This is a genomic window from Salmonella sp. SA14318 (assembly GCF_029866905.1).
Classification (GTDB): Bacteria; Pseudomonadota; Gammaproteobacteria; order Enterobacterales; family Enterobacteriaceae; genus Salmonella; species Salmonella enterica.
The window spans coordinates 1,668,898-1,726,568 of record NZ_CP123282.1 but is presented as its reverse complement, the minus strand read 5'-3'; the positions used below and the strand labels follow the sequence as shown (position 1 = coordinate 1,726,568).

At 50.1% G+C, this 57,671-nt stretch carries 55 protein-coding genes, 4 pseudogenes and 1 riboswitch (2 of these 60 only partly in view); of the genes and pseudogenes, 18 read left to right on the top strand and 41 right to left on the bottom strand.

Annotation, left to right across the window (positions count from 1 at the left end; genetic code table 11):
• The 10 genes and pseudogenes from QEN32_RS08080 to QEN32_RS08035 form a co-directional block, all read right to left on the bottom strand.
• A protein-coding gene (locus QEN32_RS08080) for a sel1 repeat family protein (RefSeq protein WP_197400292.1) crosses the window boundary here: on the bottom strand, positions 1–189 show its 5' portion. 246 nt of this gene lie to the left of the window's left edge; the window shows 189 of its 435 coding nt (coding positions 1–189); its start codon is at positions 187–189; its stop codon lies off the left edge, out of view.
• 204 nt (positions 190–393) lie between these two features.
• A complete protein-coding gene (locus QEN32_RS08075; protein WP_000864146.1) occupies positions 394–1,260 on the bottom strand; it encodes a HEAT repeat domain-containing protein in 867 nt (288 codons plus the stop codon).
• 211 nt (positions 1,261–1,471) lie between these two features.
• Positions 1,472–1,702, bottom strand: a pseudogene (locus QEN32_RS08070) (hypothetical protein); the annotation flags it as partial.
• 63 nt (positions 1,703–1,765) lie between these two features.
• Positions 1,766–1,981: a hypothetical protein gene (locus QEN32_RS08065; RefSeq protein ID WP_174565076.1), complete on the bottom strand. Its 216-nt coding sequence runs from the start codon at positions 1,979–1,981 to the stop codon at positions 1,766–1,768.
• Between the two features lie 132 nt (positions 1,982–2,113).
• Positions 2,114–2,494, bottom strand: a complete 381-nt coding sequence (locus QEN32_RS08060; RefSeq protein WP_023235690.1) for a hypothetical protein — start codon at positions 2,492–2,494, stop codon at positions 2,114–2,116.
• Between the two features lie 77 nt (positions 2,495–2,571).
• A pseudogene (locus tag QEN32_RS08055) lies at positions 2,572–3,312 on the bottom strand (RHS repeat-associated core domain-containing protein); the annotation flags it as partial.
• Positions 3,313–3,819: 507 nt separating this feature from the next.
• Positions 3,820–4,091, bottom strand: a pseudogene (locus QEN32_RS08050) (ISAs1 family transposase); the annotation flags it as partial.
• A gap of 390 nt (positions 4,092–4,481) precedes the next feature.
• The gene (locus QEN32_RS08045; RefSeq protein ID WP_000646714.1) at positions 4,482–4,925 is read right to left on the bottom strand and encodes a hypothetical protein; all 444 of its coding nucleotides are present in this window, start codon (positions 4,923–4,925) and stop codon (positions 4,482–4,484) included.
• A gap of 549 nt (positions 4,926–5,474) precedes the next feature.
• Positions 5,475–5,894 carry a hypothetical protein gene (locus QEN32_RS08040; protein WP_265322278.1) on the bottom strand — a complete coding sequence of 140 codons (420 nt, stop codon included), beginning with the start codon at positions 5,892–5,894 and terminating at the stop codon, positions 5,475–5,477.
• Positions 5,895–6,550: 656 nt separating this feature from the next.
• On the bottom strand, positions 6,551–7,168 hold the full coding sequence (locus QEN32_RS08035) for a hypothetical protein (RefSeq protein ID WP_000977169.1): 618 nt from the start codon (positions 7,166–7,168) through the stop codon (positions 6,551–6,553).
• 163 nt (positions 7,169–7,331) lie between these two features.
• Here QEN32_RS08035 and yegQ point away from each other — a divergent pair, with 163 nt between their 5' ends.
• Both yegQ and sseK2 read left to right on the top strand, forming a co-directional pair.
• Positions 7,332–8,693, top strand: a complete 1,362-nt coding sequence (gene yegQ, locus QEN32_RS08030; RefSeq protein WP_001517981.1) for a tRNA 5-hydroxyuridine modification protein YegQ — start codon at positions 7,332–7,334, stop codon at positions 8,691–8,693.
• Between the two features lie 449 nt (positions 8,694–9,142).
• Positions 9,143–10,189, top strand: coding sequence for a type III secretion system effector arginine glycosyltransferase SseK2 (gene sseK2, locus QEN32_RS08025; RefSeq protein ID WP_077908720.1), 1,047 nt, complete (start codon positions 9,143–9,145; stop codon positions 10,187–10,189).
• A 35-nt stretch (positions 10,190–10,224) separates the two neighbouring features.
• Here sseK2 and QEN32_RS08020 read toward each other — a convergent pair whose 3' ends face one another.
• On the bottom strand, positions 10,225–10,641 hold the full coding sequence (locus QEN32_RS08020) for a CesT family type III secretion system chaperone (RefSeq protein ID WP_001540404.1): 417 nt from the start codon (positions 10,639–10,641) through the stop codon (positions 10,225–10,227).
• Positions 10,642–10,762: 121 nt separating this feature from the next.
• Positions 10,763–11,098 carry a type III secretion system effector SteD gene (gene steD / locus QEN32_RS08015; RefSeq protein ID WP_001805517.1) on the bottom strand — a complete coding sequence of 112 codons (336 nt, stop codon included), beginning with the start codon at positions 11,096–11,098 and terminating at the stop codon, positions 10,763–10,765.
• 570 nt (positions 11,099–11,668) lie between these two features.
• On the opposite strand from steD, the gene yegS reads away from it, so the two are divergent.
• Entirely contained in the window at positions 11,669–12,568 is a 900-nt protein-coding gene (gene yegS / locus QEN32_RS08010; protein WP_001273393.1) for a lipid kinase YegS, read from the top strand.
• Between the two features lie 52 nt (positions 12,569–12,620).
• Here the strand turns inward: yegS and fbaB are convergent, their stop codons facing one another.
• Positions 12,621–13,673 carry a class I fructose-bisphosphate aldolase gene (fbaB, locus tag QEN32_RS08005; protein WP_000129590.1) on the bottom strand — a complete coding sequence of 351 codons (1,053 nt, stop codon included), beginning with the start codon at positions 13,671–13,673 and terminating at the stop codon, positions 12,621–12,623.
• A 253-nt stretch (positions 13,674–13,926) separates the two neighbouring features.
• Here fbaB and QEN32_RS08000 point away from each other — a divergent pair, with 253 nt between their 5' ends.
• Genes QEN32_RS08000 through QEN32_RS07990 form a run of 3 tightly spaced genes read left to right on the top strand, consistent with a single transcriptional unit; the run spans position 13,927 to position 17,161 of the window.
• Positions 13,927–15,198, top strand: a complete 1,272-nt coding sequence (locus QEN32_RS08000; protein WP_000858692.1) for a nucleoside permease — start codon at positions 13,927–13,929, stop codon at positions 15,196–15,198.
• The gene (locus QEN32_RS07995; protein ID WP_000642799.1) at positions 15,195–16,199 is read left to right on the top strand and encodes an ADP-ribosylglycohydrolase family protein; all 1,005 of its coding nucleotides are present in this window, start codon (positions 15,195–15,197) and stop codon (positions 16,197–16,199) included. The genes QEN32_RS08000 and QEN32_RS07995 overlap by 4 nt, the downstream gene beginning before the upstream one ends.
• Positions 16,196–17,161: a PfkB family carbohydrate kinase gene (locus tag QEN32_RS07990; RefSeq protein ID WP_080220291.1), complete on the top strand. Its 966-nt coding sequence runs from the start codon at positions 16,196–16,198 to the stop codon at positions 17,159–17,161. Before QEN32_RS07995 ends, QEN32_RS07990 begins: the two co-directional genes overlap by 4 nt.
• On the opposite strand, the gene QEN32_RS07985 is transcribed toward QEN32_RS07990, so the two are convergent.
• The 3 genes from QEN32_RS07985 to thiM are packed head-to-tail and all read right to left on the bottom strand — an operon-like array spanning position 17,135 to position 19,501.
• Positions 17,135–17,881 (bottom strand): GntR family transcriptional regulator, encoded by a 747-nt coding sequence (locus QEN32_RS07985; RefSeq protein WP_000434062.1) that lies wholly within the window; start codon positions 17,879–17,881, stop codon positions 17,135–17,137. The genes QEN32_RS07990 and QEN32_RS07985 overlap by 27 nt on opposite strands.
• Positions 17,882–17,916: 35 nt before the next feature.
• Positions 17,917–18,717, bottom strand: coding sequence for a bifunctional hydroxymethylpyrimidine kinase/phosphomethylpyrimidine kinase (thiD, locus tag QEN32_RS07980; RefSeq protein ID WP_024798393.1), 801 nt, complete (start codon positions 18,715–18,717; stop codon positions 17,917–17,919).
• Positions 18,704–19,501 carry a hydroxyethylthiazole kinase gene (gene thiM / locus QEN32_RS07975; RefSeq protein WP_265322277.1) on the bottom strand — a complete coding sequence of 266 codons (798 nt, stop codon included), beginning with the start codon at positions 19,499–19,501 and terminating at the stop codon, positions 18,704–18,706. Before thiM ends, thiD begins: the two co-directional genes overlap by 14 nt.
• A 31-nt stretch (positions 19,502–19,532) precedes the next feature.
• Positions 19,533–19,629, bottom strand: a riboswitch (TPP riboswitch).
• Between the two features lie 281 nt (positions 19,630–19,910).
• On the opposite strand from thiM, the gene rcnB reads away from it, so the two are divergent.
• Entirely contained in the window at positions 19,911–20,225 is a 315-nt protein-coding gene (gene rcnB / locus QEN32_RS07970; protein ID WP_000837534.1) for a Ni(II)/Co(II) efflux transporter accessory subunit RcnB, read from the top strand.
• Positions 20,226–20,486: 261 nt separating this feature from the next.
• On the opposite strand, the gene QEN32_RS07965 is transcribed toward rcnB, so the two are convergent.
• The 6 genes from QEN32_RS07965 to apbC all read right to left on the bottom strand — a co-directional run bounded on the left by QEN32_RS07965 (position 20,487) and on the right by apbC (position 27,229).
• On the bottom strand, positions 20,487–21,494 hold the full coding sequence (locus QEN32_RS07965) for a putative fimbrial-like adhesin protein (protein WP_000765280.1): 1,008 nt from the start codon (positions 21,492–21,494) through the stop codon (positions 20,487–20,489).
• A gap of 15 nt (positions 21,495–21,509) precedes the next feature.
• Positions 21,510–23,999, bottom strand: a complete 2,490-nt coding sequence (locus QEN32_RS07960; protein ID WP_001137794.1) for a fimbrial biogenesis outer membrane usher protein — start codon at positions 23,997–23,999, stop codon at positions 21,510–21,512.
• A gap of 13 nt (positions 24,000–24,012) precedes the next feature.
• Complete coding sequence (stcB, locus tag QEN32_RS07955) at positions 24,013–24,696, bottom strand: fimbrial biogenesis chaperone StcB (RefSeq protein WP_000698775.1); 684 nt, start codon at positions 24,694–24,696, stop codon at positions 24,013–24,015.
• Between the two features lie 55 nt (positions 24,697–24,751).
• On the bottom strand, positions 24,752–25,282 hold the full coding sequence (gene yehD / locus QEN32_RS07950) for a fimbrial protein YehD (RefSeq protein ID WP_256221432.1): 531 nt from the start codon (positions 25,280–25,282) through the stop codon (positions 24,752–24,754).
• Between the two features lie 278 nt (positions 25,283–25,560).
• Positions 25,561–25,842: a YehE family protein gene (locus QEN32_RS07945; RefSeq protein WP_000760404.1), complete on the bottom strand. Its 282-nt coding sequence runs from the start codon at positions 25,840–25,842 to the stop codon at positions 25,561–25,563.
• Between the two features lie 277 nt (positions 25,843–26,119).
• The gene (gene apbC / locus QEN32_RS07940; RefSeq protein ID WP_001005424.1) at positions 26,120–27,229 is read right to left on the bottom strand and encodes an iron-sulfur cluster carrier protein ApbC; all 1,110 of its coding nucleotides are present in this window, start codon (positions 27,227–27,229) and stop codon (positions 26,120–26,122) included.
• Between the two features lie 164 nt (positions 27,230–27,393).
• On the opposite strand from apbC, the gene metG reads away from it, so the two are divergent.
• From metG to QEN32_RS07925, 3 genes are all read left to right on the top strand, one after another.
• Entirely contained in the window at positions 27,394–29,427 is a 2,034-nt protein-coding gene (gene metG, locus QEN32_RS07935; RefSeq protein WP_265322276.1) for a methionine--tRNA ligase, read from the top strand.
• Positions 29,428–29,667: 240 nt separating this feature from the next.
• Positions 29,668–30,126: a YehR family lipoprotein gene (locus QEN32_RS07930; protein ID WP_000703137.1), complete on the top strand. Its 459-nt coding sequence runs from the start codon at positions 29,668–29,670 to the stop codon at positions 30,124–30,126.
• A gap of 171 nt (positions 30,127–30,297) precedes the next feature.
• Complete coding sequence (locus QEN32_RS07925) at positions 30,298–30,828, top strand: YehR family lipoprotein (RefSeq protein ID WP_079968134.1); 531 nt, start codon at positions 30,298–30,300, stop codon at positions 30,826–30,828.
• 56 nt (positions 30,829–30,884) lie between these two features.
• Here QEN32_RS07925 and QEN32_RS07920 read toward each other — a convergent pair whose 3' ends face one another.
• The 3 genes from QEN32_RS07920 to QEN32_RS07910 are packed head-to-tail and all read right to left on the bottom strand — an operon-like array spanning position 30,885 to position 33,800.
• On the bottom strand, positions 30,885–31,352 hold the full coding sequence (locus QEN32_RS07920; RefSeq protein WP_000950413.1) for a DUF1456 family protein: 468 nt from the start codon (positions 31,350–31,352) through the stop codon (positions 30,885–30,887).
• 46 nt (positions 31,353–31,398) lie between these two features.
• A complete protein-coding gene (btsR, locus tag QEN32_RS07915) occupies positions 31,399–32,118 on the bottom strand; it encodes a two-component system response regulator BtsR (protein WP_000598637.1) in 720 nt (239 codons plus the stop codon).
• Entirely contained in the window at positions 32,115–33,800 is a 1,686-nt protein-coding gene (locus QEN32_RS07910; RefSeq protein ID WP_000272850.1) for a sensor histidine kinase, read from the bottom strand. Before QEN32_RS07910 ends, btsR begins: the two co-directional genes overlap by 4 nt.
• 222 nt (positions 33,801–34,022) lie before the next feature.
• Here QEN32_RS07910 and mlrA point away from each other — a divergent pair, with 222 nt between their 5' ends.
• Positions 34,023–34,754 (top strand): HTH-type transcriptional regulator MlrA, encoded by a 732-nt coding sequence (gene mlrA / locus QEN32_RS07905; protein WP_001240418.1) that lies wholly within the window; start codon positions 34,023–34,025, stop codon positions 34,752–34,754.
• Positions 34,755–34,813: 59 nt separating this feature from the next.
• The gene (locus QEN32_RS07900; protein WP_001261696.1) at positions 34,814–34,921 is read left to right on the top strand and encodes a protein YohO; all 108 of its coding nucleotides are present in this window, start codon (positions 34,814–34,816) and stop codon (positions 34,919–34,921) included.
• Here QEN32_RS07900 and QEN32_RS07895 read toward each other — a convergent pair.
• The 5 genes from QEN32_RS07895 to bglX all read right to left on the bottom strand — a co-directional run bounded on the left by QEN32_RS07895 (position 34,902) and on the right by bglX (position 41,125).
• Positions 34,902–35,633 carry an ABC transporter permease gene (locus QEN32_RS07895; RefSeq protein WP_000824854.1) on the bottom strand — a complete coding sequence of 244 codons (732 nt, stop codon included), beginning with the start codon at positions 35,631–35,633 and terminating at the stop codon, positions 34,902–34,904. The two genes, QEN32_RS07900 and QEN32_RS07895, sit on opposite strands and share 20 nt — an antisense overlap.
• Positions 35,617–36,564, bottom strand: coding sequence for an ABC transporter ATP-binding protein (locus tag QEN32_RS07890; protein ID WP_000569166.1), 948 nt, complete (start codon positions 36,562–36,564; stop codon positions 35,617–35,619). The genes QEN32_RS07895 and QEN32_RS07890 overlap by 17 nt, the downstream gene beginning before the upstream one ends.
• Positions 36,557–37,726, bottom strand: coding sequence for an ABC transporter permease (locus tag QEN32_RS07885; RefSeq protein ID WP_094889184.1), 1,170 nt, complete (start codon positions 37,724–37,726; stop codon positions 36,557–36,559). Before QEN32_RS07885 ends, QEN32_RS07890 begins: the two co-directional genes overlap by 8 nt.
• 3 nt (positions 37,727–37,729) lie before the next feature.
• Positions 37,730–38,647, bottom strand: coding sequence for an ABC transporter substrate-binding protein (locus tag QEN32_RS07880; protein WP_000155869.1), 918 nt, complete (start codon positions 38,645–38,647; stop codon positions 37,730–37,732).
• A 180-nt stretch (positions 38,648–38,827) separates the two neighbouring features.
• A complete protein-coding gene (bglX, locus tag QEN32_RS07875) occupies positions 38,828–41,125 on the bottom strand; it encodes a beta-glucosidase BglX (RefSeq protein ID WP_045343382.1) in 2,298 nt (765 codons plus the stop codon).
• 266 nt (positions 41,126–41,391) lie between these two features.
• On the opposite strand from bglX, the gene dld reads away from it, so the two are divergent.
• On the top strand, positions 41,392–43,122 hold the full coding sequence (gene dld, locus QEN32_RS07870; RefSeq protein ID WP_000095234.1) for a D-lactate dehydrogenase: 1,731 nt from the start codon (positions 41,392–41,394) through the stop codon (positions 43,120–43,122).
• Positions 43,123–43,179: 57 nt separating this feature from the next.
• Here the strand turns inward: dld and pbpG are convergent, their stop codons facing one another.
• Together pbpG and QEN32_RS07860 are read right to left on the bottom strand one after the other, a co-directional pair.
• The gene (gene pbpG / locus QEN32_RS07865) at positions 43,180–44,127 is read right to left on the bottom strand and encodes a D-alanyl-D-alanine endopeptidase (RefSeq protein WP_000911555.1); all 948 of its coding nucleotides are present in this window, start codon (positions 44,125–44,127) and stop codon (positions 43,180–43,182) included.
• Between the two features lie 165 nt (positions 44,128–44,292).
• Complete coding sequence (locus QEN32_RS07860; protein ID WP_001017057.1) at positions 44,293–44,880, bottom strand: Yip1 family protein; 588 nt, start codon at positions 44,878–44,880, stop codon at positions 44,293–44,295.
• A gap of 158 nt (positions 44,881–45,038) precedes the next feature.
• Between QEN32_RS07860 and QEN32_RS07855 the strand changes: the two genes are divergently transcribed.
• Positions 45,039–45,608 (top strand): DedA family protein, encoded by a 570-nt coding sequence (locus QEN32_RS07855; protein WP_001523476.1) that lies wholly within the window; start codon positions 45,039–45,041, stop codon positions 45,606–45,608.
• A gap of 47 nt (positions 45,609–45,655) precedes the next feature.
• On the opposite strand, the gene QEN32_RS07850 is transcribed toward QEN32_RS07855, so the two are convergent.
• The gene (locus tag QEN32_RS07850; RefSeq protein WP_000169608.1) at positions 45,656–46,417 is read right to left on the bottom strand and encodes an SDR family oxidoreductase; all 762 of its coding nucleotides are present in this window, start codon (positions 46,415–46,417) and stop codon (positions 45,656–45,658) included.
• Between the two features lie 65 nt (positions 46,418–46,482).
• Entirely contained in the window at positions 46,483–47,919 is a 1,437-nt protein-coding gene (gene mdtQ / locus QEN32_RS07845) for a multidrug resistance outer membrane protein MdtQ (protein ID WP_001081457.1), read from the bottom strand.
• A 190-nt stretch (positions 47,920–48,109) separates the two neighbouring features.
• Between mdtQ and QEN32_RS07840 the strand changes: the two are divergent.
• Positions 48,110–48,253, top strand: a pseudogene (locus QEN32_RS07840) (hypothetical protein); the annotation flags it as partial.
• Between the two features lie 70 nt (positions 48,254–48,323).
• Here QEN32_RS07840 and QEN32_RS07835 read toward each other — a convergent pair.
• Positions 48,324–49,529: a transposase gene (locus QEN32_RS07835; RefSeq protein WP_345947282.1), complete on the bottom strand. Its 1,206-nt coding sequence runs from the start codon at positions 49,527–49,529 to the stop codon at positions 48,324–48,326.
• Between the two features lie 58 nt (positions 49,530–49,587).
• On the opposite strand from QEN32_RS07835, the gene tnpA reads away from it, so the two are divergent.
• Positions 49,588–49,992 carry an IS200/IS605 family transposase gene (gene tnpA, locus QEN32_RS07830; RefSeq protein WP_001169102.1) on the top strand — a complete coding sequence of 135 codons (405 nt, stop codon included), beginning with the start codon at positions 49,588–49,590 and terminating at the stop codon, positions 49,990–49,992.
• A 203-nt stretch (positions 49,993–50,195) separates the two neighbouring features.
• Here tnpA and dusC read toward each other — a convergent pair whose 3' ends face one another.
• The 6 genes from dusC to QEN32_RS07800 all read right to left on the bottom strand — a co-directional run bounded on the left by dusC (position 50,196) and on the right by QEN32_RS07800 (position 56,228).
• Positions 50,196–51,134 (bottom strand): tRNA dihydrouridine(16) synthase DusC, encoded by a 939-nt coding sequence (gene dusC, locus QEN32_RS07825; RefSeq protein WP_023202765.1) that lies wholly within the window; start codon positions 51,132–51,134, stop codon positions 50,196–50,198.
• A 108-nt stretch (positions 51,135–51,242) separates the two neighbouring features.
• Positions 51,243–52,436, bottom strand: a complete 1,194-nt coding sequence (locus QEN32_RS07820) for a 3-hydroxybenzoate 6-monooxygenase (RefSeq protein WP_000150103.1) — start codon at positions 52,434–52,436, stop codon at positions 51,243–51,245.
• A gap of 14 nt (positions 52,437–52,450) precedes the next feature.
• Positions 52,451–53,095 carry a maleylacetoacetate isomerase gene (maiA, locus tag QEN32_RS07815; protein ID WP_000781183.1) on the bottom strand — a complete coding sequence of 215 codons (645 nt, stop codon included), beginning with the start codon at positions 53,093–53,095 and terminating at the stop codon, positions 52,451–52,453.
• Between the two features lie 8 nt (positions 53,096–53,103).
• The gene (locus QEN32_RS07810) at positions 53,104–53,805 is read right to left on the bottom strand and encodes a fumarylacetoacetate hydrolase family protein (protein WP_000170621.1); all 702 of its coding nucleotides are present in this window, start codon (positions 53,803–53,805) and stop codon (positions 53,104–53,106) included.
• A gap of 15 nt (positions 53,806–53,820) precedes the next feature.
• A complete protein-coding gene (gene gtdA, locus QEN32_RS07805; RefSeq protein WP_001289857.1) occupies positions 53,821–54,858 on the bottom strand; it encodes a gentisate 1,2-dioxygenase in 1,038 nt (345 codons plus the stop codon).
• Between the two features lie 11 nt (positions 54,859–54,869).
• On the bottom strand, positions 54,870–56,228 hold the full coding sequence (locus QEN32_RS07800) for an aromatic acid/H+ symport family MFS transporter (protein ID WP_023201136.1): 1,359 nt from the start codon (positions 56,226–56,228) through the stop codon (positions 54,870–54,872).
• Positions 56,229–56,353: 125 nt separating this feature from the next.
• Between QEN32_RS07800 and QEN32_RS07795 the strand changes: the two genes are divergently transcribed.
• Both QEN32_RS07795 and QEN32_RS07790 read left to right on the top strand, forming a co-directional pair.
• On the top strand, positions 56,354–57,262 hold the full coding sequence (locus QEN32_RS07795; protein WP_000024658.1) for a LysR substrate-binding domain-containing protein: 909 nt from the start codon (positions 56,354–56,356) through the stop codon (positions 57,260–57,262).
• A 131-nt stretch (positions 57,263–57,393) separates the two neighbouring features.
• Positions 57,394–57,671: the 5' portion of a CidA/LrgA family protein gene (locus tag QEN32_RS07790; RefSeq protein WP_000045719.1), read on the top strand. It continues 121 nt past the right edge of the window; the window shows 278 of its 399 coding nt (coding positions 1–278); its start codon is at positions 57,394–57,396; its stop codon lies beyond the right edge, outside the window.

Sequence of the window (57,671 nt, the reverse complement as noted above, 5' to 3'; positions counted from 1 at the left end):
TCGAAATGATGCTTCCGAGTCTCCATCTTTCGATTTCTTTTCAAGCTCGAATTTTTGCTCATCCGTTAGATTATAGATGGTGGAAGTGGATTCCGACCTCCATTTATTACCGTCTTTAGACTTAGTCATTTTGCCACCAAATGTGTAAAATGATACTATTAACATTATAAATACAATAACAAATCGCATTTATTTCCTCATCATATAAATTTATTTTATATCTCCTGGTTTCTGAAGCGTTCCAGTGGTTGTTGATACGGGTTTAATCCCTCCATAAGCCCTATCGGATCCTGTATGATATTCCTCCTTTGCAGCAAATCATACCATCGACATCAGTTGTAATCTCGACACCAGATAATTTTATATCTCATTAGCAGTAGCACAGACAGACTATTATTCACAAACATTTTCTTTTATTTTTTTTATCGATTCATTAATTTTGTCTATAATACGTTCATCTCTAAATTCATTTAATAGTTCATTTAGAATAGGAAGTAATTCTTTACTCCCGGCATTCCCGGCTGCAATAATAATTTCATCAAAAATCACATCTTTCTTAAGTTCTTTAATTATGGTTTCCAGAACACGTTCATCCTTTCTCTCTGCCAGACCTGATATAACCTCAATTCTTATATCATCATTCGTATCCAATAACATCCCCACAAACTCCTCTCTGATATCCTCGGTGTCATATTGATTGAAATTTATAGAAAATGCAGCCCAATTCTTCACGGCGCTATTATTATCACGAAGTAAACATAGCAATAAAGGTATTGTCGAGTTATCATTAATATTTGATAGTGCTGCTGCAATTGCACATCGAACATTTGCCGATTTATCATGAATTACTTTAGTGCATAAATTAATAAATTCCTTTTCGAAGTGTTTGTCTTTTTTACAAAAATGCCCTAACGCATTGATAATAGAGGCTCTTATCAAGACTGATTTATTGAGCTGGAACATGTTTTCTAAAAAACAAAAAGATTTTCGCAGTTTCTCATATGACATGGTCATTTGACTTAAAATAGTAACTCCAATTTTCTTTTTATAGTTATCCCTGGAATGACAAAGATTCATGGATAAATTAAAAACATCGTCTCCACTTAATATTTGCAGGCAAAATATAGCAGCATTTCTTTTTAAGTGGTCATTATCATACAAAATAGGAGTGAGTTGTTCTATTGTGTAGTTTTTATACTTTTCATATAGAAAAATCTCTCTTCTTTCTTTTTTTTGTTTGTATTTTTCAATAACTTTCATAACGATTATCACTTGGTAATTTTATCTTTGGATTGCCGTGAATGTTTGCATCCCCATGCCTTCATGGTGTACTTGTCTCCAGTGCAGTAAATCTACATCTGCAATTAACTCTTCGAGCATCTCACATCGGCCAGGTTTCTTACCTGTACTTTGCCCTCGCTCACTTATTAATGAATCAACCAGCTTCTGTATTCCTGTGTTAGCTTGATTAGGCGCGGGTGAGTATGAACGGCAGCGGGCCGGGCGGCGTGAAGTCGATCTCACCCGGCAGCACCTTCGCCCCCGGCAGCGGGTTTATCGGCTCGCCGGACGTCATTCCACCCGGACATACCGAACACGCCACGCCTGTCGGCGCGCCTCTCAGCACTCCCGCTGAACCCTGGACTATCGGGCCGCCTTTTGCTGTCATATCATTCTGGCGCGCCGCTGGTTTTCCGCTCACATTCCACTCCTTTCATTATTTTTAATTATAAGCTCATATAACCATATCGATTGCAGAAAATAGTCACCTGTATTGCCAGTAGCTATTTTTACGTGTTAATTTTAACTTTTGCTTATTTCTTTCAAATTCACCAATCAACCAACCACCTTGTAATATTTCCCCATCGAACCTACCTCTGTCATAAGTATTCGTTGGCAGATTGAATGAGATATTATTTCCACTAACATTTAATGGAACAATTACTGGAATTGATGGCTCCCCCTCGCTATACTGAAACATAGCCCAGTAACCTTTATTTGAGTATCCAATTATAATTTCCGTACCTAATACATCTCCCGTTATCTTATGAAAGGAAAGATCAGTATATATACCCGTTATTGGCCATTCTCTCTCCCCACTCTCAACCCTCTGTTATTTTAGTTCTTCCAGTCTTAATAACTCAGTTTTAGCCTCAGTATGACCATGCGCTGCTGCCAATTTCATCCAATAAATTGCCTTGTTTAAATCATAATATTTTGAATATGGGCCATTTTTACATGATAGAAATATTCCATAAGCATATTCGGCCATAATATTATTATGGGATGCTGCTATTGCTAAGTAGCGCATTTGTTCATCAGCGTCATAATTAGAGAATGAATAATACTTATACAACCGAAAGGCTGCCTCAGCGTCTCCGTTTATAGATTTAGTTTCAAGTTTCGACCTCTCATCATCACTCAAATAATAAATCGAATGAGTAGACTCTCCACTATATTTACCTGCTTTTTTTTCATTATCAGAATTATACATTCCTCCTCCACATGCCTGACAAAAAAAGATATAGAGACTAAACAGTATAACTGCTTGTGTTTTTTTATAATTGTACATCATTTCTTTATCTCTGAGGGCTTCTCAACCTCACTTTTAACAGATGAGATCTCGTTACCATCGGGACCAAATGTCACCCAATTCCCCCTATCTTTCTCATCAAGTACAGTAGGATGTCCACGAGTCCATGGCTGAGAATCAGTTGGTGCTGTTAATACACTATCCATTTGAGGAATACCAGAATTATCATTTTCCCACCATACACTCCAAAGAGTATCCGGCCCAGTCACATTCACGTTAAGCTCTTTCGCCAAATGGCTAGCAAAAGATCCTTCTCCACCTTTAGCTGTATTGCAAGAAATCAACTTAATCGGTTTGCCTTTTCTATAATTCCGATCTTTCCTGATCATGTCCGCCAATTTTTTCACATCTACAGGGTTACCTGAAGCATCTTCAACATATAAAGGACTGCCATGTACTCCAACAGTGAAAACCCCGGGAATTGTAATATGATCGGCTATATCATGAATATATTGATTTTCAGGGAATAAATTTATATTGACTAACCCCAGAGGATCTATATTTACGACCGGATTGAGCGGGTAAGTATAAGGATTTAATCCCCCGGACAGCCCTATCGGATCCTGCGTAATATATCTTCCCTGTCCCGGATTATAGTAACGGTGCCGGTTATAATACAGCCCCGACTCCTTATCATATTGCTGCCCCGGCAGCCGTATCACCTGCTCCAGGTGCACCGGGTTTTCCTCACCCGACAGGTTTCCCCACTCACTATATTTCCGCACGTCGACAAATTTATCTTAAATATCAGATCAGTCATGCCTATAGATTGTGTACCATGCGAAACATCGAGCCAACCTATCTGGAATATATGGAACATGATCTTTTACCCATTTTTCTATATTTTTTTCCTCTGATATTTCAGCCGCACCACTCCATATTGTGATAAAATCATCCTTAAACTCATCTCCAGAATAAAAAACAAACGCCTCATCGGCACCATATGTTTCTATATAGACGATTGAACTATTTTGCTCTTTAAAAAATTCAAGTATATTTAATCGTTCTGTTTTTAGTTGCCTTTTGATATTATTTTGCAAAGAATCTCTTTGTGCAGCACTCAATTTATCAGACATATTAGTACATGGTGTTTTTGCAAATGAAAAACCACAAGCCAGGCAAAATACTAACGTACATTTAAGTATATTTATTCTTATCCATCTCATTATCTCACATCCCCAAATTTCATATTCACCCGATTTTATTATTTCAAAAAAGCTCTTGACATTTCCCCTTCTTATCCTGCAATCATCCTCGTTCATCGCCACATCCAAACGCCAATGCAATTTATTTTCCACATCCCAATGGCTTCTCATCGCATTAGCAATTTTTCTGATGTTAAATCCGATGAACTTATATAATATCTCACCCAACATTTCCGGTTCTTTCTTTCTGCTATGATTCTCTGAACGAAAAGATACCGCCACACATAGTTTTTTTAACCCTTCCATTCAAATGTAAAATCAATTAGCTCATCCGGAACATCACTGACAATATGAGTTATATGTTATTTAACATTAAATGAGAAATATATCTCTTTGTAATCTTTAAATAAGGGTAAATCCCCTACGCCCATAAAAATGAACATTATTTTTGTTGGTGGTAATGCCACCTCTGCCTGAATGCACTGTTCTATCAGGGAAAGATCATAACAACCATAACTCAAACATTAATTTATGAATTTAGTAATAACGCAACATTGATCTGTAAAATCCAGCACTGACTTGTATTTAAAAAGTTGTATTTAACGTGATAAATATGCGACCCTTGGTTATTTTATTCTTTATCCCGGTGTGTACAAAAATATACTTTCATACTCTCGTCATGATGCTGAAGGTTAAATTTAATTCATTTTAAAAGGCTAAAACCAGGATGAAGATCTACCTCGTCACCAAATCAATTTGCCACCACCACCTATATAACTCCGGCCTGGATATGGAAGTATAAACATGTCATCACATTTTTCCCTGGAACACCCCCAGTATATCGTTTCCTTACCATCGGACCATTCTGCCGTGGCAGCAGCATTAATAGAAAAATGCCACTTTTTCTTATTATAAATCAACTCACCCGTTATCTCACAGGGAAACCAGAGCCAAAATCCAGTCATGGTATCACTCATTTCCTTATATTTATCACTTAACAAAAATATTTTTTCTATCTGACTTGCATTTAAAACCCATTTATTGCATAAGTTTCTATCCCCAGGCTCTTTATTATAAGGACTCATATAATGGGACTGATTTATTTTTAATATCTTCATATCAGCAAAACAATAACTCACAGAGGATAAAAATAGAATCACAAAAATAATCACATTATTCGCTTTCATATTAACACTCTATCCAGAGTCGAACGCATACCTTTGTCGTTTAGTCGAGCGGCGGCGGGCATATAGTTTTCCTCATTATATATTGATGTGATTTTGTATCATTGCAATTATAATATTAAAGTTACCTTACTCAGTTTAGTAAAAAAAGGCAGAACATGTTTGACGTCAATATTATTCAACACTTCTATGAAGAAGTACAAATCCAAAATAACAGTTTGCACTTGCTTTTTGATTAAATAATGAGAAACTTTTACCTGACTTGTTCTTTGCCAAATTACTACAAATCCGTGAGTTTGTACTCGATTTTACATTATTGTCGATAGTCAGGAATTATTGATATATAATTCAGTAAATTTGACAAATTCGTTTCAGAATGACCTTGCTTTTATGTGAACTTCATTCATTTTTCAAACCGTCTCATATAATCTTTTCATGCAAATTTTCTTGTCATACACATTGAAAACATATAACAAAAATATGTTCACGACATATCCAATTAATATTTCATACCATCATTAACTTCATCATCATAATTTATCAAATATAGAATTATTTTAGTGTAATACGTTTGAGTGGCAACCATTCACCAGGCTGAGAATATGAAAACATTTTTCCTTTTATATAATATGCTTTTCCTTTATTGCTTATCTCAAATTGCGGTGATGGATATGGACATGCATTTTCCTCGTCGCCGTTATAGTATAATGCCAAAACACCAGAATTCATTTTTAAAGAGTAGTCACCAATGCATGTTATCCCCGCATGCCAGGTTGTCATGGATAAAGAAGCACGATTATTTTTACTATCTATCTTTAAATTATATTGTAAAAAAACCTGACTCCCATCATTTAACTCCTCGCCAAGTTCCTCGACTCTAAAGTTACCATCCCATTGTGTTTGAGTAATCGCAAAAGAATTTGCGCTCCATAAGCAAGAAAAAATAAATAGATACTTTATAAAATCGCCCATACCACTAACCCCTGATTTAATATGTAGAAGGTTTCAATTCAGTATTCAGCATTGTCACACTATACACAAAACCATTCAAGTTGCATCAAGGCGGCAAGGATTTGCTATTGCGCAATGCGTAAAAAACATCAAGAAAAATATATTTTTTATAATAAAATCTACTAATAAGTAGATTCAATGGATTCCATCTTATCAATACGTATTTATCATTTTCTTTTCAACCTCAAACTGATTTCCTCTTAGTACTGAGTATCGTCTGCGATCGTTAATTCTACCTCTGATGATATCTCGTTAAAAAATAACGCTACCGCCATACCCTGGTTTACAAACCTGCACACCCTAAGATTACTCTCTTATCTGCATTAAGAATATCATTGTGTTTTTTTTCGGAATATATAAAGATTCCCCATAGTGGATACATAACGTGAGCCAAATTAGTTAAAGACGTAATCACTGACGCTATAATAAGTCAAATGACCTTTAGTATTTTCTTTAATGCATGTTGCCGAGGTAATTTCAAGTTTATTTTTAGTGAGTTAGTTTAATATTCAAGAAATGCTTTATTTAAATCCTGAATATTGGGGGCAGTGTCATAACATCCTGATAGCAGAAAGATATAAATAAGCAGCTATTTACCCTGATTAAACATATATGCCTCACGCACTACAATCTTCCGTAACCAAATCCAGCAGTGTTAAACTCCACCCTTTGCCCAAGCCATGAAGCTCGCTCAGATGAAAAATCAAACCATCACCCCATTTTTTCGGCACTGCCACCACTCGCTCTGATTGCAGCTCAAGCCGCCTGGCGTTTGCTATACGGGTATCAGACGCCTGATCCCCATTATCCGCTCCATTCACCATGCTAAATGTCAGCAGCGCATTATCAGAACCGGTATAGCTGACAAAAAAACCGGCGTGATCCCATCCCTTTTCACAAACGTACTCAACCTCCGTGTGGTGATCAAATTCGTTATCCACTGGAATATGCTCTGAAAACCAACCTACCTGCCCCAACAGGTAGTTAAAACCGGGTATCGGCTTATTAATATCAAAACTTTTCATCCACTTATAATCAACCCCAGCCCCAATTCGGTACAGCACATACATCCCAACTTTTTTATCAATCAGGGCATTAATTTTCGCGTTGTCTCGCTGCTGAAAAGCGATAATCACCTGTCTTGCCGTCTCTTCAAACGACGGAGCGGCACAAACGGGATGCGCGACCATTCCCAGCAGACTCAACGCGATGGCCGTGCGGCTCATTTTCATCATTGGCTCTCCATTAACATCCGGTGTTCTATTAGCGCCAATATACTCTCGCAATATTTACTCGGCCTGTCCGTAAGCGTACAATGCCCGCCCTTAAAGTGAGGACTCTCCTCAAGCCGCCTCATCAGGTGAGGCGGATCTGACCTGTCATCAGAACGAGAAAATGATGTTTAAACCAGAACTTCTTTCGCCGGCGGGAACGCTGAAAAATATGCGTTACGCTTTCGCTTACGGTGCCGATGCCGTCTATGCGGGCCAACCGCGCTACTCTTTACGCGTGCGTAATAACGAATTCAATCACGAAAATTTGCAGCTTGGCATCAACGAAGCCCACGCGCTCGGAAAAAAATTCTACGTGGTGGTGAACATCGCCCCGCATAACGCCAAGCTCAAAACCTTTATCCGTGACCTGAAACCCGTCGTCGAGATGGGCCCGGATGCGCTGATCATGTCCGATCCAGGGTTGATTATGCTGGTACGCGAGCACTTCCCGGCAATGCCGATTCACCTGTCGGTACAGGCTAATGCCGTAAACTGGGCGACGGTAAAATTCTGGCAGCAGATGGGACTGACACGCGTGATTCTCTCCCGCGAGCTGTCACTGGAAGAGATTGAGGAAATTCGCCAGCAGGTGCCGGATATGGAAATAGAAATTTTCGTCCACGGCGCGCTATGCATGGCCTATTCCGGCCGCTGCCTGCTTTCCGGCTACATCAATAAACGCGATCCGAATCAGGGCACCTGCACCAATGCCTGCCGTTGGGAATATAACGTGCAGGAAGGAAAAGAAGACGTTGTCGGCAACATCGTGCATAAGCACGAACCGATTCCGGTACAGAACGTTGAGCCGACGCTCGGTATCGGCGCGCCGACGGATAAAGTGTTTATGATAGAAGAGGCCCAAAGACCGGGCGAATACATGACCGCGTTCGAAGACGAGCATGGCACCTATATCATGAACTCAAAAGATTTGCGCGCTATCGCCCACGTGGAGCGCCTGACGAAAATGGGCGTCCACTCGCTGAAAATCGAAGGCCGCACCAAATCCTTTTATTACTGCGCCCGTACCGCGCAGGTCTACCGTAAGGCCATCGACGACGCCGCCGCGGGTAAACCCTTCGACCCTACGCTGCTGGAAACGTTGGAAGGTCTGGCTCATCGCGGCTATACCGAAGGTTTCCTGCGTCGCCATACGCACGACGATTACCAGAATTACGAGTACGGGTACTCCGTTTCCGAACGCCAGCAATTTGTCGGCGAGTTCACCGGCGAGCGTAAAGGCCAACTGGCGGCCGTGGCGGTGAAAAATAAATTCTCCGTTGGCGATAGTCTGGAGCTGATGACACCGCAGGGAAATATCAATTTCACCCTGGAACAGATGGAGAATGCCAAAGGCGACGCTATGCCGGTGGCGCCTGGCGATGGCTATACCGTCTGGATGCCCGTCCCGCAGGACGTTACGCTGGATTACGCACTATTGATGCGTAATTTCTCAGGCGAATCAACGCGTAACCCCCATGCTAAGTAGTTAATTGCGGTTATTTTTTCATGACGGGAAGATTCTTAGAAATTGATCACATACCGCTTCGCTCAATGCGGGTATTATTCAACGCGCTGAAAAACATAACCCATAAATGCTAGCTGTACCAGGAACCACCTCCTTGGCCTGCGTAATCTCCCTTACGCAGGCTTATTTTTTGCGTTTAATCAATAAAAAAGTGGTACTTCCCGCCATATCCAAAATTGACCACACTAACCAAAGCGCAAATGGGCGCTTAGGTTTACAGACCTCCACTATTCATGGCCAGCCAGCAAGTCACAATCCTCCCGCATCCGGTCAGACTCAGGACTTAGCATTCTGACGTTTACGTTTAACATCAGTAAATTAAATCAATAACTGCTTTGTGAGAACTTACACAAAAAGTTTCCAGGTTATTAAATTAAGGTTAAAAACTGATAATTTAAGCGTGTAAAAATATGGCACGTTTTAATGCCGCTTTTACAAGGATTAAAATAATGTTTTCCCGGATTAGAGGTTTGATTTCATGTCAAAGTAATACTCAAACCATCGCACCTACGCTCAGTCCACCCTCATCAGGCCATGTAAGTTTTGCTGGGGTTGATTATCCTCTATTACCACTAGATCACCAAACGCCGCTCGTTTTTCAGTGGTTTGAACGCAATCCAGATAGATTTGGTCAAAACGAAATTCCCATTATCAATACGCAGAAAAACCCTTATCTTAATAATATTATCAATGCTGCTATAATAGAAAAAGAAAGAATTATTGGTATTTTCGTTGATGGAGATTTTAGCAAGGGACAAAGAAAAGCATTGGCAAAATTGGAACAAAATTATAGAAACATAAAGGTTATTTATAATTCTGACCTTAATTATAGCATGTATGATAAAAAGTTAACGACGATTTATTTAGAAAACATCACCAAACTGGAAGCTCAGTCAGCAAGTGAACGAGATGAGGTCTTGCTTAACGGGGTAAAAAAAAGCCTGGAAGATGTCTTGAAAAACAATCCGGAGGAAACGCTTATTTCATCTCATAATAAAGACAAAGGTCACTTATGGTTTGACTTCTACAGAAATCTTTTCCTGCTAAAAGGAAGCGATGCTTTTCTGGAAGCTGGTAAACCTGGTTGTCATCATCTGCAACCAGGCGGTGGGTGCATATATCTTGATGCAGATATGTTACTTACTGATAAACTCGGTACTTTGTATTTACCTGATGGTATCGCTATCCATGTAAGTCGTAAAGATAATCATGTTAGCCTTGAAAATGGGATTATTGCTGTTAACCGCAGCGAGCATCCAGCATTAATAAAAGGACTCGATATTATGCACAGTAAACCTTATGGCGATCCCTATAATGACTGGCTCAGTAAAGGGTTGAGGCATTATTTTGGCGGTTCTCATATACAAGATTATGACGCATTTTGCGATTTCATTGAATTTAAACACGAAAATATCATTATGAACACAAGCAGTTTAACTGCCAGTTCTTGGAGGTAATCATGATAGCCTTGTTTTACTCGCTCTTCCCACCGTCACGTATAATCGGTATCCAGAGTTATTCCTTTATCCTGTAAAATGTGATACAGATTCTCCATTGATCTAATAACCACCTCAATTTCACATTCAAGTTTCTCTACAGAACTTTCATTGAGTGAGAAGTTGAGAGCCAGTAATAATGATTGTGAGTTATTATCATAACACAAATGTGGTCCATTATTCTCTGCAAACCATAAATTAGCATTGAGAAATTCAAAAGCAAGATTATTATTATCCGGAGGTCTTCCGCAAAAACCGTATATCATTATATACTCACTGTTAGTGCTTGTTAGTAAGATACGGTAACGGTTATCTATAATAAATGAGCATAATCTGTTTTCGTCAAAGACAATTGAATCGGTATTTAATTTTAGTGAAAACTGTCTTAATAAGCGATCGGCTCTTGAATACATAACACCCCATACTCTATATAAAGCGTTTCTATATAAGTCATAAGCCTCTGGTCTGGACGCTTAACACCCCGTGTCATCTCCGGAATTCATCTTTTCCCTATGACTTGCTGTGTTTGCTCATTTATGGCCAGGCTGGCCGGGTTCTGACGCCATTTGCGCTAAGGTATAGTCCGGCGCATATTCCCATCATACCAATTCCCCCAATGCCAAACGATGCGCCTAAAACCGTCAGAGCGGTAGTATATGCAGCACCACTACTGACACTGGCGACAGCCCCTGAGCATACCCCACTGAAAATACCTGTAAACAATGCCGTGGTTCCCACGCATATTAAACATCTGGGTTTATTGCCGTGAGCGTTAAACTCAACGATTTCAGCTGCCGGAATTTCTTCATTACACCGTTCAGAAGGGGAGAGCAATGGCGTTTGCGCATTCACGCCTGAAGTAACATTCATATAAACCTCTTCATGCACATGCCTGTTTATGTTTATGTTTATGAGAAAAGTGATACCTCAGGCAACGGTACGACTATAAGACACCGCGCCAAGTCATCATCTAAATAGGTTTTATTTGATAACAAGAATAGTGTACTGCTAATAGTGCGCCTTGTTCCTGCCAAAGCAGTCTAAAGAACATTTCGATTTTATGCTATTAAAAAGTATGTTTGGTAATAAATATCAGGTTTTTATCTGATATTATGGTGTTTGAAATTAATACTGATAACTGACGTATGTTCGTCTTGTTAATTCTCCGTTTCGTTATTAAAGGCGCTATATCGGAAAGCGTCTGACTACCCCTTGTGGTTTCCTTGCACTCTTACAAGCGATACTCAATGCGCATACCGGCATCTCTCTTGTCGCCATTTGCCTTAAACCATGCTTCGCTTACCGCTGCGTACAGCAGGAAGAAAAACGGTAAAGCAATAAGTGCGCAACATTTCAATTTTCATCCTGTTCTGACCTCGCTTTTTCATTTCTGCTATACACTTTCTGGAGATTGTTGTTCAACCTATTAAGGCATAACGGATGGCTAACTTTCCCGCCAGCTTACTGATCCTCAATGGCAAAAGCGCTGATAACCAGCCGCTACGTGAGGCCATTACTCTACTTCGCGACGAAGGTATACAGATTCACGTTCGGGTAACCTGGGAAAAAGGCGACGCGCAGCGTTACGTTGATGAAGCCCGTAGACTGGGCGTTGAAACGGTGATTGCCGGCGGCGGAGACGGTACCATTAATGAAGTGTCGACCGCGCTCATCCAGATCCGCGACGGCGTAGCCCCTGCACTGGGCCTTTTGCCGCTCGGCACTGCCAACGATTTTGCCACCAGCGCCGGTATTCCTGAAGCGCTGGACAAAGCGCTGAAACTGGCGATTGCCGGAAACGCGATGGAAATTGATATGGCCAGGGTCAATGATAAAACCTGTTTTATCAATATGGCGACGGGCGGTTTTGGCACCCGCATTACCACCGAAACGCCGGAAAAACTTAAAGCCGCGTTGGGCGGCGTCTCCTATCTTATTCACGGTCTGATGAGAATGGATACGCTGACCCCTGACCGCTGCGAAATACGTGGCGAAAACTTTCACTGGCAGGGAGATGCGCTGGTGATCGGCATCGGCAACGGTCGTCAGGCCGGCGGCGGGCAGCAATTATGTCCCACCGCGCTGATTAACGACGGACTGTTACAGCTACGGATTTTTACCGGCGAAGAGCTGCTGCCGGCGCTGTTTTCCACGCTCACGCAGTCAGATGACAATCCGAATATTATTGACGGCGCCTCGGCGTGGTTTGATATTCATGCGCCGCATGAAATCACGTTTAATCTGGATGGCGAACCACTCAGCGGGCAAGAATTTCATATTGAGGTGCTGCCTGGCGCATTACGCTGTCGGCTGCCGCCAGACTGCCCGTTGCTACGTTAATAACACCAGTCGCTGGCCGGATGCGCTCACATCCGGCTTTTCTTCGTTGAACTCAGGCGATGGTGACTTTGCTATCCAGATAGACATCTTGTACGGCGTTAATCAACTTCACGCCATCAGCCATCGATTTCTTAAAGGCTTTACGTCCCAGAATTAGCCCCATTCCACCGGCTCGTTTGTTGATCACCGCGGTACGAACCGCGTCGCCGAGATCGGTGTCGCCGCCGTCCGCGCCGCCGGAGTTGATAAGCCCGGCGCGTCCCATATAGCAGTTCGCCAACTGGTAACGTACCAAATCAATCGGGTTATCGCTGGTCAGTTTGCTGTACACGCGATCGTCGGTATAGCCGAAGTTGACCGCTTTATAACCGCCATTATTCTCGGCCATTTTCTGTTTCACAATATCCGCGCCAATCGTAGCGGCCAGATGGTTGGCTTGCCCCGTCAGGTCAGCGGATACATGGTAATCGACGCCGTCTTTTTTAAAGGAAGAATTACGCAGGTAAGCCCACAATACGGTCACCATACCCAGCTCATGCGCACGCTCAAAAGCGGCGGAGATCTCTTCAATCTGGCGACGAGACTGTTCCGAACCGAAATAGATCGTCGCGCCTACCGCCACGGCGCCCATATTGAACGCCTGCTCAACGCTGGCGTACAGGGTCTGATCGTACTCTGTCGGATAGCTCAATGTTTCGTTGTGATTCAGTTTGACCAAAAACGGAATACGGTGCGCATAGCGCCGTGAAACCGAGGCCAGTACGCCGTAGGTAGAGGCCACGCAGTTACAGCCGGCCTCAATCGCCAATTCAACAATGTTTTTTGGGTCAAAGTAGCGCGGGTTGGCCGCAAAAGAGGCGCCGGCGGAGTGCTCCACTCCCTGATCGACGGGCAGTATCGAAAGGTATCCTGTTCCCGCCAGGCGTCCAGTATTATAGAGCGTCTGCATATTACGCAGAACGGCTGGTGGACGATTATTGTCAATCATCACCCGGTCAACGTAATCCTTGCCGGGTAGATAAAGCTGATCGGAAGGAATGGTCATACAACGATGCTGTAAAAGGCTGTCGGCGTCTTTGCCAAGCAACTGCGCAATATCAGTCATAGCTATGCTCCCGTAAGTTCCGATAGGGTATCGGAAGGTGAATAGTCCTGCCCCACAGATTGCGGGTCGCAATAAGCCTGGTACTGACCGACCATTTTTGCCAACTTTAGCGCATTTTTTCGGCGCTATCTGCTGACTCGATTCACGTCCGAAAAAGTGTTAGATCGGTCAAAATTAATGCTCAATGGTATTTAAAAGGTATTATTAAGTGGTATTGTCGTGGCGTACCTTACCTGTCATGAAGGATTCAAAAATGAAAACGACCTTTAAACTGTCGTTCATGATGTTCGTGGAGTGGTTTATCTGGGGCGCCTGGTTCGTCCCCCTGTGGCTATGGCTAAATAAAAGCGGGTTTTCCGCCGGTGAAATAGGCTGGTCTTATGCCTGTACCGCCATTGCGGCGATCCTGTCGCCGATTCTGGTCGGCTCCGTTACCGACCGTTTTTTCTCAGCGCAAAAAGTCCTGGCGGTACTGATGTTTGCAGGCGCCGTGCTGATGTATTTCGCGGCGCAGCAAACCACCTTCGCCGGATTCTTTCCGCTGCTTCTGGCCTATTCATTGACCTATATGCCGACCATCGCGCTGACAAACAGCATTGCCTTCGCTAACGTACCGGACGTTGAACGCGATTTTCCACGCATTCGCGTTATGGGAACCATTGGGTGGATAGCCTCCGGCCTCGCCTGTGGATTCCTGCCGCAAATGTTAGGCTATAACGATATTTCCCCCACCAACATTCCACTGCTCATAACCGCCGCAAGTTCAGCGTTGCTGGGCGTATTTGCGTTCTGTCTGCCAGACACGCCGCCAAAAAGCACCGGCAAGATGGATATTAAAGTGATGCTGGGGCTGGATGCGCTGGTCCTGCTGCGCGATAAAAACTTTCTCGTTTTCTTCTTCTGTTCCTTCCTGTTTGCGATGCCGCTGGCCTTCTACTACATCTTCGCTAACGGCTATCTGACGGAAGTGGGAATGAAGAACGCCACCGGCTGGATGACGCTCGGCCAGTTCTCTGAAATCTTCTTTATGCTGGCGCTGCCCTTTTTCACTAAGCGCTTTGGTATTAAAAAGGTATTATTGCTTGGTCTTATTACCGCCGCGATCCGCTACGGCTTTTTTGTCTATGGCGGCGCGGAAACGTACTTCACTTACGCCCTGCTGTTCCTCGGTATTTTGCTGCACGGCGTAAGTTACGATTTCTACTACGTCACCGCCTACATTTATGTCGATAAAAAAGCGCCGGTTCATATGCGTACCGCTGCGCAAGGGCTTATCACCCTCTGCTGTCAGGGATTCGGCAGCCTGCTGGGCTATCGTCTCGGCGGCGTGATGATGGAAAAAATGTTTGCTTATCCGCAACCGGTTAACGGTCTGACATTCAACTGGGCGGGCATGTGGACGTTTGGCGCAGTGATGATTGCCGTCATCGCGCTACTGTTTATGATTTTCTTTCGCGAATCGGACAAAGAGATCACTGCTATTGACGATCGCGATATTGCGTTGACACAAGGGGAAGTAAAATGAAAGCAGAACGTATTCTCGGTGCTCTTTACGGGCAAGCGTTAGGGGATGCGATGGGAATGCCCTCTGAGCTGTGGCCGAGAACGCGCGTCAAAGCGCATTTCGGCTGGATTGACCGCTTTCTGCCCGGCCCAAAAGAGAATAATGCCGCCTGCTATTTTAACCGCGCGGAGTTTACGGACGATACCGCAATGGCGCTCTGCCTGGCCGACGCGCTACTCGAATGCGAAGGCAGTATTGATCCCGAGATTATTGGGCGTAACATCCTCGCCTGGGCAGAGCGCTTTGATGCGTTCAATAAAAATGTACTCGGCCCGACGTCAAAAATTGCGCTGAATGCGATTCGCGACGGCAAACCCATCGCGGCGCTGGAAAATAACGGCGTGACTAACGGCGCGGCCATGCGCGTTTCGCCGTTGGGCTGTCTGTTGCCGCCAACTAACCTGACAGCCTTTATAGCAGAAGTAGCGTTAGCCTCCAGCCCGACGCATAAATCCGATCTGGCGGTGGCTGGCGCCGTGGTTGTCGCCTGGGCCGTCTCGCGAGCGGTTAACGGCGACACGTGGCAAAGTATTGCCGACTCGCTCCCCGCCGTCGCCCATCAGGCGCAGACAGCGCGTATTACCACGTTTAGCGCCTCGCTATCGGCACGTCTGGAACTGGCGCTAAACATTGTCCGCCACGCCGACGGCGTCGAATCTGCCAGCGAACAGCTCTATCAGATCATCGGCGCGGGAACCAGCACCATTGAATCGGTTCCCTGCGCTATCGCCATGGTGGAACTGGCGAATACCGATCCTAACCGCTGTGCCGTGCTGTGCGCTAACCTCGGCGGCGATACCGACACTATCGGCGCGATGGCTACCGCCATTTGCGGCGCGTTGCACGGGGTAAGCGCCATTAACCCCCAGTTAAAGCAAACGCTGGACGAGGTTAATCAGCTGGATTTTGCGCGCTATGCCGTTGCGCTGGCGAGTTATCGTCAACGGCGGGAGGCGCTATGAACGGCGCACGGTTGCTGACATTATTACCGACCCTGCATACCCGGCGTCCGCTCACCGTTATCGGCGCGGCAGTGGTCGATATCATTGCTGATGCCTGGACGTTGCCGCGTCGCGGAGGCGATATTGAACTGCAACAACAGAGCGTCAATGTCGGCGGCTGTGCGCTGAATATTGCCGTGGCGTTGAAACGACTGGGGATTGACGCCAGCAATGCGCTGCCGCTGGGCCAGGGCGTGTGGGCGGAGAGGATTCGCCGCCGTCTGGCAAAAGAGGAATTATCCAGCGTGATTGACGCGGTTGAAGGGGATAACGGCTGGTGTTTGGCGTTAGTCGAACCGGATGGCGAACGCACGTTTATGTCTTTTAGCGGCGTGGAAAACCAGTGGAATGCGGACTGGCTGTCGCAGCTCAGGACACCGCGGGGCAGTCTTGTCTACCTGTCCGGTTATCAACTGGCCTCGTCCTGTGGCGAACCACTGATCCAGTGGCTGGAAACCGTCGACGATGTCACGCCTTTTATCGATTTTGGCCCACGAATCGGTGATATTACAGACGATACAATGGCGCGCATTATGGCCTGCCGGCCCATCGTCTCCCTCAACCGCCAGGAAGCCATCATCGCTGCGGAACGCGCCGGGCTTGCGACCGATACGCGCACTTTCGGCGAGGCATGGGTAAAACGCTTTTCCGCGCCGCTGGTGGTACGCCACGATAAAGACGGAGCGTGGTATTTTAGCGCGCAATCTTCCGGCGTTGTGCCAGCGTTTCCGGCAACCGTGGTGGATACCATCGGCGCGGGCGACAGCCATGCTGGCGGCGTGCTGGCAGGACTGGCGTCAGGCTGGCCGCTCGCGGATGCCGTACTGCTGGGAAATGCGGTGGCAAGCTGGGTGGTCGGGCATCGCGGCGGCGACTGCGCGCCCACGCGCGAGGCGCTACTCCTCGCACACAAAAACGTATAGGTCGCTACGACAATAACTGATGCTGTATTCAATAGGCCGCTGCTGCTGATCGAGCGCCACCTGCTTAATCACCAGCACCGGCACTTTACCATCCATTTGAATATGCGACTGAAACTCATCATCCGGCATCCGGGCGCTGACGCGGGATCGGGTACGCTGAGGGTAAATGTGCTGGCGACGAAAATAGTCATACAACGAAATGCCAATCGCGTCGACATCATGAATCAGATGCGCGGGCACCCAGGACTCTTCAATCGATACCGCGTCCTCATCAACATAACGAATGCGTTTGAGTAAAAAGACGTCGCTGCCTGCGGGGATCGCCAGGTGCTGCGCGACCTCATCCGGACAACTTACCACGCGTTTGTTAACCCATAGCGTATCCGGTTTTTTGCCGCGCAAGACAACCTGCTGAGAAAATCCCCGCGCCTCTTTCAGGGAATATTCAAAGATATTATTGATTTGCGTACCGTAGCCGCGGGCGCGCGTGACGACCCCCTCTTCTTCCAGCGCCTGCATCGCTTTCCGTACCGTGATGCGCGAGACGCCGGTAAGCTGGCTGAGATCGCGTTCGCCAGGCAAAATATTACCGTGCTCAAGAATACCGCTGCGCACGGCATCCTTTACCGTCTGGGCGAATTTCATGTATAGCGGCGTATTATCCGCCGCTGAAATTCGTTCATTCAGTTGCGCGATGAGCCGGGTATGCGCTTGTTCCATTTATCTTTCCTGACGACGGGTCTGTAGGCAGTATACTACCACCACGCGTGGAAATGATGTACCGGACCAATGCCCTTCCCCACTTCCAGCGTGTCCGCCTGCGCCAGCGCCGCCGAAAGCCATGCCTTCGCCTCGTTTACCGTCTCTCCCCAACAGCGATGCCGGGGCCGTAACGCCGCCAGCGCTGCCGACAGCGTACAGCCCGTCCCATGCGTATTTTTGGTGTTCACACGCGGCGCGCTAAAACGTTGCTCGCCCTCACGGGTAAAGAGCCAGTCCGGGCTTTGCGCATCCTCTAAATGCCCGCCTTTCATCAATACCGCTTCACACCCCATCGCCAGTAACGCCCGCCCCTGCGCCAGCATCTCCTGTTCCGTATGCGCATGGGGCGCATCCAGCAATGCTGCGGCTTCCGGCAAATTAGGCGTAATCAGCGATACCTGCGGCAACAGCCGGACGCGTAATGTTTCTATCGCAGAGGGCGAGAGCAACGGATCGCCGCTTTTCGCCAGCATCACCGTATCCAGCACCACATTACGTACATGATGGCGCTGTAGTCGTTCCGCCACGGCCTCGACAATATCGGTTTCCGCCAGCATCCCGATTTTTGTGGTATCAATGCGCACATCGCTGAACACGGAATCAAGTTGAGCGGCGACAAAGTCCGGCTCTATCCGGTACACCGACTGTACGCCACAGGTATTTTGCGCCACCAGCGCGGTGATGACCGAACAGCCATATGCGCCCAGCGCGGAAAAGGTCTTGAGATCCGCCTGGATACCGGCCCCGCCGCTGGGATCGGTACCGGCAATCGTCAGCGCGTTAATTCGTTGCATTGGCCGCCTCCACATCCAGATGATAGAGCGCATCAAGAAAAGCCGGGATGAAGCTGCCCGGTCCTTCGCTACGCTCTGCCGCGGCCTGTCCAGCCAGTTTCATCCAGCAGCAGGCCGAAGCGACATTGTCCAGCGCGGCGCCCGGTAACGCGCAACTGGCGGCGACGACCGCCGACAACGCGCAGCCGGTGCCTACAATGCGAGTCATTAACGGATCGCCGCCGGGAATGCTCAGCGTGCGCTGACCGTTAGTGACGTAATCTACCTCTCCGGTAACCACAACGATGCAGTCTATCTGACGCGCCAGCGCCTGCGCCGCAGGCAGTGCGGCCAACGCCGCCTCGGTGGTATCTACGCCGCGTCCGCCCAGCGCCATGCCGGATAACGCCAGGATTTCCGAGGCGTTGCCGCGTATTGCCGCCGGGCGCAGGGACAAGAGATCCAGGCAAAATCGCCGACGAAATTCCAGCGCGCCCACCGCGACAGGATCAAGCGTCCACGGCGTTTTGGCATCATAAGCGCTTTCTACCGCCCCACGCATCGCGTCAGCGCGTGAGGCGGTTAATGTTCCGACATTAACCAGCAAGGCGTTGGCGATGGCGGCAAACGGTCTGGCCTCGACGGGATCAATCACCATGGCGGGTGAAGCGCCCAGCGCCAGCAGCGTATTGGCGGTAAACGTTTGTACGACGTCATTCGTCATACAGTGCGTAAGCGGGAAGAGCGCGCGAAAGTGTTTTAACGTATGCGCCGCAAGCGTGCGGCAGTGCAGGTCAGGCTGCATAGTTCAGCTCCTGCCCGCGTGAAGAAGGGACACGAGCAGTGTCAGACTTCCCTACGCTGGCATTATCCAGATCAGGTGGTACGGGTATTTCTCAGCCTTCACAACGAAGGGCACCCCGAGTCGTCAAGCCCCACCGTGTTAAGCGGGGTTTCGCTATTAAGCATACTGTCTGCGCCAGACAATGTAAATTTACAGCCAGCGGCGGACGATAATTTCAGCGTTATCAGATAGTTCTCAAAACCTATTCGGTTCTGGCAAACTTGCTGGCGGATATGTTGCTGCACGACGCTTTCGTTTACACTTTTTACGAAAAGGGGCGTGAGATAACAAAATAGCGCTTGTCAGATACGCCACCAGCAGAAATGATACACACGATGTTAACTGACCCGCATATGTGGAGGGTAAAAGTATGAAAAGTAAGTTGCTGCCTTGCGCGCTGTTGCTTGCAACCAGTTTTGCATGGGCCGCCCCCGCGACAACGGGCATTGATCAATATGAGTTAAAAAGCTTTATCGCCGACTTCACCCACTTCAAGCCCGGCGATACCGTTCCGCAAATGTACCGCACCGATGAGTATAATATTAAACAGTGGAAATTACGTAATCTGCCCGCGCCAGATGCCGGTACTCACTGGACCTATATGGGCGGCGCGTATGTACTGATTAACGATACCGATGGAAAAATCATCAAAGCCTATGATGGCGAGATTTTTTATCATCGATAAAAAAAGCCCCCTCATCCAGAGGGGGAAATACAGCCCCATGTTACTTTTTTATTAGCCCTTAATCACTCTATCCCCTTCAAACTGCCTTTTTGTTGACTGCCTTCACTACCCGATTCGCTCTGGATCCCGCCCTTTTGAAACTACCGCATACCACATTAAAATTTATTGCAGAAAGATTGTCATCCCGGTCACTTATTATTGTAAGTGACCGGGAGTTCATTCACCTATCGCGCCATATATCTTAAATATTTTTCATATATATTAATCGTATTTCACATAGATCAGTGCAGTCGCTTTTAGATCGCCCGGCTTTATATTGTCTCGGTCATAAACATAATAACTGGCGATAATAGGGATTGTTATCATATCACTGTTGAGCGGCGTGCCTACTTGATCCACTTTCCATAACGTTGAAGCATTACCCTGCTCTGCTGTATTTGAAATATTCACCGTTTTTCCACCGCTCTCCAGTATAAATCCGACGCCATTATTCACAGCACCACGCAACACAGAATAGCTATCTGGTATTAAATCACTGCTGGAGAGATAAACCGTCATTTTACGCGATGTTTGTTTAGCATTACCAAAAAGATTATCACACTGGAGTCGAATATTATCCGCGGCATTTTTGTTGCTGACCTTGCCTGTGTTATATAATTCAGAAAGCGCAATATTCGGTAGCGTGATCGTCAGATCTTCAGGTTTGCAGGTTGTCTGCTTGCGATCGTAGGACACAAACAGATCAAATGAATATAACCCTGCACCTCTAAGATAACTATTATAATCTGCGGCACAGGCATTCCAGCCTCTTCCTGCTAGCAGGCACCCTAAAAACCGCAAACTGGCCGTAAACTGAGTTGCAGAAGAAGCGCTTGTTATTGATACCACCCCGTTGATTAGGACACTGTTCCCACTACCGGCAGAAATATTTACATTCGCCCCAGAGGAAGCGGGTTCAACCGTTACCGTATAGCCCGTTGTAAACGGCATTGTGAGAGTATTATTATCTGCCCAGGCGATTTTTAACTTCAGTTTTACTGTATCATTGTATAATCCCACGATGATATCGGAAGGATCCATACGCGTTATCTTATAAGTCCCTGAACAAGTTGTATCGTTAAAATTATGGCTATAAGTTGCGGACTGATTAGGGTTAATCGTAAAATCCTCACGAATAATTAAATTATCCTGATAAGTAATTTCTCCCGTACAGGCTGCGTATGTTTCAGGTAAAATCAATAACATCACGATAAAAAGAAAGAGTTTCATTTCACCACCTCACCACTACCGACAAATATAAACTTTACTTTCATCAACCGTTTTACCAAAGGTGATTGAACATGAAAGCCCCTGCTCTTTATCTACTGGTACACTGACTTCGGGCGGAATATCATTCGTTCGAATAAATAGCTGACTACCTTGTCCAACAATGCCCACATTATGACCATGATGATCTACTACATCATAACCAAAAATAAGAGGCGAGCCATCAGGACGCTGCGCTTTAATAAACCATGGTTTACGCTGGTCGGTATCAAAATTCACTAGCACGACGGCCCCTCGGTACGGGGCGGCAACTTTACGGTTACCGCGTAATTCCGTTTCACTGCTACTTTGCGACACATCAAGCATAAGATGGTTTTCGCGATATGGCGTAAGGTTGTCATAAACCACCGTTCCTTTTTTATTGGTGGTCCGATATTTTTGGCCGTTAACGTAGGCTCCTTCAAGTCCCGGAGCCTGCATAATCGCAAAGGTATCTGAAAGCCGGCTGGATAAATTCAACCCGCCACTCCAGGCTACAACCCCACCGGAAATACTTCCGCCGGTCTGAGTATAATTGGACGACTGGCTGTAACTACCATTAAGCGTTGCAACGGGCGTATTCCAGGTTAAATTCGTCCCCGCTGTGGTCTCACTATCCTGTCGCTGATGACTAACATTCACGCCGTAATTAAATTGATCGCGACTGCCTGCCGTACCGGTTAAACCAATATTGTTTGAGGTAAATCCATCATCATCAAAGGTCGTCGAGTTCGACACATTCAGATGACGGCGCGGGGTAGTAATACCGTCCCCCCAGTCAAAGGGAATTGAAATAAACAGGTTAAAACGTTTATCTTCATTATGATCCTCGTCGTAAGTCTGACTGGCGGATAACGTATAATTAATTTTCTGGAACGTATTGGAATAGCTTATTTGATAATCTTTACTGGTGCCGCTACGTCCCCAGTAATCACGCCATAATGCACTCAGTGATACTGCGCCCCATCCTTCTGGCAAGGATTGGCCCACATTAGCTGAAAACGTATTTTTACGCCCAAAATCGTTTTGATAATAATCAGCAATATCGTATACATCATTCTTATCGCGACGATAGTTATTTTTATTATTGGCCCAGACATGATCGTTAAATGTGCGGTAATCCTGTGATGAATACCGATACGCAGCCAGACCAAACCGAGTTAATGTTTGGGTCAGGTATTTATTATAAGCAATCTGATAACTCTGACCATCAAATACATCGCCATTATCCTGTTTACTGTGCGATCGCGTAGCGTCAAGCGAAATGGCGCCAATCCGGGTATTCCACCCCGTGCCGAGGGTAAACGCATTATAATGGTTCGATAGCATCGTACCGCCATAAAGCGTCAACAGGTTATTAAGGCCATACTGATAACTGATTTGTGTAAAATCGGCCTGATTATCGGCGCCTTCAATATGACTACGGCCGGCGGAAAAATCATACTTAGAGACGCCAGGCTGCAACATGTTCGGTACGGAAGCGTAAGGCACCAGCCAGGTATTTATCGAACCATCCGCCTCACGCACGGTGACATCAAGATCCGCGCCACCGCCCGCGAGTTGCAGATCCGCAATGGAAAAGGGGCCAGGAGGAACCTCTTTCTGATAAACAACGAATCCGTTCTGTTCGATGGTTACCAAAGCGTTAGTCTGTGCAATCCCCTGCACCAACGGCGTAAAATTCTGTCTCGAGTTTGGCAACATTTGCATATCGCGGAACAGGCGAACGCCGGTAAATCTCACAGAATCAAAAATCTCTGACGAGGTATACTGATCCCCGGCGCGTAATGTGCCGAGGAGCTCAGCGATACCGCGCTCCAGATACAATGTGTTGCTTTTCCACTCACCGCTGCTGCCATCGGTTTTATTAAATGTGGTATCCGCATGCGCTTGCCAGCCCAACAGATTGAAACCGCTATTGAACCGAGCGTAAGTACTTTCACTACTGCCAGAATTCTTATAGTCACTGTAATACTGGCTGGCATAGTAAGAAGTATAAAATGCATTGATGCCGCGATCCCAGTTTTCAGGCAATACATAACCCGCCTCGACCTCATTTACATAGGCCTGGGGGACGCTCAAATCCAGCCGAAAAACGCCAATATTAAAAGTATAGCCACCGCTTCTCACGACATCTTTTAACGCAATACAATCCGTTGCTCCCTGCGGTTGCAGACCATCGCTTATCACACCAATATTTTTCAACAACTCAGTTGAAATACACGTGCTACCGGGGTCATCGGCAACAATGATATCGTATTTACCTCGCCATTGATTGTTGACATAAATATCCAGTTCGTACTGTCCCGGAATTGGCTTATTCTCATCCAGATGGAAATTTGTTATTTTTTGATCTCTCATTCCCCCCACCATAAAATGGGTATCAAACGTTTCCGTCGCGATAGCCTGCGTTTGCCAGGTAAACAGAGTCAATAAAACAAGCGAAGCGATGGGCGTCATCCTTGGCATGATGAACTCCTGTTTATTTTACATTGATTTTGCTACTAATATAGTTACCATTATCATCAATAATCGTTACTTCATACTGGCTTGTTGACGCATATTTCATGTTAATATTCTGCGTCGATAGCGGTGGCAGCATGATAGTTTGATCATTAATCTTAGTATTTCCTGCTTTTACATCCGTCACGGTAATCCAGTTTGCAGTATCATTTTTCATGATGACAGTTTTATTACTGCGAAATAAACCAATCCGCTGAAAACTGTCTTTGGTTACGGCGGCAATTCGACTGGGGCGCCATATTAATTTTATTCGATTCTGCATTGCGAATTTAAGCACATTTTTACCGGCGTTTTCCTGGCTGTTTGGTGGAATATCAAGCACATTCAGATAAAACAGACTTTCTTTGTTGTCCGGTAAGCTATTAGGCATTTTCTTGATTTTGATCTGCTGACCAGACTCAGCGGCAACGCGCGCCACTGGCGGCGTCAGCATAAATGGCACCTGAATTTTTTCTGGCGGTAATGAAGTGTTACCGTCATCAATCCAGGACTGTACCAGCGAAGCTTGCTCGCCCTGATTCACCAATTGTACAACGACTTCTTTCTTCTCTGCCGGGTAAATCACACGCGTACCATAAATAACAATACCAGCATGCGCAGGCAAAATTATGGCAGATAATAATACTGCAGATAATATTTTCATATTTACACGGCCTTGCTTATAAAAAACCGGCGACGAACGCCGCCGGTTGAATAAATTAGTCAGTAACAACCGTTAAAGTCAGTGTTGAGCTAACATCACCAGAAGCAACATCACCGTCTAAACGCGCATAGCGTGCTAAAAAAGTCAGGTCGTATTCACCGCTGCTATTTGGATCTAGTGTCACCCCCGTCTCTGGATCAATCTGATTATCCGTACTTCCGTAGTAAACCGCAAAACCGACACCTTTGGCAGACCCGTTATTAAATGTGATATCGTGGCTGTCAAATTGCGTTGAAGAGAAGGTAATACGCGGCGCTACACCCTGTTGACATTTTATTTTCAACGGCATCTGAGTTTGATTAGTTACTGCGTCATAAATCTGACCCGGGGTTAAATTAATTATTTTATCCGCACCAATTTCATTCAGTCTAATTTCAGCGGTGTTCGTACCCAAAAATTGACAGGTAGTACCAACCACCTTTCCGTTAATATTCAGAACGCCTGAATCATACTCATCAGCAGCAAAAGCCCCTGCGCTCATAAATACAGCAGACAATACAGAAGCAGCAATAAGTGAACGTTTCATAATCTCTTCCTTAATGAAGTAATTTCTATTTGTTAAGAGTTATTAACCCTTGCAAAGAAAATTCTCATAGACAGGAGGTTATCGCAATGTAAACACGATGTTTTGTTGATTTAAAACAATTTACAGATTGCAATATAATTGCAACAAATAATCATTGCTTATCATTATTTTGTAAACTTATTAATTTCCGAAATTTACTGCCCTTAAATATAAACACAACAAATAAAAAAGCCCATATCATTGATATCAATGATATGGGCCTGCGGAATTAATAAGAATTAGTCGTAATGATTAACAACAATCTGTCGGGTGCTATCACCAGGCACCGTGTATAGCTGCGTTGTCACACCTCTCATCGGCGTAGCGGCGGGTGTTTGCAGCGTTGAAACGTGGATAGTGTTGCCGCAACGCTGCTGCAACTGCGCGTTTACCACTTCTGTACTGCACGTTGGCGCGGTCACTTTTCCACTGATGGTTAATGTTGCGGTGTCGGAGGCAAAAACGGGTACGCTTATCCCATAAGCCGAAACTATAATTCCCATCAGCAAATATTTTTTCATAGTGAGCAATTGTTCCTCTGGTGAACGTCAAACAGTATGCAGGCCGTCCTGATGAGCAGTATGAACGTATCGATACCTTAAAACCAATTGAAAAAATAAATCAGTAGGATAGGTATGATCAATTCAAATAATGTTTTTGCCGATTATTTCAGATAAACACCTGTCTGTTTAAGCAGGAATTAACAATGCGGGGGCTATTATTTTATTAATACATTCACTGCATCAATATATATTAATGCAGTGAATGTCATATTCTCTTTGGAATACGTCAGGAGGATTACACCGCGCGGAAGGCGATTTCTCCCGGAATCACTTCACCCTGCCAGTAAAGCTGTGCCGCAACGCGATCGGCCAGTTCGCGATAGATCGCGGTAAATTCGCTCTCCGGACGGCTAACCACCGTCGGCGTACCGCGATCGAGATCTTCGCGCAGACTAATATGCAGCGGCATCTGACCCAGAAGCTGAGTATGGTATTTTTCCGCCAGCTTCTGCGCGCCGCCCGTGCCGAAGATCGGTTCGTGATGGCCGCAGTTGCTACAAATATGCATACTCATATTTTCCACAATGCCGAGCACCGGCACTTCCACCTTCTCGAACATCACGATACCTTTTTTGGCGTCGATTAGCGCGATATCCTGCGGCGTAGTCACCACCACCGCGCCGGTAACAGGAATGTTCTGCGCCAGCGTTAGCTGAATATCCCCGGTTCCCGGCGGCATATCCAGTACCAGATAATCCAGATCCGGCCACAGCGTCTCCTGCAACATCTGCATCAGCGCCTTACTGGCCATTGGGCCGCGCCATACCATCGCGTTATCGTCAGTCACCAGATAGCCGATCGAGTTGGTCGCCAGGCCGTGAGACATAATCGGCGCCATATGCGTACCGTCTGGCGATGTCGGGCGCTGATCTTCTGCGCCAAGCATGGTTGGGATCGACGGACCGTAAATATCGGCATCGAGAACCCCGACCTTTGCGCCTTCAGCCGCTAACGCCAGCGCCAGGTTTACCGCCGTGGACGATTTACCCACCCCGCCTTTACCGGAGCTCACGGCAATGATGTTTTTCACGCCATTAATGCCAGGCTGATTTTTGACGCGTTTCAGCGTCGCAATGTTGTACGACAGTTTCCAGTCGATCGCTTTTGCGCCTGTAATACGTAACAGATCGGCGCTGCATTGCTCTTTTAATACCTCAAACGCGCTGTTCCAGACGAACGGCATGACCAGCTCAACGTGCAGCGTATCATCCATCCAGGCGACGTGGTGCAACGCCTTAAGCGTGGTGAGGTTATGCTTCAGGGTTGGGTGCTGAAAATTCGCCAGCGTCCCGGCGACCATCGCTCGCAGGGTATCTGGTGATTTGGCCTGGGATTGTTCGTTCATCCCGACTCCTTTTGTAGTTCTGAAAAGTACGATTGTAACTTTGTAGTTTACTCCAGCGGTAACAATTATTCATTTACGGATAAATGCCCTTATCGATTGGCGCAGTAATTACCATTTTGGTACTATCAAAGCCCTTTTTTACAACAGAAGAAGTAATACCCACTATGACTCAAGTCGCGAAGAAAATTCTGGTAACGTGCGCGCTGCCGTACGCCAACGGCTCTATCCACCTCGGCCATATGCTGGAGCACATCCAGGCTGATGTCTGGGTCCGTTACCAGCGAATGCGCGGCCATGAGGTTAACTTCATCTGTGCCGATGACGCTCATGGCACGCCGATCATGCTGAAAGCGCAGCAGCTTGGTATTACGCCGGAGCAAATGATCGGTGAAATGAGCCAGGAGCACCAGACCGATTTCGCCGGTTTTAATATTAGCTACGACAACTACCACTCAACGCACAGCGACGAGAATCGCGAGCTGTCCGAGCTGATTTATACGCGCCTGAAAGAGAACGGTTTTATTAAGAACCGCACCATCTCTCAACTCTACGATCCGGAAAAAGGCATGTTCCTGCCGGACCGATTTGTGAAAGGCACCTGCCCGAAATGTAAATCCGCAGACCAGTACGGCGATAACTGCGAAGTCTGCGGCGCAACTTACAGCCCGACCGAACTTATCGAACCGAAATCCGTGGTGTCCGGCGCGACGCCGGTAATGCGTGACTCCGAGCACTTTTTCTTTGATCTGCCGTCATTCAGCGAAATGCTGCAGACGTGGACCCGCAGCGGCGCGCTGCAGGAACAGGTCGCTAACAAGATGCAGGAGTGGTTCGAGTCCGGCCTACAGCAGTGGGACATTTCCCGCGATGCACCTTACTTCGGCTTCGAAATCCCCAACGCGCCGGGCAAATATTTTTACGTCTGGCTGGATGCGCCAATTGGCTACATGGGCTCCTTCAAGAACCTGTGCGACAAGCGCGGCGACACCGTAAGCTTCGACGAATACTGGAAGAAAGACTCCACCGCCGAGCTGTATCACTTTATCGGCAAAGATATCGTCTACTTCCACAGCCTGTTCTGGCCGGCGATGCTGGAAGGCAGCAGCTTCCGCAAGCCGACCAACCTGTTCGTTCACGGTTACGTGACGGTGAACGGCGCGAAGATGTCTAAGTCTCGCGGCACCTTTATTAAGGCTAGCACCTGGTTGAAACACTTTGACGCCGACAGCCTGCGCTACTACTACACCGCGAAGCTTTCTTCACGCATTGACGACATCGACCTGAACCTGGAAGACTTTGTCCAGCGCGTCAATGCCGATATCGTCAATAAAGTAGTCAACCTGGCCTCGCGTAACGCCGGTTTTATCAATAAGCGTTTCGACGGCGTGCTGGCGACTGAACTGGCCGATCCGCAATTGTATAAAACCTTTACTGACGCCGCTGCGGTGATTGGTGAAGCATGGGAAAGCCGTGAATTCGGTAAAGCTATCCGTGAGATTATGGCGCTGGCCGACGTCGCTAACCGTTATGTTGACGAGCAAGCGCCGTGGGTGGTGGCTAAACAGGAAGGCCGCGACGCGGACCTGCAGGCCATTTGCTCGATGGGCATCAACCTGTTCCGCGTGCTGATGACGTATCTGAAACCGGTACTGCCGACGCTTTCTGAACGCGTTGAAGCCTTCCTGAACAGCGAACTGAACTGGGATGCTATTGAACAGCCGCTGCTCGGTCACAAGGTCAACACCTTTAAGGCGCTCTACAATCGCATCGACATGAAGCAAGTTGAAGCGCTGGTTGAATCGTCTAAAGAAGAGGTGAAAGCCGCAGCCGCGCCGGTTACCGGCCCGTTAGCCGACTTCCCGATTCAGGAAACCATCACCTTTGACGATTTCGCCAAAATTGACCTGCGCGTAGCATTGATTGAAAACGCTGAGTTCGTAGACGGTTCTGACAAATTGCTGCGCCTGACGCTGGATCTGGGCGGCGAGAAGCGTAACGTCTTCTCCGGCATTCGTTCCGCCTACCCGGACCCGCAGGCGCTGATTGGCCGCCAGACGGTAATGGTCGCCAACCTCGCGCCGCGTAAAATGCGCTTTGGCGTCTCCGAGGGAATGGTGATGGCCGCAGGACCTGGCGGGAAAGATATCTTCCTGTTAAGCCCTGATGACGGCGCGAAGCCTGGCCAACAGGTGAAATAAGCAACAAGCCGGAGCATGCTCCGGCTTTTTTAACCGCTTAATCCTGACTGGCATATCGCCTCCTCCGCACGTTTTAACTTTTTCCTTAATAAGCAATAGCGCTAAGACTCCATATCCGGACTGCTAAATAACGGCTAAAAGTCATATTCTATCTCTCCCTGATACATTGCTATTACTGGGTTAAATTAATTCATTGAAATTATTTTAAAAACCCAATCATTATATAAAATGGAGTTTTAGATGAAAATTTCTGGCAAGTTATTGTCCGCGGCTTTGGCTTCCGTACTGGTGTTCTCTCTTGCTGGCTGTGGCGATAAAGAAGAATCAAAGACCTTTAACGCAAACCTGGCGGGGACAGAAATTTCAATTACTTACACCTATAAAGGTGACAAAATCATTAAGCAGACGTCTGAAAGTAAAATCAGCTATGCCACTGTAGGCGCTAAAACGAAAGAAGATGCCGCCAAAATTCTCGATCCGCTGAGCGCGAAATATAAAAATATCGCCGGAGTGGAAGAAAAATTAACCTATGAAGATACCTATGCCCAGGAAAACGTCTCTGTGGATATGGAAAAAGTGGACTTTAAAGCGTTACAGCAAATCTCAGGGACAATGGTGTCCGGCGATACCAGCAAAGGTATCAGCATGAAACAAACCCAGACGCTGCTGGAAGCTGCTGGTTTTAAAGAAGCGAAATAACTGGCAGGCATAATGTATTGCATCGACTGGTAAAGTCGCTCAGGGCGCTGCTTCGGCAGCGTCTTTTCTTTATGAATTCCGAAAAAAGACAGCCTCGCTGTAAGTCCCCTCGCCAAAGCCTATAATCCCTGAATTCCTGGCCACACCAATACTTAACGACAAGGAATTGTTATGCGGGTTCTACGCCTTATGGCACTGCCACTATTCGCGCTCTCTCTATCGGTTAGCATAACTGGCTGCGATCAGAAAAACGATACTCCCCAGGGAAAGCAAAATAACATGACAGCGTTTATCAAGAAGATAGCCGCTAACAAAGAGTCAGAGGAAACACAACGCTATGTGGGTAATCTCAACGGTATTGAAATCAAGTTAACCTATTACTACAAAGGGGATATCGTTTTACGTCAAATATCTGAACATAAAATACTTTATAAAACCCTGAAAGCCAATAATAAAGAAGAAGCACAAAAAATGCTGAGTCAAGTCGGCGAAGCTTATCAGGGTATGCCGGGTTTGACTGAACGAATCGACTATTATGATAGCTATGCTACGGAATATGTGGATATTGATTTTACCCAGGCAAAAATAAGTGACCTCTGTAAATTGCCAGGATCATCAATTGACAACTGTTCCGCGTACTATCTGTCAATGATTCGCTCGCAGAAACTGTTGGAAGAGAGCGGGTATCATAGAATCAATTAGTATAATAATGCGTTTTCCCGGTCAGACAGGACGCTGCCGGGAACAATACCGCAGAATTACTTCGCCGCGTGTTCACGGGCCGCCAGACCGCGCAGAAAATAACGCATAAACTGATCGCCGCATTCGCGGAAGTTCTTATGATCCGGCGCGCGCATCATCGCGGTGATCTCTGGCATTGAGACACGAAACAACTGACCGGTAAGTATCGCCAGGATATCATCTGTTTTTAGCGAAAAGGCGATACGCAGCTTTTTCAGCACAATATTGTTGTTGATACGACGTTCCGCCGTCAATGCAGGCGCCGCCTCATCTTTGCCGCGTTTTTCATAAATGAGGCCATTGAGAAATGAGGACAACACGATATCCGGGCAACGCTGAAACCCCTCTTCCTCTTCTTTGCGCAACCAGATTGCTATCTGCTCCGGCGTAGCATCAACGTTACCCAGCGCCAGGATACGCGCCAGATCGGTATTATTAGCTTTTAAAATGTAGCGCACGCTACGCAGAATATCGTTACTCAGCATGAGGCCTTCGGTCGTTTCTATGGCAAAACGATATTCTAACAGTCTTTTACAGGCCAATCGCCTCTTTTAAACTTTTCAGATAGCGACGGCTTACCGGCACCGTCAGGCCGTTGCGTAAAATCAGCTCTGCCTGCCCATTATCCTCCAGCCGAATTTCCTGCAAATGGGCCATATTCACCAGAAACTGACGATGACAACGCAGTAGCGGCGTCCGGCTTTCCAGCGTACGCAGCGTCAGCTCGGTAAACCCCTCTTTACCTTCACTGCTGGTCACATAAACGCCGCTCATACGGCTACTGACAAAGGCGACATCATCCATTTGCAACAAATAGATCCGGCTGTGTCCGGTACAGGGAATGAATTTAAGCGCCTGCTGGTTTTCCGGCAGCAACGAAACATCCTGTTTACTGCGCTCCTGACGCAGACGATGTAACGTTTTTTCCAGCCGTTTCTCCTCTATCGGCTTGAGCAGATAATCAAAAGCGTGTTCTTCAAAGGCTTTGATGGCGTATTCGTCAAACGCGGTTAAAAAAACGATATACGGGCGGTGTTCCGGGTCAAGCATTCCTACCATCTCCAGTCCACTGATACGCGGCATCTGAATATCCAGAAACAGCACATCAGGTCGCAGCTTATGTACCGCGCCAATCGCTTCTACCGCATTCGCGCACTCTCCCACAATCTCAATGTCATCCTGCCCCTGGAGCAAAATCCGCAGATTTTCCCGCGCTAACGGCTCATCATCCACAATCAGCACTTTAATCATGCGTCCTCCTCCAGTGGAAGTCGTAATGTAATTCGGGTAAAACAGTCCGGCTCGCAGGCCACGCTAATACCATAATCATCGCCAAAGTGTTCGCGCAGACGTTTATCCACCAGACTCATCCCCAGCCCGCTACTGCCGGCGGAAGGCTGATACAGTCCCGCATTATCTTCAATATCTAACATCAAATGCTGCCCTTCGCGCCGGGCGCGAATAGCGACGTTGCCGGTATCAAGCAGTTGCGACGTGCCATGTTTAATGGCGTTCTCAACAATCGGCTGTAACGTAAACGCAGGCAATTTCTGACGTGAAAGCGTCGATGGAACATCAAGCTGTACCTGCAGACGCGACTGAAAACGCGCTTTTTCAATTTGCAGATAAGCGTTCACGTGTTCAATTTCATCCGCCAGCGTGACGATTTCCGACGGGCGTTTTAAATTTTTGCGAAAAAAGGTCGACAAGTACTGCACCAGTTGGCTGGCCTGTTCGCTGTCGCGGCGAATCACCGCTTTAATGGTATTGAGTGCATTAAACAGAAAATGCGGATTCACCTGCGCGTGCAACAGCTTGATCTCTGACTGCGTCAGCAACGCCTTCTGCCGTTCATACTGTCCGGCCAGGATCTGCGCGGATAAAAGCTGCGCAATACCCTCTCCCAGGGTGCGGTTAATTGAGCTGAACAGTCGGTTTTTCGCTTCGTACAATTTAATGGTGCCCATGACTCGCTGATTTTCGCCACGCAGCGGGATCACCAGCGTCGAGCCGAGTTTACACTGCGGGTGGAGCGAACAGCGATACGGCACTTCGTTGCCATCGGCATAAACCACCTCTCCGGTTTCAATTGCTTTCAGCGTATAACCTGATGAAATGGGTTTGCCCGGTAGATGGTGATCGTCGCCAATACCAGTAAAAGCCAGCAGTTTTTCGCGATCGGTGATGGCGACGGCGCCGATATCCAGCTCCTGATATAACACCTGCGCCACCTTCATACTGTTCACTTCGTTAAATCCCTGACGCAGAATCCCCTCCGTTGACGCGGCGACCTTCAGCGCGGTAGCAGAAAATGCCGAAGTATATTTTTCGAACATGGCGCGCTTATCGAGCAAAATACGCATGAACAGCGCGGCGCCAACGGTATTCGTCACCATCATCGGCGCGGCAATATTACTGACCAGATGCAGGGCATCGTCAAACGGCCTGGCTATCAGTAAAATGATCAGCATCTGCACCAGTTCGGCAACACACGTAATTGCTCCCGCCGTCAGCGGGCTAAACACTTTGTCCGGGCGTCCGCGACGTATGAGAACGCTGTGTACCAACCCTCCCAGCAGCCCTTCGACGATGGTGGAAATCATACAGCTCAGCGCCGTCATGCCGCCCATAGAATACCGATGTAACCCACCGGTCAGGCCGACCAGCCCGCCGACGACCGGCCCGCCGAGTAGGCCACCCATCACCGCGCCAATCGCGCGGGTATTGGCAATCGAATCTTCGATATGTAGCCCAAAATAAGTGCCCATAATGCAGAAGATAGAAAACGTGACGTAACACAGAAGCTTGTGCGGCAGACGAACCGTGACCTGCATAAGCGGGATGAACAGGCGCGTTTTACTCATTAGCCACGCAATGACCAGAAACACGCACATCTGCTGAAGCAGCAGCAACACCAGATTAAACTCGTACATACCCGCAAACCACACTTCAATTAAAAGCGCGTAACATACATTGAGTACGATTAACTTTCTTTGAACTGTTGCATAAAAATATGAATTCGTGAATACGATCACTTAAACGCCGCGCCGCAACCCGCTACTTCGCGTTTTAATGCATAAAAAACAGGCAAAACTTCCTGGTTCCTAAAAGAGCGTCTAAAGTTAAACCGGGACCTCGCGAGCAAGGGTGAAACGATGGCGCTTTACACAATTGGTGAAGTGGCTTTGCTTTGTGATATCAATCCTGTCACGTTGCGCGCGTGGCAGAGACGTTATGGACTTTTAAAACCACAGCGAACGGATGGCGGTCATCGTCTGTTTAACGATGCCGATATCGACAGAATCCGCGAAATCAAGCGCTGGATAGATAACGGCGTCCAGGTCAGCAAAGTCAAAGTGCTGCTCAGTAGCGACAGTAGCGAACAACCTAACGGCTGGCGCGAACAGCAGGAGATCCTGCTGCACTATCTGCAAAGCAGTAATCTGCACAGTTTACGGTTATGGGTCAAAGAACGCGGTCAGGATTATCCAGCCCAAACATTGACCACTAACCTGTTCGTCCCGCTGCGGCGACGATTACAGTGCCAACAACCCGCCCTTCAGGCGCTGCTCGGCATTCTTGACGGTATCCTGATCAACTATATTGCGCTCTGCCTGGCGTCTGCGCGTAAGAAACAGGGAAAAGATGCGTTGGTGATCGGCTGGAATATCCATGATACCACCCGCCTGTGGCTGGAAGGTTGGGTCGCCAGCCAACAGGGATGGCGAATCGACGTGTTGGCGCATTCGCTTAGCCAGTTCCGCCCGGAACTGTTTGACGGCAAGACGTTACTGGTATGGTGCGGAGAAAACCAGACGCTGGCGCAGCAGCAGCAACTCCTGGCATGGCGCGCCCAGGGACGCGACATTCATCCCCTTGGCGTTTAAACAGCAGCTAACAAATTCGCTTTAATGTATACTCCTTTTATTAACATAAGGAGTACATAATGCGCGTAGCGAAAATCGGGGTGATCGCCCTTTTCCTGCTGATGGCTATTGGCGGTATCGGCGGCGTGATGCTGGCAGGTTACAGTTTTATTTTGCGTGCCGGGTAAGCGCGCGCGTCAGCCTTTCAAACAGGCGATCGATAATGATCGCCGCCAGCGCCACCAGCAGCGCCCCCTGGATAACATAGGCCGTATTAAAGCCGCTAAGCCCGATAATGATCGGCGTGCCTAACGTACTGGCCCCCACCGTTGAAGCGATGGTCGCCGTACCAATATTGATAATCACCGAGGTTCGGATGCCCGCCAGAATCACCGGCGCGGCCAGCGGCAGCTCAACCTGATACAACTGTTGGCGACGGCTCATTCCCATACCGCTGGCAACGCTCATCACGCTGGCAGGCACCGCGCCCAGCCCGGCCAGGGTCGCCTGCAGGATGGGCAACACCCCATACAGGATCAAGGCGATAATGGCCGGTTGCTGACCAAAACCCATGACGGGTACCGCGATCGCCAGTACCGCGACCGGCGGAAAGGTCTGCCCGACGGCGGCGATAGTCTCCACCAGGGGACGAAACTCTTTCCCACTTTCTCGCGTGACCGCAATCCCTGCGCCGACGCCCACCACGACGGCAAACAAACTTGAGATGCCCACCAACCAGAAATGGGCGAGCGCGAGGGCGGCAAAACTCTCCTGTTGGTAGACCGGGCGCGGTAAATCGGGAAACAGCGCGGCGAAGAACGGCTGGCTATAAGGCAATCCAAACAGCAGAAGCAAGAACAGAACAATAAGCCAGAGAAGCGGATCACACAGTCGTTTCACGGGGGGACGTCTCCGAAAGCAGATCGCGGAAATGGAGCGTACCGCAGGGCTCGCCCTGCTGATTCGCCACCGGCAGGACGTCGCACCGACGGGCGACAAACATCGATAGCGCATCGCGTAGCGTCATCTCTTCCACCAGCGCGTCGCCGCTGAGCTGTTCATGCCGGCGTACATAATCGCCTACGCTACGTAACGAAAGCAGCCTTACGCCCAGCTCGCTGCGGCCAAAAAACGCCTGCACGAAATCATTTTCCGGCGAGGTCAGCATAGAAAGCGGCGATCCCTGTTGGATAACGTGGCCCCCGTCCATCAGCACCAGATGGTCGGCGAGGCGTAGCGCCTCGTCGATGTCGTGCGTCACCAGTACGATGGTGCGCCCCAGCAGCTGATGAATGCGGGTCATCTCCTGCTGCAATGCGCCGCGCGTTACCGGATCAAGCGCGCCGAAAGGCTCGTCCATCAGCAATACCTGCGGATCGGCAGCCAGCGCCCGCGCAACGCCGACCCGCTGCTGTTGCCCGCCGGAAAGCTGATGCGGATAACGATCGCGCAGCGCGCTTTCCAGACCCAATAATGCCATCAGTTCATCAATACGATCGTTAATCCGCGCACGCGACCACTTTTGTAGTTGCGGTACGGTGGCGATATTTTGCGCCACCGTCCAGTGGGGAAAAAGACCGATAGACTGAATGGCATAGCCCATGCGACGGCGCAGTTCAAGCACCGGCAGGCTGCGGATCTCTTCCCCGGCAAAACGGATCGTTCCGCTATCATGCTCTACCAGCCGGTTAATCATCTTCAGAGTGGTCGATTTTCCCGAACCGGAGGTGCCAATTAACACCGAAAAGCTGCCTTCGCTAAAGTGCAAATTGAGGTCGCTAACAGCCTGTTGATCGCCGAAGGTTTTACTGACATGGTTAAATTCAATCATCGGTTGCTCCCTTCAAAAACGCGATCCATAAATCAAACAGCGCGTCGATCACTACCGCCAGCGCAATCACCGGAATGACGCCCAACAGGACTAAATCAATGGCGCTGCTCAATAGCCCCTGAAACACCAGCGCGCCGAAACCTCCCGCGCCAATCAGCGCGGCGACGACGGCCATTCCCACTGTCTGAACCATTACTACCCGCAGGCTACGTAAAAAGACCGGCAGCGCCAGCGGCAGTTGCACATGCCTGAAGCGCTGGCCGCTACTCATTCCCATTGCTCTTGCGCTCTCCAGCACATCGCGCGGCACCTGATTGAGCCCGGCGACCACGCCGCGCACCAGCGGCAATAACGCATAGAGCACCAGCGCTATCAGCGCAGGCGTCATGCCGGTTCCCGCGACGCCGAATTCGGCAAGCCACGGAAACTGTTTCACCAGCCCGGCCAACGGCGCAATCAGCAGGCCAAACAGCGCGACGGAAGGGATAGTCTGGATCACATTCAGCACGGTAAACACCGGCCCCTGGCGTGAGGCGGAAAAATAACACCAGACGCCCAACGGTAGTCCGATCGCCAGCGCCGGCAGCACCGTGCCCGCCAGTAACATCAAATGTTGCACCAGCGCGGCATCGAAAACATCCTGGCGGTTGGTATACTCTTTCAGAAGCGAGAGGTTGTCGAACGTGCCTGAAAACAGCAGCACCAGCGGGACAATGACAATTTGCGCGTGCAGCAACCAGCGCCACAGCGGCCCAGTGGTAATACGGCGGATCGCATCGCTACAGGCCAGCAGCATCAGACCGAGGCCCAGCCACAATCCACTTCCCAGACTGGTACGCGCCAGCGGGCTGCCCTCCTGCGCCAACTGGGTCGCCGCCCTGCCGACTCCCCACAGCATGACAATAAAAATCGTCTGCGCCATCATCAGCGTCAGTACGCTACCGCGTTTACCGGGTACAAAGCACAACGTAAACAGCGCGCATCCCGCGCCAGTCAGCATCCAGATGGTCGCCGGCCAGATCTCCCATAACTGGCGCCCCTCGCCGCTCACCAGACGATTCGGGGCGTAATTAATGAAAGGCAGCGCGACAGCAAGCAGGGTCAGAACAACCAACAGCAACAGCACACGATTAACCGTAATTTTTTTGGCAGCATCACTCACAGATTACTTCACCCACCCTTTTTGTCGGAGGTAATCTGCGGCGACTTTTTTCGCATCCAGCCCTTCTACGGCGATTCTGGCGTTCAACTGTTGCAGCGTTTTCTCATCAAGGCTGGCGAAAACGGGCTGCAGCCAGTCGGCTATCTGCGGATAGGCCTGTAACACCGATTCACGCACTACCGGCGCGGGGGCATAGATAGGCTGGACGCCTTTCGGGTCGCTCAGGGTTTGCAGACCCAGCGCGGCGACAGGGCCGTCGGTGCCATACGCCATCGCGGCGTTAACGCCGGATGTTTGTTGCGCGGCGGCTTTGATCGTGACCGCCGTATCGCCGCCCGCCAGCGACAAGAGCTGGTTCTGATTCAAGGTAAAATCATAGGCTTTTTCAAATGCCGGCAGCGCATCCGCCCGTTCGATAAATTCCGCAGACGCCGCCAGTTTAAAAGTGCCGCCCTCTTTCAGATAACGGCTGAGATCGGCAAGCGAGGAGAGTTTATTTTTTTCCGCGATGTCCTGACGTATCGCGATGGTCCAGGTGTTGTTGGCCGGCGCAGGCGTCAACCAGACCAGCTTATTCTGCTCCGCATCCAGTTTTTTGACTTTCTCAAAGCCTTGCTTTGCATTTTTCCATGCCGGATCGTTTTCATCTTTAAAAAAGAACGCCCCGTTACCGGTGTATTCCGGATAGATATCCAGCTCTCCGGCGGTAATCGCGCCACGAACGACTGGCGTCGTCCCGAGCTGAATTTTATTGACCGTTTTAACGCCGTGGCTTTCCAGTACCTGCAAAATCATGTTGCCGAGCAGCGCGCCTTCGGTATCAATCTTTGACCCGACCGTCACGGGCGATGCCGCCTGTAGAGGTAAACTCACCGTCGCCAGCAACGCCAGCGAACTTACCCATAGCTTTGAGATCGTCATGATGCTTTCCTCATCCTTTTACGGCCTTTTTCAGAGACTTGAGAAAAAAGCATAGTTGAAAAGTCTGCGTTTAACCTGGGATTTTCCGGCAGTTTAAGTGACGTGGCAGGCAATAAAAGGGGGGACAGGAAAAGTCATTGCCAGACAGGGCGCTGCTATCGCGCCCTGTTGACGGCAGGCTTACAGTAGCTCGAACGATCCTTGTTTAACGCGAGCGGAATCCACGCCGATAAAGACGTTGAACTTGCCGGGTTCCGCGTCATATTTCATCTGCTGATTCCAGAACTTCAACGCCTCGATATCAATCGGGAAACTCACGGTTTTACGTTCGCCGGGCTTGAGGGTGATTTTTTCAAAGCCTTTTAATTGCTTCACCGGGCGGCTCATTGACGCCGTGACATCCTGTAAGTACATCTGGATGACCGTAGCCCCTTCGCGTTTACCGGTGTTCGTGACCTCTACGCTGGCCGTGACTTTGCCGTCGCGTTGCATTGTCGGTGAGGAGAGCGTGACGTCAGACACCGTAAATGTGGTGTAGCTCAGACCGTAACCAAACGGATAGAGCGGTCCATTTGCTTCGTCAAAATAACGTGAGGTGTATTTGTTTGGCTTTTCAGGATTATACGGGCGTCCCGTATTGAGATGGCTGTAATAGACCGGAATTTGTCCCACCGAACGCGGGAAGGAGATCGGCAGTTTGCCTGACGGGTTGTAATCGCCAAACAGCACATCGGCAATGGCGTTGCCGCCTTCCGTCCCGGCAAACCAGGTCTCCAGAATCGCATCGGCCTGTTGATCTTCTTTTACCAGGGCCAGCGGTCTGCCGTTCATTAATACCAGTACCAGCGGCTTACCGGTGGCTTTCAGAGCGGTGATTAAGTCGCGCTGACTCTGCGGAATGGTGATATTGGTACGGCTGGAGGCTTCATGCGCCATCCCCTGCGACTCGCCTATCACTGCGACCACCACATCGGCCTGTTTCGCCGCCTGTACCGCCTCATCAATCATCGCCTGCGGTGAGCGCGGATCGATTTTCACTGCCTCTTCATACAGGTTTAAGAAATCGACGATATCTTTATCGTTAGTGATATTCGCCCCTTTGGCATAGAGGATCTTCGCCCCGTCGCCGACGGCATTTTGAATACCCGCCAGCACCGTCACCGACTGATTCGCGACCCCAGCAGCAGACCAGCTTCCCATTACATCACGTTGACTGTCGGCCAGCGGCCCAACAACGGCAATGGTGCCCGATTTTTTCAGCGGCAGCGTTTCCAGCCGGTTTTTCAGCAGTACCACACTTTCCCGCGCCACTTCCCGCGCCTCTTTACGATGCAGGCGGCTTTCGGCATTGGTGTCCACCGGGTCGCTCTCTTTCGGCCCCAGATGGCTATAGGGGTCGTTAAACAATCCCATGTCATATTTTACGTTGAGCACATGGCGCGTCGCGTCGTCCAGTTCCGCCATCGTCACTTTGCCCGATTTAATCAGACCCGGCAGATATTTACTGTAATACTCATCCGCCATGCTCATATCCACCCCTGCCTTTAGCGCCACGCGCACCGCATCTTCCGGGTCGGCCGCGGTGCCGTGTTTAATCAGTTCTTTAATAGCGCCGTGGTCGGAAACGGTAATTCCCTTAAAGCCCCACTCATCGCGCAGGACATCTTTCAATAGCCAGGAATCTGACGTCGCAGGCGTACCGTTCAGCGAGTTCAGCGCCACCATCACCGCGCCGCTCCCCGCATCCAGCCCTGCTTTGTACGGCGGCATATAGTCATTAAACAGACGCTGGGAACTCATATCCACGGTGTTGTATTCTTTACCGCCTTCAACGGCGCCATAGGCGGCAAAATGTTTCACGCTGGTCATCACCGAATAGCGATCCGCCGGACTTTTGCCCTGCATCGCTTTCACCATGGTTTCGCCCATGATGGAGGTTAAATATGTATCTTCGCCAAAGCCTTCGGAGGCGCGTCCCCAACGCGGATCGCGGGAGACATCCACCATCGGCGCCCAGGTCATATTCAGACCGTCGTCCGCCGCTTCATACGCCGATACGCGTCCTACGGTTCTTACCGCATCCAGATTAAAAGAAGAAGCCAGACCGAGGCTTATCGGGAAGACGGTTCGCTGGCCGTGTACCACGTCATAGGCAAAAAAGAGAGGAATTTTCAGGCGGCTCAATGCCATCACCTGATCCTGCATTTGACGGATATCCTGGCGGGTGACGGTATTGAAAATCGCCCCTACCTGCCCGTCTTTGATCATCTCGCGAATCGCTTCTTTCGGGTTATCAGGGCCGACGCTGATCAGACGTAACTGACCAATTTTTTCATCGACAGTCATTTTCTTGAGTAAATCGGTGACGAACGCGTCGCGCGCTTCAGGCGTCAGCGGGTGATTGCCAAACAGGTTTTCCGCCAATGCTGGCTGCATCGCCAGACTCACAGCAACACCTACTGAACATAACCATTTCATGTTGAGTCTCTCTTTATCTTTATCCCGACGAGGCGGTAAAAACAGAATAAAAACCGCAGTTTGCCATAAGCCTAAACGCGAGAGGAGAAGAAAGCGAAGGTTATTCTCCTAATTTTCCGCACAGTCGAATACGCAACCGCCAGCAAATGGTATCAAGGCGGCAAATGAATACCACCAACACAGAGACAATTTGAATGAGAAAGCGTATTGTCATACCAAGCGCTATGCTTAACGCTGATATTTTGTCCCACCACAAGGAGTGGAGAATGTCTTCCATAACAATGACTGATAATAAAACGTTCCTGAATGAGCTGGCCCGCCTGGTAGGCCATTCTCACCTGCTGACAGACCCTGCCAAAACCGCCCGCTATCGCAAGGGTTTCCGTTCCGGTCAGGGCGACGCGCTGGCCGTTGTTTTCCCGGGTTCGTTACTGGAACTGTGGCGCGTGCTCAACGCCTGCGTTAACGCTGACAAAATTATTCTGATGCAGGCCGCCAACACCGGTCTGACGGAAGGCTCCACGCCGAACGGCAACGACTACGATCGCGATATTGTGATTATCAGCACCCAGCGGCTGGATAAGCTGCACTTACTGGATAACGGCCAACAGGTTCTGGCCTGGCCCGGTACGACGCTCTATGCGCTGGAAAAAGCGCTTAAACCGCTGGGCCGTGAACCGCACTCGGTGATTGGTTCGTCGTGTATCGGCGCGTCGGTCATCGGCGGCATCTGTAATAACTCCGGCGGCTCGCTGGTGCAGCGCGGCCCGGCCTATACCGAGATGTCGCTCTTTGCCCGTATTGACGAGCAAGGCAAACTGCAACTGGTCAATCATCTGGGTATCGATCTTGGGCATACCCCGGAGCAGATCCTGAGCAAGCTGGATGACGAACGGATTAAAGATGAGGATGTGCGTCACGATGGTCGTCATGCGCACGATCACGACTACGTGACGCGGGTACGAGATATCAACGCCGATACGCCCGCCCGCTATAACGCCGACCCGGACCGTTTGTTTGAATCTTCCGGCTGCGCCGGAAAACTGGCGGTTTTTGCCGTTCGCCTTGATACCTTTGCAGCGGAAAAAAATCAGCAGGTTTTTTATATCGGCACCAATCAGCCCGCGGTACTGACTGAAATCCGTCGGCATATTCTGGCGAACTTCGACAATCTGCCAGTGGCGGGAGAATATATGCATCGCGATATCTACGATATTGCGGAGCAGTACGGTAAAGATACCTTTCTGATGATCGATAAACTCGGCACCGACAAGATGCCATTCTTTTTCACGCTAAAAGGCCGAACCGATGCGATGCTGGAAAAAGTAAAATTTTTCCGTCCGCATTTCACCGACCGCGCGATGCAGAAATTCGGCCACCTGTTTCCCAGCCATCTGCCGCCGCGAATGAAAAACTGGCGCGATAAATATGAGCATCATCTGCTGTTAAAAATGGCGGGAGACGGCGTCGCAGAAGCGCAACGCTGGCTGAATGAATTTTTTAAATCCGCTGAGGGCGGTTTCTTCACCTGTACGCCGGAAGAAGGCAGCAAAGCCTTCCTGCACCGCTTCGCCGCTGCTGGCGCAGCGATTCGTTATCAGGCCGTACACGCTGATGAAGTGGAAGATATCCTGGCGCTGGATATCGCCCTGCGCCGCAACGATACCGACTGGTTCGAGCATCTGCCGCCGGAAATCGACAGCCAACTGGTACATAAACTCTATTACGGCCACTTTATGTGCCACGTTTTTCATCAGGACTATATCGTGAAGAAAGGCGTCGACGTCCATGCGCTGAAAGCGCAAATGCTGGAGCTGTTGCAGGCGCGCGGGGCACAATACCCGGCGGAGCACAACGTTGGACATCTGTATAAAGCGCCGGAAACGCTGACGCGTTTTTATCGGCAAAATGACCCAACCAACAGTATGAACCCCGGTATCGGCAAAACGAGTAAGCGGAAATTCTGGCAGGAAAATACGCCCGACGAAACGCATTAACACCGTGCGGTTTACCGTGAAGCCCGGCGGCGCGATGCCTGCCGGGCCTACGGCGACTTAATCGTTCTGTGCGGTTTGCGCCCCGGCACTGGCGCTGGCTGCCGCCATTTGCGCGGCTTTTTGCTTTTTATAGCTCAGCGCGGCAGCCGGAACGGGCATGACTTTACCGGTTTCAATCCATGTACGCAGGCGACTGGCGTCCGCAAAGTGGGTATATTTGCCGAACGCGTCCATGACCACCAGCGCGACCGGTTTGTTATTGATCACGGTACGCATCACCAGGCAATGCCCCGCCGCATTGGTAAAGCCGGTTTTCGTTAACTGGATATTCCAGTTATCACGATAGACCAAATGGTTGGTATTGCGAAACGGCAGCGTATACGCCGGATGCGAGAATGTCGCCATATCTTCGCGCGTGGTGCTTAGCTGGCCAATCAGCGGGTATTGCTTCGTGGCAATCAGCAATTTTGTTAAATCCCGCGCGGTCGAGACGTTATGAATCGACAGCCCCGTCGGCTCAACGAAGCGGGTATGCGTCATGCCCAACGCTTTCGCCTTCGCATTCATCGCTTTAATAAACGCGTTATAACCGCCAGGATAATAGTGCGCCAGGCTTGCCGCCGCACGGTTTTCGGATGACATCAACGCCAGCAGCAACATATTTTTGCGACTAATTTCGCTGTTCAGGCGTACGCGGGAGTAAACCCCTTTCATTTCCGGCGTCTGGCTGATATCGACCTTCAGTATTTCATCCAGCGGCAATCGCGCGTCGAGCACGACCATCGCTGTCATTAATTTGGTTATCGAGGCAATCGGACGCACCAGATCCGGGTGGTTCGAATAGATCACTTTATTGGTGTTGAGATCAACAATCATTGCGCTACCGGAGGCAATCTCAGGTTGAGACGCCGCGGTTGTCGCTGCCGTTTTCGCCACGGCCTGCGGGGCAAAAGGTACGGCCAACATCAGAGCAAGGCTCAGGAATGAAGCTCGGAATTTCAGCATGATGAGATTTCTGATAATGATTCACGCGCGTCGTAACGCACACCGCCTGAGCTAAGATTATACTCAAGCTAGCAGTGGCATCATAGCGGCACGCCAGCGTTGCCGCTACAGAAGAATCGTCAGCAAATGCTGCATTGCTGGCTTTTGCGCCAGCCCTTTTTCGCATCAGAACAGGCGGTAGCCGTATCCCCACAGGATCACGGTGATCGCCAGTAGCACCTCCAGGACCAGCACGCCGATAGCGAGCGTCGAACTGGAGAAGCTTAATCCTTCCTCTCTATTAATGTTAAGGAAAGTCGGAATACCCAAATACAGCAAATAGCCGGTGTAAAAGAGCGCGACAGCGCCGACCAAAGCGCATAGCCATACCAGGGGATAGAGCGCCACCAGACCACTTAAAAACAGCGGCGTCGCGACATAGCCGGCAAAAACCATACAGCGCGCAAGCGATGGCCGTTGCGGATAGTTTCGCGCCATCCACCAGATGACGCGTCCCATCACCGCGACGCCCGCCAGCATCACGCCGTAGAACAAGACCGCCAGCGCAAAAGCGGTAAACAGCGAGAGTTGTAACACGTTGCCGTCGCCAAAATTCCAGCCGATTTGCGTCGTGCCGATAAAGGCGCAGACGACGGGAATCGCCGCCATCAGCAAAACATGGTGCGTATAGTGATGCGAAACGGTTTCGTTTTCGCTTTTGATCACCTGCATTTCCCGATCGGGATGGGAAAAAAGCCCCCATACATGGTTCATACTGCCCCCTTCTGCTGCCTCAGATGCCAGTATGTTCAAGTATAATTCAGTTTCTGGTTATTTTATGAGCAATGGCAAAATAGTCTCCGGCAAAACGTCGGCTTTGCCGCGCACGCCTCTTGCCAGGGTGTATGCTTAATGCCGGAGGTGGTTTACGCATGGATATCAACACGCTTATTACGCATTATGGCTATGCGGCGCTGGTTATCGGCAGTATGGCCGAAGGTGAAACCGTTACCCTGTTGGGGGGCGTCGCGGCGCATCAGGGATTACTCAAGTTTCCGCTGGTGGCGGCGGCCGTCGCGCTGGGAGGGATGATGGGCGATCAGCTACTTTACCTGTTAGGACGATGCTATGGCGGGAAGATCCTGCGTCGTTTCCCACGTTATCATACGAAGATTCGTCGCGCGCAGAAAATGATCCAACGCCATCCGTATCTGTTTGTGATCGGCACGCGTTTTATGTATGGCTTCCGGGTGGTTGGCCCGCTGCTGATTGGCGCCAGCCGCCTGCCGCCTAAAATTTTTCTGCCGCTGAATATTGTAGGCGCGCTGATCTGGGCGCTGCTGTTTACCACGCTGGGATATCTTGGCGGCGAGGTGATCGCGCCATGGCTGCACGACCTCGATCAGCATCTCAGGCACGGGGTCTGGCTGATTCTGGCCATCGTCCTGGTGGTGGGCGTGCGTTGGTGGCTGAAAAGACGCGGCAAAGCGGAGGCTCGTTAAACCCGATGGTATCCGGATGGCATAACGCCGCCATCCGGCCCCGGCGTTTATTTGGCGTTGAATTGCGGATTCGCCAGCATAAACCCGCCGTCGACAATCAGCGACTGACCGGTGGTATAGCTTGCTCCTTCCGAACACAGCCAGGCGACGAGGCTGGCTATTTCATGCGTAGAACCCGGTCGGGCGATAGGGATCGAGGGTTCCGATCCCGGCTCAATGTCGCTGTCATCCATATCATTCATCGGCGTGGCGATAGCGCCTGGCGCGACGGCGTTGACCAAAATATGATGCTCAATCAGTTCCAGCGCCATGGATTTAGTCAATCCGCCCAGCGCATGTTTCGCCGCGGTATAGGCGCTGGCTTGCGGAAGCGGCGTATGCTCATGGACGGAGGTGATGTTGATAATGCGCCCTCCCTCTCCTTGTTTAATCATATGCCGGGCGGCGATCTGCGCGCAGAGAAACGCGCCATCGACGTCCACGGTAAAAATTTGCCGCCACTGCGTAAACGGCATATCAATAAACGCGGATTTGGTCATCGCCCCGGCATTATTGACCAGCACGTCAACGCGCCCCAGGCGCTGGATAAGATGTTCAATGGCCTGCGCGCCCTCGGGTAACTGGCTCAGGTCAAGATGAATGGTCTCAGCCCGCACACCAAACTGCGCCGCTTTTTTTGCCGTCTCCTGCGCGCCGCGTTCATCGGAATGCCAGGTGATACCAATATCAAAACCGTTTTGTGCTAATAACAACGCACACGCTTTGCCAATTCCCGAATCTGATGCCGTTACAATTGCGACTTTGGTCATATTCCTCTCCGGATGATTCATACACAGCCTAAGTATAGGAACCCTGTCTGAATCATCCGGAAAAATCAGGAATGATAACCGCCGCCCAGCGCGCTGGTAAGCTGAATAGAGGCATCCAGCCACTGGCCCTGCAACAGCAAGCCGTTACACTGCTCGCGCAGTGCCGGGATTTTGGCCTCGCTCACGCGGGAACCCGCAATAATGCCGGCATTAAAGCGCGCTTGCGCCAGACCGACCACACGCTGCGCGTCATGCTCAATCTGCTGCTGGTGTTGATTTTTCTGCGCCAGCGTCTCTACCTGACTGGCGGCGCGCGCCACATCATTAACCGCATCTACCACCGCTTTGTTGTAGTTGGCGATAGAAAGGTTGCTTTGCGCTTTGGCGATATCGAGGTTGGCATTCAGCCTGCCGCTGTCGAAAATCGGCAGCGTCAGCCCGCCGGTAATGCCATATTGCTGTGCGGAATGGCGGAACAGATCGCTCAGATGTAACGCATCCTGCTGTAAAAAAGCCATCAGATTGATATCGGGATAAAACGCGGCCTTCGCGGCGTCAATGCTGCTCAACGAGGATTCAATGTACCAGTGTGCGGCCTGTAGATCCGCCCGGCGCGCCAGCAACGAATAGCCCAGTTGCGACGGTAACTGGCTTTCAACGGCGGGGAGACTCACCTGACGCAGCTTGAGCGCCGCCGATTGCGTATTGGTTAACGCGCTGAGCCGCGCTTCAATAACCTTCATTTTACCGTTAACGTCATTCAACTGCTGCTGGGTTTTGCTGGCGTCGATATCGGTCTCGACCCCTTCAACAGAAGAAGTAATGCCGTGTTGATACAGCTCCCGGTTTACCGTCACCACGTTTTGCTGCTCATGCTCGATTTGCATCAGCACATTTTTCAGCGCCGCCTGCGTCTGCCACTCCCAGTAGAGTCGCGCCACGCCGCTTGCCAGCAATTGTCGGGTCTGCTCCTGCTCCGCTTCGCGCGCTTTGACCGCCCCGATCCGCGCAGTAACTTCAGCGCGGTTTTTCCCCCATAAATCCAGATCCCAGCCCGCCGTCAGGCCGAATGTACCGTTGGTATACCACGGCCCGGTCGTTCCCGCCGCAGGGTCGGTAATCGCGAATGGCCCCATCAGCCCTTCCGCGGACATTCGCTGGCGCTCAATGTCGGCAGAAAAGTCGAGCTGCGGGCCGTCCTGCGCCTCAACCGCTTTCGCCTGCGCTTCCGCCAGTTGAATACGCTGTTCAGCCACCTGCATATCCGGCGAATGCTGTATGGCATTATCAATCAGCGCGTCAAGCTGCGCATCGTGATACGCCTTCCACCACTGGCTATCCGGCCAACCGTTTTTCAATGCCGCCGGCAGGCTGGAATCAACATGAGAAGAGGGCGTCTGCTGGGTCAGCGACTGGCGGGTATCGTGCATAGGGGCGCAGCCCGCCAGCAAAATAAAAAGCGGTAAGCTCGCTGTCGCGGCAAGGAAAGAATTACGATTCATGGAGGTGTTCTGATAAAAAAAGGTGCGAAGAGAGTACGTCTTACGGCGATCTATTTTTTAGTTACGCGTGGCAATACATCATCAGACAACAAAAGACATATTTTGAAATTTATATGATTAGCAAATAATTTCATCTGATACATTTTTTGATGTAATACTTCAATGAAAAGTCCCACTAACCCGTTCATAAATGAACGATTTTGCTGCAATACGCGCCAGCAGCCTTCATGAGTTAAACGTCGCCGCGCCCAACAAAGCAGCAGATGGCTTAATACTTTCCTATACTTTGTTTGTATTTACCAATAAAGGGACAAACAATGAAAATTCTTCTTTGACATCCACCCCCACCTTCGCACTTCGTGACTCAGGAGGGGGATTCCCATTAGTGGGTGACGACTGATTGCTCAGCGTCTGGTTCCTGTTTCAGACGGGCGGCCTGACTGCACCATCCCTCCACAGGCAAGAACGGCGTGCCCCGCCGCTAAAATGTTACGAGCGCCGTTTACATCAGCGTTCGCTGTATATCCGCATGCCTGACACACAAATTTACTTTGTGACAGGCGATTTTCTTTCGCGGTATGACCACAGCACGCGCAACGCTGGCTTGTGTATGCTGGCGGAACCGCAAGCACCTGACCGCCACGCCAGAGCTGTTTGTACTCAAGCTGGCGGCGCATTTCATACCAGCCCTGATCCAGTATCGAACGGTTTAGACCTGATTTGGCCTTGACGTTTCGTCCGTGCTGTTCTGCTGTACCTTTTGCCGATTTCGACATGTTACTAACCTTCAAATCCTCAATGACTATCATCGCGTGGTTTTTGCTGATTTCACTGGTAACTTTATGAAGGTAGTCGCGCCGGATATTGGCTATGTGCGAGTGCAGACGCTGGACTTTTCGCTTTTGTTTCTGCCAGTTACTGCTGAATTTGACTTTACGGCTTAACTGCCGCTGGAGTGTTGCCAGCTTGCGCTGACTTGCTTTAAAACTGTTGACTGGTTGGTATACCGTACCGTCTGAAAGCGTGGCGAGTTTTGTTACTCCTGCGTCCAGACCGACTATCGTTGTGCTTGTGTGATTGGGTTCTGCCGTTTCAACTTCAACCTGAAACGAGATATACCACTGTCCCGCTAACTGACTGATTGTCGCATTTTTGATTTTACCGTTCACACGTTGAGATTGCCGGAATTTTACCCACCCAAGACCTGACGGTAGCTTCACTCTGCGATTTTCAAGGCGGCAATATTTCTCAAAGTTCACAAAACGGATTGAGTCTCTGCCCTCATTTTTTCGTTTCCATACCGGGGCCTTAGCTGCGAGCTTTTTATCAAAGCAACGTTTCCATGCAGCATGCAGGTCTTTCAACTTTTGTTGCAGATTGTCGGTATAAGCATCCTGTAAAAAGATGTGTCCCGGCATTTTTTTCCACACTGTAAGCATCCTGTTCAACTCGAAAGCCGAAGGTAACTTTTCGCCTGAGCCAAGGAGGCGCTTTGTCTCCGCAAGACCTAAATTCCAGACAAAACGGGCGCAACCACATAACTGCCGCAAACGCTGCGACTGTTCAGGCGTTGGTTCCAGTCTGAATTTGTAGGCTTTCAGGATTAGCATCATCACTCAGTGTGTAGGAGATTTGTTTGCTATGTTACTGTTTTTACGGTCAACTTCAATGCAAAAACATAATATTAATCGTTCAAGACATGCCGCCTTCCTTTTGCATGTTCATCTTGTCTTTGTAACAAAATACCGTCGAAAAATACTGGGAGAGTCACACTATGCTGCATTCCATCAGTATGCAGCAGAAGTCTGCCGTGATTTTGGTGCAGAACTTAAAGAAAGTAACGGAGACGTCGATCATGTCCACATGCTGATCGAATACCCACCAACAGTGCAGCTTTCGGTACTGGTTAACTCACTGAAAGCTGTGACATCCCGCCGTCTGCGAAACGAATTTATTGATTTGCGGGGAGCATACGGAAAAGCCGTGCTCTGGTCGAGGTCATACTTTGCTGGCTCGTGCGGAGGTGCGCCGCTGGAAGTTGTGAAGCAATACATTCAACATCAGCGTGGCTGATGATCCTTCGGGCTTTTCAAGCCCGTCCAAATTCCCCACCCGCCTTATGTCGGCGGGAGGGGAATTTGGAGTTAAGATGGGCGATCTTAATTATTTTTCTGATTGGGCTGTTGGTGGTAACGGGCGTGTTTAAGATGATTTTCTGATTCCTGCGCCGGGCAGCGATAGTATCTGCCCGGCACACGTTCTGGACGCTGTAGAGATTAGATTTTAATAGCCTGAATCGCCCGCGCAATCTCGGACGAACGGTTTAACGCCCGAATCGACTGAAAGAGTTCCGTCGCCTCAATATATTCCTTACGTAAATATCCCAACCACTGTTTAATACGCGCGACATGGTATAAACCGGTATCGCCCTGCTTTTCCAGCCGGGTATATTTTTGTAATAACGTCACTACTTCCGGCCACGACATACGCGGCTCGTTATACTTCACCACCCGGCTCAGGTTAGGAATATTTAACGCCCCACGGCCGATCATCACCGCATCGCAGCCGCTGGTCGCCATACATGCCTGCGCGCTCTGCCAGTCCCAGATTTCGCCATTCGCGATAACCGGAATAGTCAGACGCTGGCGTATTTCGCCGATCGCCTGCCAGTCGATATGCTCGGCGCGGTAGCCCTGCGCTTTGGTACGACCATGCACCACCAGTTCACTGGCGCCGGCCTGCTGCACCGCATCGGCGATTTCAAATTTTCTATCGCCGCTATCCCAGCCGAGACGCACTTTTACCGTCACCGGCAGATGCGACGGTACCGCGGCCCGCATCGCTTTCGCGCCCTGATAGATGAGTTCGGGATCTTTGAGCAATGTCGCGCCGCCGCCGCTGCCGTTCACCACTTTTGACGGACAGCCGCAGTTCAGGTCTACGCCATACGATCCCAACGCCGTCGCCCGCGCGGCGTTTTCCGCCAGCCACTGCGGATGCTGGCCCAAAAGCTGAATACGCACCGGCGTGCCGGACGGCGTGCGGCTGGCGTGATGCAACTCCGGGCAGATGCGATGAAACACTTTTACCGGCAGCAGCTGATCCACCACGCGCACAAATTCGGTGATGCAGAGATCGTAATCATTCACTTCGGTCAGCAGCTCGCGCACTAACGCGTCGAGCACGCCTTCCATCGGCGCCAGTAAAACACGCATATCGGTATCCACAGCAAAAAAAGAGGCGCTATCATAACGCCTCTCTGCAATGAGCAAAACTTTTTGCCGGGTGGCGGCGCAAACGCCACGCTACGTCACGTAAGGCGCTCAACGCGGCTCAAGACAGTTATCTTCTTTCCAGCCGTACAGCCATTCGATACCGCGATAAAACGCCTCTTGCGATTTCCCTTTCCACAAAAGATTACGCACCTGACGCTCCACCCCGGCGGCGTGATAGAGACGCCCCATCTCGCGGGTAGACCAGACGATACGCGCCGTGCGGGGAATACGCACCGACTCATACAGCGCAAATGCCTGCTGCGCGTCGCCGTCGCAGCGTTCCAGCGCTTTGCCCAGCGTGACGGCGTCTTCCAGCGCCATACAGGCGCCCTGGGCCATATATTGCGCCACCGGATGCGCGGCGTCGCCCACCAGAGTGATACGCTCGGTTCCCCATTTCGCGACCGGCTCGCGATCGGCGGTCGACCAGCGGCGCCAGGAGGTCGGCTTATCCAGCATCTGGCGCGGGCGGGGATGAATGCCGGCAAAATAAGAGAGCACCTCTTCTTTACTGCCGTCTTTCACGCCCCACTCTTCTTGCTGGCGGCTGTGGAATGTCACCACCAGATTGTACTGTTGGCCTCCGCGCAGCGGATAATGGACCAGGTGGCAATGCGGGCCTGCCCACAGCACCGGTGCGTTAATACGTAAATCGTCCGGCATATCGTCGCAATCAATCACCGCCCGATAGACTACATGCCCCGTTACGCGCGGCGCGTCGCCGAGTAAACTTTGCCGCACGACCGATTTAACGCCGTCGCAGCCCACGAGAATATCCGCCGTCCAGCTATTTCCCTGCTCATCAAACACCGTAACGTCATCCGGCGTCTGGCGGATATCGACAATATGGGTCGAGGTACGATACTCCACGCCAGGGTGCGTCAGCACCGCTTCCCATACCGTTGCATGAATATCTACCCGGTGAATTACCGCATACGGCCCGCCAAAATGGTCACGGAACGCCTGTCCGGTTTCAATGCATACCACTTCTTCGGCATTCACGGCATCCATCATGGTAATGTGATCGGTAAACACCGCACGCTGGCGGGCAACATCGCCCACACCGAGACTATCCAGCGCCGAAAAAGCGTTCGGCCCAAGCTGAATACCCGCGCCAATCTCGCCAATTTCGTGCGCTTTTTCCAACAGCATGACTTTTATTCCCTGGCGCGCCAGCGACAGCGCGGTCGCCGCGCCGCCAATTCCGCCACCTACAATAATTGCGCTTGTCACGTGAGTCATGGTCATTCTCCTTTTCAGGCCGGGATTTTATCTTGTTGATTTTCCGGCGCGGCGGCAATAAACGCCGGTAGCTGTACGCAGGCGTCATAAACGGCTTTACAGCGCGGATAGCCTGATAAATCGCAGCCCATCCTGAGCGCATTCGCCCACTGAGGAATCAGGCAGCAGTCCGCAAGGCCTGGCGCGTCGCCCACGCAGAATCGTCCGGACTGACTTTTACGCAATAGCTGCTCTACCGCGCTTAACCCTTGCTGTATCCAGTGGGCGTACCAGCGTTTTTTATCCTCTTCGCTAACCTTCAGCTCATCGGTCAGGTAGCGCAACACGCGCATGTTATTGATTGGGTGTATATCGCAGGCGATAGCGTAGACAATTTCCAGCGCCTGGCTGCGCGCCGGGTCGCTCGTCGGCAGCAGCGGCGTTTGCGGAAAATGTCGGTCCAGCCAGTCGACGATGGCCAGCGATTGCCCCAACGATTCGCCGTCATCAGTGACCAGCGTCGGCACCAGGCCTACCGGATTCATCCGTCGGTAGGCCAGCGCATTCTGCTGGCCGATACGAATATTGACGCCCACCGTCTGGTAATCAATCCCCTTTAACGCCAGCGCAATACGTACACGATAAGACGCCGAACTATTAAAGAAACTGTACAGCTTCATCGTTCACCTCAGACAATTTTCACAGCAATCGGCGTCAGACCTTCTACGTTCCCGGTGATGACATCCCCTTTCACCACTGCGCCCACCCCCTCTGGCGTACCGGTGAAAATCAAATCGCCTGGCTGCAATTCAAAAAAGCCGGACAAATAGCTGATGGTTTCATTCACCGACCAAATCAGATGACGAATATCGCTGCGCTGATGGTCTTCGCCGTTAACCTGTAGCCAAATAGGGGCGTTATCCACATTATGCGTTTCAGCAGCTTTGTGTAATGGCGCAATGGGCGCGGAGAGATCGAACGCTTTGCCAATTTCCCACGGGCGTCCCATCTGACGCATTTCCATCTGACGATCGCGACGCGTCATGTCCAGACCGGTGGCGTATCCCCAGACATATTCATGGGCTTTTTCCAGCGGGATATCGCTCCCCTTTTTACCAATCGCCACCACCAGCTCAATTTCATAATGGTAGTTATCGGTCTGCGCCGGATACGGCAGTTCCAGGGTATCCCCCGCCGCTACCGGGACGACAGCGTCCGCTGGTTTACAAAAGAAGAACGGCGGTTCGCGATCGGGATCAAAGCCCATTTCACGGGCATGGGCGGCATAGTTGCGACCCACGCAGTAAACGCGACGTACCGGAAACTGCTCATCACTGCCCGCCACGGGTACTGTCACCGGGGCCTGCGGCTGGAATACATATTTGGTCATGTTCTCTCTCCCTAATTAATAACGTGCTTCGCGGAACAGCCCCAGGGCTTCCTGAACCGGCTTGTCCGAAAAGCTGAATAACACCGTGTCTTCGCTGCTGCGAAACGACACCTCATGCCAGGTCGGCGCCACAAAAATGTCTTTTGCGGAAAAATGAAAAGTTTCGTTGCCGATAGTGACCTGCCCTGCCCCTTCAACGACGTGGTAGATAGTGCTGTCGGTGCTCCGCGCCACACGCGAGGCAAAGCCTTTTGGCAGCAGTTGCAGGAACGCGCCCATCGACGGCATCGGATAACCGCCGGTGACGGGATTAACGTAACGCAGCTTGTAGCCTTCCCACTCATCCGGATCGCCCATACGGGTCAGATCGTGCAACGCCTCGCGACTGCGGTCGTAACGGTAGTTGAAAATCGGCGACGAGTTCCCGCGCTGGTGGCGCAGCGGCAGCATATTCGCTGCATAGCGCGGCAGATAATCGCCCTCTTTTCGCGTCACCGGCTGCTGATCTTCGGGATAGTCTTCCGCAAACCCACAGCCCAGGAGGTTGACTAACGGCAGATCCAGACCATCCAGCCATACCACCGGCTCTGATCCCGGATTACCATGATCGTGCCAGCGCCACTGCGGCGTCAGGATAAAATCGCCGGTATGCATTGGCGTGCGCTCGCCGTCCACCGCGGTAAATGCGCCTTTACCTTCGACGATAAAACGCAGCGCCGACTGGTTATGGCGATGACTCGGCGCGACTTCGCCGGGCAGGATCAGCTGTAAACCAGCGTATAAGGTCGCCGTGATCGACGACTGACCGCGCAATGCCGGATTTTCCAGCACCAGCACCCGGCGGATCGCCTCTTTCGCGCCAATGACATTGCCGCTTTCCATCAGTAGCGGACGAATTTCCTGATAATTCCAGTAGGCCGGCGCGCAGTTGGCGTTTGGCGTCTGCGGTACCAGGTGATGTAACGATTCCCACAGCGGCGTCAGATTCTGCCCGGAAATATGCTGGTAATACTGCTGACGGCTATCTTTTACGTTCTGATTTATTTCAGACATGGAGATTCTCCTTATTCGTTTACGACGCTGGCACGCGGCAGGTCGTCAGGTACAGAAATCGAAAGGCGGACAACCACTGTCAGCAGGGTAAGCATTACCGCGCTGATAGCCGCCGGAATAGCAATGACAAAAAACAACGTATCGAAAGAGAAATTGAGGGCCATCATCATGCCGCCGGAGAGCGAACCGACAATCGCCCCGCAGCGTCCAATGGCGTTCGACCAGCTCACGCCCGTCGCCCGGCTTTGGGTGGGGTACAGCGTCGCCGTCAGAGCATTCAGCCCGACCTGGGAACCGCTAATACCGATGCCGGTACCAAAAATTGCCAGCGCCATCAGCCAAAGGCCGTTTTCGCTCAGGCCTATCATGACAATGCAAACCGCGCCCAGCGCATAGCTCACCGCCAGTACCCGGAACGGGTTAAGCCGGTCCATCAACACGCCGAGTAACAGCGCGCCAAGCGTGCCGCCAACCTGGAATGCGGCAGTCACCCACGACGCCTGTTGCAGATCAATACCGCGATGGTTAAGTAACGTCGGCATCCAGCTGGAAAGCAGATAGATAATGAGCAGGCTCATAAAGAACACCACCCATAACATCAGGGTAATGACAAGTTGTCGCCCGGCAAAAAGCTGGCGAATACTGCCTTTGGCGACGGCTGCCGTCTCATGCAGAAAGAATTGCGTATCGTGATAGCGCTCGCCGGTAATGGCGCTGACCGTCCGGGCGACAACGGCTTGCGGTAGTTGGCGGCGTACCTGCCAGCGGGGAGATTCCGGCAGCGCGAACAGCAGGCCGAAAAACAGCAGCAAAGGCAAGATGCCGCCTAACGCCAGAATTCCGTGCCAGCCAATCAGCGGCACCAGTTGCGCGCTCACAATCCCGCCCATCGCCGACCCCAGGGTAAAACCGCAGAACATCAGCGTGACCAGCGCTCCGCGTCGACGAGCGGGAAGGTATTCCGACGTCATGGTGATGGTATTCGGCATCGCTCCGCCCAGTCCCAGACCGGTTAAGAAGCGCAGCAACACCAGGGTTTCTATATCCGGCGAGAAAGCGGAAAGCAGGCTCAATGCGCCGAATAGCGCCACGCAAAGCTCAATGACCCGCTTGCGGCCAAAACGATCCGCCAGCGGCCCGCATAGCAGCGCGCCGGCCGTAAGCCCCAGCAGCCCTGCGCCAAACAGCGGCGCAAGTTCGCTGGCGCTTAGCTGCCAGTGAGTACGAATATCCGGGGCGATGAAGCCAATCGCGGCGGTGTCGAAACCGTCGAGCATAACCACCAGAAAACAGCAGATGATAACGCGCCACTGCATTTTGCCGACGGGCGCGGCATCAATAAGGGCTTGTAGATCACGTCGTTGAGTCATAGCTAATGCCTCAGTGCAGGGAGATAGATGTTGTTTTTATGTTTGCTATGTTACGAGTTTGTAGAGTGAGCAATAAAATGTACAATGGCTTTTCAGGCAGAGACATAACCTGGAGGTTATAGCGAATGGCGAACTGGGCGCAGAAATTGAAATTACATCACCTGCAAACGCTGGTTGCGCTGGGCGAACAGGGCAACCTGACGCACGTCGCCCGGATGATGAATATCTCCCAGCCGGCGCTATCGAAGTGGTTATCTCAACTCGAAGATGAGATAGGCATCACGCTTTTTGAGCGCCACAGTAAAGGGCTACGCCCCTCGGAAGGCGGTAAATTACTGCTCCAGCACGCCCAGCGCCTAATTAACGATCTGGAGCGTTCACAGTATGAAATCGCCCGTTTCAAGCAGGGCGGCCTGGTTGGCAGCCTGAAGATCGGCTGTTCGCCCGTGGCGACTGACTGCGTATCACAGGCGATTCTGAGCCTGCTTAACGAAATGCCGACGCTGCATCTGAATATTGAAGAAAAGGTAATGACGCCGCTGCTGCACGATTTGCTTGCCGGTCAGGTGGATGTGGTGGTAGGGCGTGTCGGCGGACGCGCCCTGCAACTGCCGCTTAATTATCAGGTACTTTATACCGAGCCGGTCTGCTTTGTGGCGCGTCCGCACCATCCGCTGGCCGCGCGAGCGCAGATTGCCTGGAGCGATCTGGCGCACTGGCGGTGGATAGTCTGGCCAACCGGCACCCCTATTCGCATCAGTATTGATAACGCCCTCGTCGATAACGGCGTCATGCTCCCGGAAAACACCATTGAATCGGCGTCAATGAACGTCAGCACCAATTTGCTGCAAAGCAGCGATATGATCTCTATTCTTTCTTTACGGCTGGCGCAACGCTATGCCAGCCAGGGGCAACTGGCGATTTTAAACTTGCCAAAAATTGAGCAAAAAGGCAGCGTAGGGATGTTCTGGCGTAAGAATGAGACGCCGTCTTTGGCCCTGAGTCGCTTTTTGTATTTTTTAGCCCAGGTTTAACACCGCCGACCAGGGGCATTGCCCGATGTTCCTGCTGTCTATACCCACTATGCTAAGAATTCATGATGTGATCGGTAGCACGTTTTAACGTTTAATTGTATGATGAATCCATCTCATCAAGGGCTTTAAACATGAGTAAGTCACTGAATATTATCTGGCAATATATACGCGCTTTTGTATTGATTTATGCCTGTTTGTACGCAGGCATTTTTCTTGCATCACTGCTTCCTATCACTATTCCCGGCAGCATTATCGGGATGTTAATTCTGTTTGTATTGCTGGCGCTGCAAATTCTGCCGGCAAAGTGGGTTAACCCCGGCTGTTATGTGCTGATTCGTTATATGGCGTTGCTGTTTGTGCCGATTGGCGTTGGGGTCATGCAATATTTTGACTTACTGCGCGCGCAATT

Coding starts and splice junctions, on each gene's coding strand:
- QEN32_RS07850 (WP_000169608.1), bottom strand. CDS start 46,417: ATGACCAAAGTCGCAATTGTAACGGCATCAGATTCGGGAATTGGCAAA.
- thiD (WP_024798393.1), bottom strand. CDS start 18,717: ATGCAACGAATTAACGCGCTGACGATTGCCGGTACCGATCCCAGCGGC.
- QEN32_RS07900 (WP_001261696.1), top strand. CDS start 34,814: ATGCGCGTAGCGAAAATCGGGGTGATCGCCCTTTTCCTGCTGATGGCT.
- QEN32_RS07835 (WP_345947282.1), bottom strand. CDS start 49,529: ATGCTAATCCTGAAAGCCTACAAATTCAGACTGGAACCAACGCCTGAA.
- mdtQ (WP_001081457.1), bottom strand. CDS start 47,919: ATGAATCGTAATTCTTTCCTTGCCGCGACAGCGAGCTTACCGCTTTTT.
- yegQ (WP_001517981.1), top strand. CDS start 7,332: ATGTTTAAACCAGAACTTCTTTCGCCGGCGGGAACGCTGAAAAATATG.
- QEN32_RS07985 (WP_000434062.1), bottom strand. CDS start 17,881: ATGGAACAAGCGCATACCCGGCTCATCGCGCAACTGAATGAACGAATT.
- QEN32_RS07925 (WP_079968134.1), top strand. CDS start 30,298: ATGCGGGTTCTACGCCTTATGGCACTGCCACTATTCGCGCTCTCTCTA.
- bglX (WP_045343382.1), bottom strand. CDS start 41,125: ATGAAATGGTTATGTTCAGTAGGTGTTGCTGTGAGTCTGGCGATGCAG.
- steD (WP_001805517.1), bottom strand. CDS start 11,098: ATGAATGTTACTTCAGGCGTGAATGCGCAAACGCCATTGCTCTCCCCT.
- QEN32_RS07855 (WP_001523476.1), top strand. CDS start 45,039: ATGGATATCAACACGCTTATTACGCATTATGGCTATGCGGCGCTGGTT.
- thiM (WP_265322277.1), bottom strand. CDS start 19,501: ATGCAGCCTGACCTGCACTGCCGCACGCTTGCGGCGCATACGTTAAAA.
- QEN32_RS07910 (WP_000272850.1), bottom strand. CDS start 33,800: ATGTACGAGTTTAATCTGGTGTTGCTGCTGCTTCAGCAGATGTGCGTG.
- QEN32_RS07820 (WP_000150103.1), bottom strand. CDS start 52,436: ATGACTCACGTGACAAGCGCAATTATTGTAGGTGGCGGAATTGGCGGC.
- maiA (WP_000781183.1), bottom strand. CDS start 53,095: ATGAAGCTGTACAGTTTCTTTAATAGTTCGGCGTCTTATCGTGTACGT.
- fbaB (WP_000129590.1), bottom strand. CDS start 13,673: ATGACTGATATTGCGCAGTTGCTTGGCAAAGACGCCGACAGCCTTTTA.
- QEN32_RS08040 (WP_265322278.1), bottom strand. CDS start 5,894: ATGGGCGATTTTATAAAGTATCTATTTATTTTTTCTTGCTTATGGAGC.
- QEN32_RS07800 (WP_023201136.1), bottom strand. CDS start 56,228: ATGACTCAACGACGTGATCTACAAGCCCTTATTGATGCCGCGCCCGTC.
- rcnB (WP_000837534.1), top strand. CDS start 19,911: ATGAAAAGTAAGTTGCTGCCTTGCGCGCTGTTGCTTGCAACCAGTTTT.
- tnpA (WP_001169102.1), top strand. CDS start 49,588: ATGCAAAAACATAATATTAATCGTTCAAGACATGCCGCCTTCCTTTTG.
- dusC (WP_023202765.1), bottom strand. CDS start 51,134: ATGCGTGTTTTACTGGCGCCGATGGAAGGCGTGCTCGACGCGTTAGTG.
- QEN32_RS07795 (WP_000024658.1), top strand. CDS start 56,354: ATGGCGAACTGGGCGCAGAAATTGAAATTACATCACCTGCAAACGCTG.
- QEN32_RS07860 (WP_001017057.1), bottom strand. CDS start 44,880: ATGAACCATGTATGGGGGCTTTTTTCCCATCCCGATCGGGAAATGCAG.
- dld (WP_000095234.1), top strand. CDS start 41,392: ATGTCTTCCATAACAATGACTGATAATAAAACGTTCCTGAATGAGCTG.
- mlrA (WP_001240418.1), top strand. CDS start 34,023: ATGGCGCTTTACACAATTGGTGAAGTGGCTTTGCTTTGTGATATCAAT.
- yegS (WP_001273393.1), top strand. CDS start 11,669: ATGGCTAACTTTCCCGCCAGCTTACTGATCCTCAATGGCAAAAGCGCT.
- pbpG (WP_000911555.1), bottom strand. CDS start 44,127: ATGCTGAAATTCCGAGCTTCATTCCTGAGCCTTGCTCTGATGTTGGCC.
- QEN32_RS08045 (WP_000646714.1), bottom strand. CDS start 4,925: ATGAAAGCGAATAATGTGATTATTTTTGTGATTCTATTTTTATCCTCT.
- QEN32_RS07880 (WP_000155869.1), bottom strand. CDS start 38,647: ATGACGATCTCAAAGCTATGGGTAAGTTCGCTGGCGTTGCTGGCGACG.
- QEN32_RS08000 (WP_000858692.1), top strand. CDS start 13,927: ATGAAAACGACCTTTAAACTGTCGTTCATGATGTTCGTGGAGTGGTTT.
- QEN32_RS07810 (WP_000170621.1), bottom strand. CDS start 53,805: ATGACCAAATATGTATTCCAGCCGCAGGCCCCGGTGACAGTACCCGTG.
- metG (WP_265322276.1), top strand. CDS start 27,394: ATGACTCAAGTCGCGAAGAAAATTCTGGTAACGTGCGCGCTGCCGTAC.
- QEN32_RS07995 (WP_000642799.1), top strand. CDS start 15,195: ATGAAAGCAGAACGTATTCTCGGTGCTCTTTACGGGCAAGCGTTAGGG.
- QEN32_RS07890 (WP_000569166.1), bottom strand. CDS start 36,564: ATGATTGAATTTAACCATGTCAGTAAAACCTTCGGCGATCAACAGGCT.
- yehD (WP_256221432.1), bottom strand. CDS start 25,282: ATGAAACGTTCACTTATTGCTGCTTCTGTATTGTCTGCTGTATTTATG.
- QEN32_RS07945 (WP_000760404.1), bottom strand. CDS start 25,842: ATGAAAAAATATTTGCTGATGGGAATTATAGTTTCGGCTTATGGGATA.
- gtdA (WP_001289857.1), bottom strand. CDS start 54,858: ATGTCTGAAATAAATCAGAACGTAAAAGATAGCCGTCAGCAGTATTAC.
- QEN32_RS07960 (WP_001137794.1), bottom strand. CDS start 23,999: ATGCCAAGGATGACGCCCATCGCTTCGCTTGTTTTATTGACTCTGTTT.
- apbC (WP_001005424.1), bottom strand. CDS start 27,229: ATGAACGAACAATCCCAGGCCAAATCACCAGATACCCTGCGAGCGATG.
- QEN32_RS08035 (WP_000977169.1), bottom strand. CDS start 7,168: ATGATGAAAATGAGCCGCACGGCCATCGCGTTGAGTCTGCTGGGAATG.
- btsR (WP_000598637.1), bottom strand. CDS start 32,118: ATGATTAAAGTGCTGATTGTGGATGATGAGCCGTTAGCGCGGGAAAAT.
- QEN32_RS07920 (WP_000950413.1), bottom strand. CDS start 31,352: ATGCTGAGTAACGATATTCTGCGTAGCGTGCGCTACATTTTAAAAGCT.
- QEN32_RS08060 (WP_023235690.1), bottom strand. CDS start 2,494: ATGTATAATTCTGATAATGAAAAAAAAGCAGGTAAATATAGTGGAGAG.
- QEN32_RS07930 (WP_000703137.1), top strand. CDS start 29,668: ATGAAAATTTCTGGCAAGTTATTGTCCGCGGCTTTGGCTTCCGTACTG.
- sseK2 (WP_077908720.1), top strand. CDS start 9,143: ATGGCACGTTTTAATGCCGCTTTTACAAGGATTAAAATAATGTTTTCC.
- QEN32_RS08065 (WP_174565076.1), bottom strand. CDS start 1,981: ATGTTTCAGTATAGCGAGGGGGAGCCATCAATTCCAGTAATTGTTCCA.
- QEN32_RS08020 (WP_001540404.1), bottom strand. CDS start 10,641: ATGTATTCAAGAGCCGATCGCTTATTAAGACAGTTTTCACTAAAATTA.
- QEN32_RS07965 (WP_000765280.1), bottom strand. CDS start 21,494: ATGAAACTCTTTCTTTTTATCGTGATGTTATTGATTTTACCTGAAACA.
- QEN32_RS07990 (WP_080220291.1), top strand. CDS start 16,196: ATGAACGGCGCACGGTTGCTGACATTATTACCGACCCTGCATACCCGG.
- QEN32_RS08075 (WP_000864146.1), bottom strand. CDS start 1,260: ATGAAAGTTATTGAAAAATACAAACAAAAAAAAGAAAGAAGAGAGATT.
- stcB (WP_000698775.1), bottom strand. CDS start 24,696: ATGAAAATATTATCTGCAGTATTATTATCTGCCATAATTTTGCCTGCG.